This is a genomic window from Streptomyces sp. GESEQ-4 (assembly GCF_017948455.1).
GTDB lineage: Bacteria > Actinomycetota > Actinomycetes > Streptomycetales > Streptomycetaceae > Streptomyces.
Map to the genome: position 1 here is coordinate 1 of NZ_JAFFSU010000029.1, position 57,671 is coordinate 57,671.

Annotated in this window: 46 protein-coding genes and 1 pseudogene (1 of these 47 running past the window's edge); 28 read left to right on the top strand and 19 right to left on the bottom strand. The window is 71.5% G+C overall.

Annotated features, from left to right (window positions below; all coding sequences use genetic code 11):
• Positions 1-150: 150 nt before the first annotated feature.
• The 6 genes and pseudogenes from KCH48_RS35760 to KCH48_RS35785 all read left to right on the top strand — a co-directional run bounded on the left by KCH48_RS35760 (position 151) and on the right by KCH48_RS35785 (position 6,369).
• Complete coding sequence (locus tag KCH48_RS35760) at positions 151-1,104, top strand: aromatase/cyclase (protein WP_210581159.1); 954 nt, start codon at positions 151-153, stop codon at positions 1,102-1,104.
• Positions 1,105-1,274: 170 nt separating this feature from the next.
• Positions 1,275-1,622 (top strand): annotated as a pseudogene (locus KCH48_RS35765) (sec-independent translocase); the annotation flags it as partial.
• A gap of 212 nt (positions 1,623-1,834) precedes the next feature.
• Entirely contained in the window at positions 1,835-2,035 is a 201-nt protein-coding gene (locus KCH48_RS35770) for a hypothetical protein (protein ID WP_210581163.1), read from the top strand.
• Between the two features lie 80 nt (positions 2,036-2,115).
• Complete coding sequence (locus KCH48_RS35775) at positions 2,116-5,457, top strand: condensation domain-containing protein (protein WP_210581164.1); 3,342 nt, start codon at positions 2,116-2,118, stop codon at positions 5,455-5,457.
• A 353-nt stretch (positions 5,458-5,810) separates the two neighbouring features.
• Positions 5,811-5,951 carry a hypothetical protein gene (locus KCH48_RS35780; protein WP_210581166.1) on the top strand — a complete coding sequence of 47 codons (141 nt, stop codon included), beginning with the start codon at positions 5,811-5,813 and terminating at the stop codon, positions 5,949-5,951.
• Positions 5,952-6,072: 121 nt separating this feature from the next.
• Positions 6,073-6,369: a DUF6059 family protein gene (locus KCH48_RS35785; RefSeq protein WP_210581168.1), complete on the top strand. Its 297-nt coding sequence runs from the start codon at positions 6,073-6,075 to the stop codon at positions 6,367-6,369.
• 21 nt (positions 6,370-6,390) lie between these two features.
• Here KCH48_RS35785 and KCH48_RS35790 read toward each other — a convergent pair whose 3' ends face one another.
• The 12 genes from KCH48_RS35790 to KCH48_RS35845 all read right to left on the bottom strand — a co-directional run bounded on the left by KCH48_RS35790 (position 6,391) and on the right by KCH48_RS35845 (position 18,047).
• Positions 6,391-6,981 carry a malonic semialdehyde reductase gene (locus KCH48_RS35790; protein ID WP_210581170.1) on the bottom strand — a complete coding sequence of 197 codons (591 nt, stop codon included), beginning with the start codon at positions 6,979-6,981 and terminating at the stop codon, positions 6,391-6,393.
• 533 nt (positions 6,982-7,514) lie between these two features.
• Entirely contained in the window at positions 7,515-8,480 is a 966-nt protein-coding gene (gene tatC / locus KCH48_RS35795; RefSeq protein ID WP_210581172.1) for a twin-arginine translocase subunit TatC, read from the bottom strand.
• A gap of 43 nt (positions 8,481-8,523) precedes the next feature.
• A complete protein-coding gene (tatA, locus tag KCH48_RS35800; protein WP_210581174.1) occupies positions 8,524-8,808 on the bottom strand; it encodes a Sec-independent protein translocase subunit TatA in 285 nt (94 codons plus the stop codon).
• Between the two features lie 147 nt (positions 8,809-8,955).
• Positions 8,956-9,990, bottom strand: coding sequence for a 3-oxoacyl-ACP synthase III family protein (locus KCH48_RS35805; RefSeq protein WP_210581176.1), 1,035 nt, complete (start codon positions 9,988-9,990; stop codon positions 8,956-8,958).
• A 135-nt stretch (positions 9,991-10,125) separates the two neighbouring features.
• Positions 10,126-11,295: a hydroxymethylglutaryl-CoA synthase gene (locus tag KCH48_RS35810; RefSeq protein ID WP_210581178.1), complete on the bottom strand. Its 1,170-nt coding sequence runs from the start codon at positions 11,293-11,295 to the stop codon at positions 10,126-10,128.
• Positions 11,296-11,297: 2 nt separating this feature from the next.
• Positions 11,298-12,359: a hydroxymethylglutaryl-CoA reductase gene (locus tag KCH48_RS35815; protein WP_210581179.1), complete on the bottom strand. Its 1,062-nt coding sequence runs from the start codon at positions 12,357-12,359 to the stop codon at positions 11,298-11,300.
• Positions 12,356-13,447: a type 2 isopentenyl-diphosphate Delta-isomerase gene (gene fni / locus KCH48_RS35820; protein ID WP_210581181.1), complete on the bottom strand. Its 1,092-nt coding sequence runs from the start codon at positions 13,445-13,447 to the stop codon at positions 12,356-12,358. The genes KCH48_RS35815 and fni overlap by 4 nt, the downstream gene beginning before the upstream one ends.
• Positions 13,444-14,568, bottom strand: coding sequence for a phosphomevalonate kinase (locus KCH48_RS35825; protein WP_246886399.1), 1,125 nt, complete (start codon positions 14,566-14,568; stop codon positions 13,444-13,446). Before KCH48_RS35825 ends, fni begins: the two co-directional genes overlap by 4 nt.
• Positions 14,565-15,617 carry a diphosphomevalonate decarboxylase gene (gene mvaD, locus KCH48_RS35830; RefSeq protein ID WP_210581183.1) on the bottom strand — a complete coding sequence of 351 codons (1,053 nt, stop codon included), beginning with the start codon at positions 15,615-15,617 and terminating at the stop codon, positions 14,565-14,567. The genes KCH48_RS35825 and mvaD overlap by 4 nt, the downstream gene beginning before the upstream one ends.
• A complete protein-coding gene (gene mvk / locus KCH48_RS35835; RefSeq protein ID WP_210581185.1) occupies positions 15,607-16,644 on the bottom strand; it encodes a mevalonate kinase in 1,038 nt (345 codons plus the stop codon). Before mvk ends, mvaD begins: the two co-directional genes overlap by 11 nt.
• A 552-nt stretch (positions 16,645-17,196) precedes the next feature.
• Positions 17,197-17,427: a hypothetical protein gene (locus KCH48_RS35840; protein WP_210581187.1), complete on the bottom strand. Its 231-nt coding sequence runs from the start codon at positions 17,425-17,427 to the stop codon at positions 17,197-17,199.
• Complete coding sequence (locus KCH48_RS35845; RefSeq protein WP_210581188.1) at positions 17,424-18,047, bottom strand: hypothetical protein; 624 nt, start codon at positions 18,045-18,047, stop codon at positions 17,424-17,426. Before KCH48_RS35845 ends, KCH48_RS35840 begins: the two co-directional genes overlap by 4 nt.
• Before the next feature lie 453 nt (positions 18,048-18,500).
• Here KCH48_RS35845 and KCH48_RS35850 point away from each other — a divergent pair, with 453 nt between their 5' ends.
• The 5 genes from KCH48_RS35850 (at position 18,501) to KCH48_RS35870 (ending at position 26,663) form a co-directional block, all read left to right on the top strand.
• Positions 18,501-20,540: an FAD/NAD(P)-binding domain-containing protein gene (locus KCH48_RS35850; protein ID WP_210581305.1), complete on the top strand. Its 2,040-nt coding sequence runs from the start codon at positions 18,501-18,503 to the stop codon at positions 20,538-20,540.
• Positions 20,537-21,976 (top strand): 3-carboxy-cis,cis-muconate cycloisomerase, encoded by a 1,440-nt coding sequence (pcaB, locus tag KCH48_RS35855; RefSeq protein ID WP_210581191.1) that lies wholly within the window; start codon positions 20,537-20,539, stop codon positions 21,974-21,976. The genes KCH48_RS35850 and pcaB overlap by 4 nt, the downstream gene beginning before the upstream one ends.
• Positions 21,977-22,504: 528 nt before the next feature.
• A complete protein-coding gene (locus tag KCH48_RS35860; RefSeq protein WP_210581192.1) occupies positions 22,505-24,010 on the top strand; it encodes an NAD(P)/FAD-dependent oxidoreductase in 1,506 nt (501 codons plus the stop codon).
• 392 nt (positions 24,011-24,402) lie between these two features.
• Entirely contained in the window at positions 24,403-26,160 is a 1,758-nt protein-coding gene (locus KCH48_RS35865) for a ubiquinol-cytochrome c reductase cytochrome b subunit (RefSeq protein ID WP_210581194.1), read from the top strand.
• A 146-nt stretch (positions 26,161-26,306) separates the two neighbouring features.
• The gene (locus tag KCH48_RS35870; RefSeq protein WP_210581196.1) at positions 26,307-26,663 is read left to right on the top strand and encodes a DUF3099 domain-containing protein; all 357 of its coding nucleotides are present in this window, start codon (positions 26,307-26,309) and stop codon (positions 26,661-26,663) included.
• Positions 26,664-27,110: 447 nt separating this feature from the next.
• Here KCH48_RS35870 and KCH48_RS35875 read toward each other — a convergent pair whose 3' ends face one another.
• On the bottom strand, positions 27,111-28,427 hold the full coding sequence (locus KCH48_RS35875) for a multidrug effflux MFS transporter (RefSeq protein WP_210581198.1): 1,317 nt from the start codon (positions 28,425-28,427) through the stop codon (positions 27,111-27,113).
• Positions 28,428-28,986: 559 nt separating this feature from the next.
• Here KCH48_RS35875 and KCH48_RS35880 point away from each other — a divergent pair.
• The 15 genes from KCH48_RS35880 to KCH48_RS35950 all read left to right on the top strand — a co-directional run bounded on the left by KCH48_RS35880 (position 28,987) and on the right by KCH48_RS35950 (position 47,087).
• On the top strand, positions 28,987-30,054 hold the full coding sequence (locus KCH48_RS35880) for a type III polyketide synthase (RefSeq protein ID WP_210581200.1): 1,068 nt from the start codon (positions 28,987-28,989) through the stop codon (positions 30,052-30,054).
• 7 nt (positions 30,055-30,061) lie between these two features.
• A complete protein-coding gene (locus KCH48_RS35885; protein ID WP_210581202.1) occupies positions 30,062-30,628 on the top strand; it encodes a cupin domain-containing protein in 567 nt (188 codons plus the stop codon).
• 5 nt (positions 30,629-30,633) lie between these two features.
• A complete protein-coding gene (locus KCH48_RS35890) occupies positions 30,634-31,782 on the top strand; it encodes a DegT/DnrJ/EryC1/StrS aminotransferase family protein (RefSeq protein ID WP_210581203.1) in 1,149 nt (382 codons plus the stop codon).
• A gap of 170 nt (positions 31,783-31,952) precedes the next feature.
• Positions 31,953-33,539 (top strand): class I adenylate-forming enzyme family protein, encoded by a 1,587-nt coding sequence (locus KCH48_RS35895; protein WP_210581205.1) that lies wholly within the window; start codon positions 31,953-31,955, stop codon positions 33,537-33,539.
• 464 nt (positions 33,540-34,003) lie between these two features.
• The gene (locus KCH48_RS35900; RefSeq protein WP_307841044.1) at positions 34,004-34,960 is read left to right on the top strand and encodes an aromatic prenyltransferase; all 957 of its coding nucleotides are present in this window, start codon (positions 34,004-34,006) and stop codon (positions 34,958-34,960) included.
• Positions 34,961-34,973: 13 nt separating this feature from the next.
• Positions 34,974-36,245: a cytochrome P450 gene (locus KCH48_RS35905; protein WP_210581207.1), complete on the top strand. Its 1,272-nt coding sequence runs from the start codon at positions 34,974-34,976 to the stop codon at positions 36,243-36,245.
• Positions 36,246-36,304: 59 nt separating this feature from the next.
• On the top strand, positions 36,305-36,727 hold the full coding sequence (locus tag KCH48_RS35910) for a hypothetical protein (protein WP_210581209.1): 423 nt from the start codon (positions 36,305-36,307) through the stop codon (positions 36,725-36,727).
• A gap of 694 nt (positions 36,728-37,421) precedes the next feature.
• Positions 37,422-38,495, top strand: a complete 1,074-nt coding sequence (locus KCH48_RS35915) for a polyprenyl synthetase family protein (protein ID WP_307841045.1) — start codon at positions 37,422-37,424, stop codon at positions 38,493-38,495.
• A 101-nt stretch (positions 38,496-38,596) separates the two neighbouring features.
• Positions 38,597-39,346 (top strand): helix-turn-helix domain-containing protein, encoded by a 750-nt coding sequence (locus KCH48_RS35920; RefSeq protein ID WP_210581211.1) that lies wholly within the window; start codon positions 38,597-38,599, stop codon positions 39,344-39,346.
• A 146-nt stretch (positions 39,347-39,492) separates the two neighbouring features.
• Entirely contained in the window at positions 39,493-40,764 is a 1,272-nt protein-coding gene (locus KCH48_RS35925; protein WP_210581213.1) for a cation:proton antiporter, read from the top strand.
• A 95-nt stretch (positions 40,765-40,859) separates the two neighbouring features.
• Complete coding sequence (locus tag KCH48_RS35930; protein WP_246886401.1) at positions 40,860-42,245, top strand: MFS transporter; 1,386 nt, start codon at positions 40,860-40,862, stop codon at positions 42,243-42,245.
• A gap of 448 nt (positions 42,246-42,693) precedes the next feature.
• Positions 42,694-42,948 (top strand): hypothetical protein, encoded by a 255-nt coding sequence (locus KCH48_RS35935; protein ID WP_210581215.1) that lies wholly within the window; start codon positions 42,694-42,696, stop codon positions 42,946-42,948.
• 88 nt (positions 42,949-43,036) lie between these two features.
• A complete protein-coding gene (locus KCH48_RS35940) occupies positions 43,037-44,638 on the top strand; it encodes an MFS transporter (RefSeq protein ID WP_210581217.1) in 1,602 nt (533 codons plus the stop codon).
• A gap of 221 nt (positions 44,639-44,859) precedes the next feature.
• A complete protein-coding gene (locus KCH48_RS35945) occupies positions 44,860-46,422 on the top strand; it encodes an MFS transporter (RefSeq protein ID WP_210581219.1) in 1,563 nt (520 codons plus the stop codon).
• A complete protein-coding gene (locus KCH48_RS35950) occupies positions 46,419-47,087 on the top strand; it encodes a TetR/AcrR family transcriptional regulator (RefSeq protein ID WP_210581221.1) in 669 nt (222 codons plus the stop codon). Before KCH48_RS35945 ends, KCH48_RS35950 begins: the two co-directional genes overlap by 4 nt.
• Before the next feature lie 123 nt (positions 47,088-47,210).
• Here KCH48_RS35950 and KCH48_RS35955 read toward each other — a convergent pair whose 3' ends face one another.
• From KCH48_RS35955 to KCH48_RS35975, 5 genes are all read right to left on the bottom strand, one after another.
• The gene (locus tag KCH48_RS35955) at positions 47,211-48,788 is read right to left on the bottom strand and encodes a DUF6851 domain-containing protein (protein WP_210581223.1); all 1,578 of its coding nucleotides are present in this window, start codon (positions 48,786-48,788) and stop codon (positions 47,211-47,213) included.
• 177 nt (positions 48,789-48,965) lie between these two features.
• Positions 48,966-50,534, bottom strand: a complete 1,569-nt coding sequence (locus KCH48_RS35960) for a DUF6851 domain-containing protein (protein WP_210581225.1) — start codon at positions 50,532-50,534, stop codon at positions 48,966-48,968.
• Positions 50,535-50,584: 50 nt separating this feature from the next.
• Positions 50,585-52,159 carry a DUF6851 domain-containing protein gene (locus KCH48_RS35965; protein ID WP_210581227.1) on the bottom strand — a complete coding sequence of 525 codons (1,575 nt, stop codon included), beginning with the start codon at positions 52,157-52,159 and terminating at the stop codon, positions 50,585-50,587.
• A 113-nt stretch (positions 52,160-52,272) separates the two neighbouring features.
• Positions 52,273-53,718, bottom strand: a complete 1,446-nt coding sequence (locus KCH48_RS35970) for a DUF6851 domain-containing protein (protein WP_210581229.1) — start codon at positions 53,716-53,718, stop codon at positions 52,273-52,275.
• Between the two features lie 55 nt (positions 53,719-53,773).
• Positions 53,774-54,682, bottom strand: coding sequence for an aromatic prenyltransferase (locus KCH48_RS35975; RefSeq protein ID WP_246886402.1), 909 nt, complete (start codon positions 54,680-54,682; stop codon positions 53,774-53,776).
• A 287-nt stretch (positions 54,683-54,969) separates the two neighbouring features.
• Between KCH48_RS35975 and KCH48_RS35980 the strand changes: the two genes are divergently transcribed.
• Both KCH48_RS35980 and KCH48_RS35985 read left to right on the top strand, forming a co-directional pair.
• Positions 54,970-55,878, top strand: coding sequence for an aromatic prenyltransferase (locus KCH48_RS35980; RefSeq protein WP_246886403.1), 909 nt, complete (start codon positions 54,970-54,972; stop codon positions 55,876-55,878).
• 120 nt (positions 55,879-55,998) lie between these two features.
• Positions 55,999-56,565: a DoxX family protein gene (locus KCH48_RS35985; protein ID WP_210581231.1), complete on the top strand. Its 567-nt coding sequence runs from the start codon at positions 55,999-56,001 to the stop codon at positions 56,563-56,565.
• A gap of 103 nt (positions 56,566-56,668) precedes the next feature.
• Here the strand turns inward: KCH48_RS35985 and KCH48_RS35990 are convergent, their stop codons facing one another.
• Positions 56,669-57,671 carry the 3' portion of an NAD(P)/FAD-dependent oxidoreductase gene (locus KCH48_RS35990; RefSeq protein ID WP_210581233.1) on the bottom strand. 260 nt of this gene lie beyond the right edge of the window, so 1,003 of the gene's 1,263 nt are visible here — the last part of the coding sequence; its start codon lies beyond the right edge, outside the window; it ends in the stop codon at positions 56,669-56,671.

The following is a 57,671-nucleotide window of genomic DNA, read 5'->3' on the forward strand; positions in this document are numbered from 1 at the left end:
CGGGGGGGGGGGGGGGGGGGGGGGGGGGGGGGGGGGGGGGGGGGGGGGGAGGGGGCAGCGTGTCATCCGCTCAGGCTGCAGCGGTTTTCGTCCGGCCGTCCGCATTCTGCTGGCGTCCCCGTCCGCGTAAAGGCAAGGAGAGGTGTTCAGATGTCTGCTGAGCTCGCGGACAAGACCGCGCACACGGTGCACGTGTCCGCACCCGCCGGTGTGGTCTACGCGCTGGTGGCCGACGCGGTGAAGTGGCCGCTGTATTTCTCCCCGGTCATCCATGTGGAGCAGCTGGAGTTCGACGGCGAACGGGGGTGGCTGCGGATGTGGTCCCTCATGGACGGCCGGCTGACGTCATGGACCTCGTGGCGGCACCTGGACCCGGTGAAGCGCCGCGTGGACTTCGGGCAGGAACTGCCCGTGTCGCCGTTCAACTCGATGGGCGGCACCTTGAACGTGCGGTCCACGGGGGCGCACCGCAGCGAGCTGGAGCTGCTGTACGACTTCAGCATCACCCAGGGCCGGCCCGATGACGTGGCGTGGGCGCAGCGCGCCACCGGCGGCCACAGCCGCGCCCAGCTCGCCGAGGTGAAGGCCTTCGCCGAGCGGTGGACGCGCCTGGACGAACTGGTCCTGTCCTTCGAGGACTCGGTGCGCGTCCACGGTCCGGCCGAGCTGGTCTACGACTTCCTCTACCGGGCCGGGGCCTGGCCCCAGCTGGTCGAGCACGTCACCGGGGTCGACCTCACCGAGGACGCGCCCGGGGTGCAGCGCATGAGAGTGCAGACGCTGACCGAGTCCGGTGCGCACAGCGCCGAGTCGGTGCGGATCTGCTTCCCGCACGCGGGCCGCATCGTCTACAAGGAGACCGCGACCTCCCCCCTGCTCACGGCCCACACCGGCGAATGGTCCGTCGTCCCGGACGAGACGGGGGTGACCGTCCTCGCGCAGCACAGCGTCGTGCTGCGCGAGGAGAACATCGCCGCCGTGCTGGGCGAGCGGGCGGGCCTGGCACACGCCCGCTGGCATGTGCGCCAGGCGCTGCGCCAGGAGGGCCTGGCCCTGCTGGCCCGGGCCAAGCAGCATGCGGAAAGCGCCGTCCGCATGCTGTGACGGCGGCCGGGCGCGGGCGGCTGCGCCCCCAAGCAGCCTTGCGGACGGGAAACGACAGCGATGTGCTGCGGGAATCCTCGGGAAGGAGTCGAGCCGCGGCACACCAAAAGCAGTGCCTGGCCGGTTACCCCCTACCGTGGTTTTCTGCCCGGACACGGCGAGGAGCTGCAATGTTCAATGACATAGGCGCGCTTGAGCTGGTGATGCTCGCGATTGTTGCCGTGCTCGTCTTCGGCCCGGACAAGCTGCCGAAGGTGATCCAGGACGCGGCCAGGATCATCCGGAAGGTCCGGGCCTTCTCGGACCAGGCCCAGCAGGACATCCGCGAGGAACTCGGCCCCGAGTTCAAGGACGTCACCTTCGAGGACCTGAATCCCAAGACGTTCCTCCGCAAGCAGCTGGCCAGCGACGAACTGGGCCTGGGGGAGATCCGCGACAGCTTCGACCTGCGCAAGGAAGCGGCAGACGTCGCCGACGCGGTGAACGGCCCCCAGAGCGAGCCGGCCCGCAGGCCCGCACCCCCCACGTCGCCGTAGCCGCTGACCGTCCCTCCCCGCCCCGGCGCGCCCCGCCCCGGCCTGCCCGGTCGGGTGTGGTCACGGGCCCGGCCCGCTGGGACACCGCTCGGCCCCCGCTGCACACCCGCTTGGGAAAACGGACGCCGGGGCGGTACGGCAACTAGCGTGCTGAGCCCGACCGTTGTGGACGTCAGGCAGGCCAGGAGGCCGTCATGAGGGACAGGCACGACAGCCCGGCCCGGCCCGCCCGTACGCCGCCCGGCGCCGCCCGCGCCGCATCCACCCGTGCCGCCCCCGCCCTCCCGGGCCGGTGCGTGACCTTGTGCCGTGCCGCCGCCGCGGCCGGCTGCGGCGCGCGGGGACGTGATCCGGCCGGGGCGCCGCCCCCGGGCACGGCGGTGATGTCGTTGTAGGAGCCTGCCTGCCCGTTCAGCGCCCGCAGAAAGGAGAGAAGGGTATCCGGCCCCGCGACGGACCGCACACCCCGGCCACCATGACTGTTCACCGTTGTCCACACGCGCCGATCTCCGTGCTCGTCGACCCCGGGCCCGCCCCGCATGCGAGCCGGTGGGACCTCGAGCTGCGCGGGCCGCTCGACCGTGCCGCCCTGGACCACATCCTGGGCGAGCTCACCGCCGAGGGCCCAGGCAGGCCCGTGCCGCAGCACCAGCTGCTGCGGCACGGGCCCGACCACCACACGCTGCGGTTGTGGGCGGCGGAGGCAGGGCCCGCCGCCTTCGTCTCGGGCCGCATCGCCGACCGGCTCACCGAGCCGCCGCCCGCCGCCGACCACCCGCTGACCACCGCCCAGCGCGCCCTCCTCGCATCCGGCCGAGCGCACCGGTATGAGGCGGTGCTGCTCGAAACGGACACTGCGCCGGGCGCGGGCGCGCTGCGCGAGGCCCTGGGCGCCGTCCTGGCCGCCCACCCTCAGCTGCGCTCGCGCCTTGCCGCGGACGGCTGGCTCACCACCCAGGCCGGCGACGGGCCGGCCGGACGGCCGGATCCGCTGGTGGAGAGGGAGTTCACCGACGAGGCCGGCTTCGGCGCGGCGGTGGACCTCACCGGCCGCACGCTCGATGTGCGCGCCGGCCTCCAGCTGCGGGCGCTGCTCGCCCGGGACCGCCGTCCGGCCGGACCGCGTGCCGACCGGCTTGCCGTACTCGTGCATGAGCTCGCCGTGGACGCCGCGTCCTGGCCCGTCCTGCTCGACGACCTGAGCGCCGCCCTCGACGCGGTGGCCGCCGGACGTCCGGCCCGGCCCCGGCGCCGGCCCGACCACCTGGCCGACTGGGTCGGCGAACTGCGGGAGCTGGCCCATAACCCCGCCGAGGCGCGGCACTGGAGCCTGGTCGCCGGGCGCAGGCTGCGGGCGGGCGACTCCCACCGGCCCGCCCCGCCGGCCGGGCCGGGCGCCGGGCCCGGCCAGGTCCGCCACACCGGGTTCGTCCTGGACGAGGACCGCACCGAGCGGATCGTCCAGATCCTGGCCCGGCGCCTCGCGCTGACCCCCGCACAGGTGCTGACCGGCGTGTTCGCGCTCGCCCTGGCCCGCTGGCAGGGATCCGACGAGGTCAGCTTCGACGTGCGCGGCGACCCCCGCAGCGGCCGGCCCGGCCTGCGCGAGCACGTGGGCCGGCTCACCGACCCCTACCCGGTCCATCTCACACCGGACCCCGGCCTCGATGCCCTGGGCCAGCTCACCGCGCTGGCCGGCCCCCTGGCCGACTGCGCGGGCGGCGCCCCGGGCGGCGCCGGCTTCGGAGCCTGCCGCGAGTGGGCCCCCGATCCGCTGCTGCGGCGCCGGCTGCGTGAACTGCCGCCCGCCCCCACGTGTCTGAGCGTGCCCGGCCCCGGCGAACTGCTGCCCGGCTTCGCCCGGCCCGCGCACGGCAGCACACCGGGCCGGCCCGCCCACCGCATCGAGGTCAGGGCCCAGGCCGCCCACGGCCGGCTGCACATCGGCCTCGACTGGACCACCGCCCCCGCGGACGGCGTCACCGACACGTCGGTGGCCGCCCTGAAGGACCTGCTGCGGGATCTGCTGGAGGAGCTCGCCGACGCGCCCGCCGCGCCGGCTCCGCTCGTCCTGCGGGCCACCCCCCAGCAGTCGGCGCTGTACACCGGCGGCGAGGGACGGCCCGGCACCGGACGCCATGTCGAACAGCTCGTATGGCTCTGGCACGGCCCGCTCGACGCCGCCCGCTTCGCCGCGGCCTGGCAGTCGGTGTTCGACTGCGAGACGGTGCTGCGCACCGCGTTCACCGGCGGCGGCGAACCGCTGCTCGTGGTCCACGACCGGGTCGTGCCCGAGATCACCCGCCGGGCCGTCAGCGACGACGACTGGCAGCCCTTCCTCGAGCGGGACCGGCTGCGCGGCTTCGACCTGCACTGCCCCGCACTGCTGCGCCTGACCCTGCTGGACGCGCAGCACACCCCGCCCGACACCGCCCTCGCCCCCACCCGGATCCTGGTCAGCTACCACCGGGCCCTGCTCGACACCTGGAGCGCGCACCTGTTGCTGCGCGAGTTCTACCGCGCCTATCTCGCCGGCGGCACCCTGCCCGGCGGTGAGCGCCGCCCCGACCTGCGCGACTACACGGCCTGGGTCGCGGCCCAGAATCCGGAGCCCGCCCGCGGGTTCTGGGCGCGCAGCGCGCCCCCCGACGGCGCGGCCTCACGGCCCGGCCGGCCCGCCGCCACCGGCCTGACCGGCGCCGGCCGTGCCCGGCTGCGCCTGGACCCCGCCGACACCGCCCGCCTCGCCCGCTGGGCCGGCACCTGGGGCACCGCCGAGAGCAGCGTGCTGCAGGCCGTCTGGGCCATGCTGATCTACTGGGCCTCCGGCGCCACCCAAGCGGCCCCCGTCTGTTTCGCGGTGACCGTGTCGGGGCGCGGCATAGCGCTGGACGGCGCGGCCCGGATACCGGGGCCGCTGCGCAACCCGCTGCCCATGACCGTCGAGGTGGACCCGGCGGGCCCGGTGCCGCATCTGCTGCGGCAGCTGCGCGACCGCGCCCTGGAGATGTCCGCATACGAATGGGTACCCGCCGACTGGATCCGCGCCTGGAGCCACAGCAGCGCCCACGCCGACACCGTCATCGCCTTCGAGGACCCGCCGCATCCGGTGCAGGGCCTGGAGGCCGAACTCGCCGCCCACGGCCTGGGGGCCGAGTTCCCGGGCATCCTGCCCGCCCACTCCGTGCTCCCCGTCGGGCTGCTGGCCCACCACGACAGCGCGGGCGGCCTGGTCCTCACGGAGGTCCACGACCGGGCCCAGCTCGGGGAGGAGGCGGCCGGCGAACTGCTGGCGCACAGCGTCCTGCTGCTGCGTGAACTTCCCCTGTGGGCGGATGAGTCCACCACCGTCGACGAAGCCCTGCAGCTCCTTGAGGACAGCACCGCCCCCCTCATGGCCGACGCCCTTCACGACGGCCAGGACACCCCCTGGGTCACCCTGCGCGCCGCGCGCCAGGACCAGGCGGGGACGATCTGCCTGATACCGCCGCCGGGCGCCCCCCTCACCTGCTACGACCTGCTGGCCCACGCCTATGAGGGCCCCCAGGAACTGCTGGTGCTCCCCACCGAGGCCGGCCCGGGCGGCGCACCGCCCGCCCTCACCGCGCTCGGCCAGGGCCGCTTTCTGCTGCTCGGCGGATTCTCCGGAGCCGGTGCCCGCGCCTGTGACATCGCCCGGCGCATCGCGGCGGACGGCCACCGCCCGCCGCGGGTGGTACTCGCCGGTGCGACGGCAGACGAGTGGGAGCGGGCCCGCGAGCTGGCCGCAGCCCTGAACGCCGCCACCGGCCGGCCCTCGGACACCGACGGCGCATAGCACACCCCGCCGGAGGGCCGGCCCCGCGCAGCGCGCGCCCTGCGCCCGCGGGCACCGCCCCGGCGGTGCCCGCCCGCCGTTTCCCCACCGTTCCTCGAGCGTTTCTCGTGCGGCGTTGTGCAGGGTGGCTGATGCATGGGCGGCCCCGCCGGGAGTCTGAGGCACTGCCCCGCAGGCACTGCCCACCGCTGCCCCCACAGGTGCGGCCCCCGGGGCCCACCCGGCCGCGGCGTACGCCCGGTGCGCGCCCCGCCGCCGGGCCCCACAGCAGGCCTGCCGCGCCGGCGTCACGGCCGACGGCCCGACAGGCCCGGCCGCTGCCCCCCCGTGAGCCGGCCGGACAGGAGGATCAGATGTACGACACCGAAGAGGAGGGCGGCAGGATGCCCCACGAGCGCAGGGATCTTTCCCTGCCGCACGTGCCGCCGCTCCTGCTGGCCGGAATCGACGAGGACGACACCTGGGAGCCCCACGTCGTGCGCGGCATCGACTGACTGCCGGGACGGCCCGCGCGGCGAGGCGGGCCGCTGCCGCCACAGCCCATCCTCGACCCAGGTGCGAGCGGACCTTGACAGCCTGCAAAGACAGCCGCGAGCGAAGGTACAGGGAGCGGTCATGAAACGGTTGTTGCGTCGCGGCCGGCAGGCGGTGGTGGACCATTGCCTGCGCCCGCTGTGGCGGGCCCTGGTGGCCTTCGGGTCCCTCTACACCAGCCCCGAGGCCTATCACGCGGCCTGCGAATACTCCTCGGTCGCGTGCACGCACGATCCCTTCGCACACGCCCGGCACGGGCCGCCGCCCGCCCACCCCGAGCGGGTGCGCGCGGACCTGCCGCTGTCTGCGACGGAGCGGCAGCTCGCCCGTGAGCTGTGGCCGGCGTACCACGCCGAAGGGCGTGTCCCCGGCACCTGACCACCGCCCGGGGCCGGCCGGTCAGACGGTGGTGATGACCTCGCCGATGTCCAGCCGCGGGGAGCGCGGCGCCCAGGCGTCCGGGCCCGGCCTGCCGATGTTGACGATCATCAGCGGGCCGTGGTCGTCGTCCAGGAAGTCCTTTTGGACACCGGCGAAGTCGAAACCGGTCATCGGGCCGGCGGCCAGGCCGGCGGCGCGGACGCCCATGATGAAGTACGCGGCCTGCAGGGCGCCGTTGACCAGGGCGGACCGCTCGCGGACCGGGCGCTCGGCGTAGAGCAGGTCCTTGATCTGCGGCAGGCGGGGGAGCAGCTTGGGCAGTTCCTCGTGGAACTCGTTGTCCACGGCCAGGATCGCGACCAGCGGGGCGGTGGCGGTCTTGGCGCGGTTGGCCTTGGCCATGTGCTCCACCAGGCGGCCGCGGGCCTCGGCGGAGCGGACCAGGGTGATGCGCAGCGGGGCCTGGTTGAAGGCGGTCGGACCGTACTTGACCAGGTCGTAGATCGCCTGGATCTGCTGCTCGGTCACCGGCTCGTCGGTGAACGTGTTCGCGGTCCGGGCCTCGCGGAACAGGAGGTTCTGGGCGGTGGTGTCAAGGACAAGCGACATGGCTGCAACCTTTGTGTCAGGGGCGGTGGACCGGCGTGCGCGCACGGCGCACAGCACGCTTGGACTCTCCGGGGAACCGGCCGGGCGTCATCGCTCTCACCGCGCGGCCCCCGTTTCTCCGTCCCGCCCGCAGCCGCCTGGCCCAGCGGCCGAGGCGGCCGAAGCGGCCTTCACGGGCTTCGTGCCCGTGAGGCCTGCGTGCCCGTGCAGGCCGCGGTCTTCGCCCGGCCGCGAAGACCACGGGACCCAGCCCGGCGAACCCGGCAGTACAGGTCGTGACAGGGCGGCCCGGGGCGGACGGCGTGACCCCCCGGACCGCCCGGGCCCTCGGCCCCCAGGCCCTCGGCCCTCGGCTCCCGGCTCCCGGCCCCGGCCCCGGGCCTCGGCTCCCGGCCTCGGCCCCCGGGCCTCGGCCCCCGGCCTCGGCCCCCGGGCCCCGGCCCCCGGGCCCCGGCCCCCGGGCCCCGGCCCCCGGGGGCCGGGGCCCGGGCGGCCCGTCTGCGCTGCGCGCTGCTCGGCACCGCTGCGGCCCGTCAGGTGATGTCGCCGTGAGCGGTCAGCCGCCCCCGGTCCGGGCCGGGTCCCTGGTCCGGGCCGGCCTGCGCGGTGGCGTGCGGTGCGGCGCGGACCGGCTCGGCCGCGCCCACGTCCTGCGGGCCCGGGCCGAGGGGGGACGCTTCGTCGTCGCCGAGGCCGGCGTCGGGGTCGGCCCGGGCGCGGCGTCTGTCGTTGAGCAGGCAGATGACCAGCGCGATGACGCACAGGAGCGCGATCGGGGCGGCCAGCGACAGCATGGTCAGCGGGTCACCGGTCGGCGTGGCGATGGCGGAGAACAGGGCGATGCCCATGAGCATGCCGCGCCACCAGCCGGCCAGCCGCTTCCCGCTCAGCGCTCCGGTGATGTTGAGCAGCACGAGCAGCAGCGGCAGCTCGAAGGCGAGCCCGAAGACGATCACCATGCGGGTGATCAGGTCGAGGTAGTCGTCGACCGGGAGGAGATTGGTGGTGTCCTGGGGGGTGAAGCCCAAAAGGACGGTCGCGGTCTGCGGAAGAATCACGTAGGCGAGCACGGCACCGCCGAGGAACAGCGGCACACCGGCGCCGACGAAGGCCAGCGCGTACGTCCTCTCACGGGTGTGCAGGCCGGGAGCCATAAAGGCCCACAGCTGGTACAGCCAGATCGGTGAGGCCAGGACCACGCCGGACATGAGGGAGACCTTGAGCGCGATCGAGAAGGGCGCGATGAGGCCGTTGACGGTCATGTCGGCGCACGGCTCGCCGTTCGCCTGCCGCAGCGAGCCGTCCACGCAGCCCACGGAGTCAAGGATCGGCCTCAGCAGGAAGTCGATCAGTTCCTGGTAGAAGACGGCGGCGACGACCGTGACGGCCAGGACCGCCAGAACTGACGTCAGCAGCCGGTTGCGCAGCTCACGCAGGTGCTCCGCGAGGGGCATCCGCCCCCCGGTGTTCTTCTTCTGCTTGCGGGCAGTGGTGAGCACCCCGCTCTCCTCCGTCTCGTGCGGCGGTGGCCGGCGGCCGGCGTCAGCTGTGGACGGTGCGGTGCGGCTCGCTCACCGCAACCGAGCCGGTCACGTCCGGTGGCGCGGCCTCCAGGGTGCGGGGCACGGCCTGCCCGGCGGCCTGTGCGGGGTGGTGCGGGGCCGCGGTGGCCTCGTCGTCCTTTTTCATCGCTTTGGCCTCGCTTTTGAGAATGCGAGCGGACTTGCCGAGCGAGCGGGCCATTTCCGGGAGCTTCTTCGCGCCGAAAAGCAGCGCGACGAGAGCAATGATCAGAACGATCTCCAGGGGCTTCAGATTGCCTATCATGTGCCACTTCCTTCATGCCGAAGCAGGGATCTGTTGCGCATGTGGAGGTGCCGGCCCAAGGGGGGGCACGACGAGAGGAGAATAGGACGCAACAAAGGCCGCCGTGTGGCCGTGCAACTGTCTCTTGAGCCGTTTTCCAGGCCCCTTTCACCATTCGACCAGCGCGAAACTCGCCGCCATGCCGCCGCCGAAGCCGGCCAGGAGGATCAGCTCGCCCGGACGGAAGGCGCCGGCGCGGGCGGCCGCGTCCAGGGTGATCGGGATGGAGGCGGCTCCCGTGTTGCCGTAGTGCGTCAGCGTGCGGTGCATGGTGGCGCGGGGCAGGCCCAGGTCCTTGACGACTTCGTCGAGCATGACGCCGTTGGCCTGGTGCGGGATGAAGTGGCTGATGTCGGCGGGCTCGACACCGGCCTCGTGGAGGAATCCCTTGACCAGCTGCGGCAGCTGCTCCACGACGAAGCGGCGCACTTCGCGCCCGTCCATCGCGAAGTACTGCGCTCCCGCGTCGAGGCCGGCCCCATCCAGGGGCAGCCGGCTGCCGCCCGCGGGCACCTGGATCAGGCCCGTGAGGTCACCGAACGTGTGCAGTGCGACATGCCGGACGAGCGGGCCCGTGTCTGTCGTGCCGAGGATCATCGCGCCGGCGCCGTCCCCGAACAGCACGACCGTCCTGCGGTCGGCCGGGTTCAGGATGCGCGAGTACACGTCCGCGCCGATGACCAGCGCATAGCCGCCCCGCCGCAGGATCGTGCTGCCGACCGCGGAGAGCGCGAACACGGTGCCCGAACACACCGCGTTGACGTCGAACGCCGCGGTGCCGGCCGCGCCGAGGTTTTGCTGGACGTAGGCCGCCGTGGGCGGCTGGGGCCGGTCCGGTGTGGACGTGGCGACCGCGATCACGGACAGCTGCTCGGCGGTGATGCCGGCCGATTCCATCGCGGCACGCGCCGCGGCCGTCGCCAGATCCGACGTGGCCTGCCCGCCGGCGGCCCAGCGCCGCTCGCGGATCGCGGTCTTACGGGTGATCCAGGCGTCGTCCACCCCGGCCGGCGCACCGACTTCGTCGTTGGAGACGATCCTTTCCGGCACGTAGGCGCCCGTACCGACAATCCTGACATCGATGGTGCCGACGATCCTGTCCGGCCCGTCGGCACCCGGACCGAGGTTCTTGACATCCCTCATGCGCGTGCCCTCCCCTCCATGGGTCTGTGAACACAAGGTGTGAAAGGCCGGCGGGTAGGCGGCCATGGCTGAGCTGGTGCGCGGGCAGCCCGCGACAGGCCGCCCACGCAGCGCAGGCGGTGCTGAAGGGTGGTGCTAGCGCCTCTCGTAGAGGCGCTTGTGGCCGCTGAGCCCGGCCAGCCGGAAGGGCCCGGTGCTCTGGGCCTCGGTGGCGTGGTGGCCGCCGTCGGTCGGGAAGGACCGCTCGTGCAGCGCGCGGTAGCCGGCGTAGTCGACGGGCCTGCGCCGTGCGATCGCCTGATGGTTCTGCTCGGTGCGCAGGTGCTCGCGGTAGCCGGCGACCACGGTGGCGGCGAAGAACTCGGCGACGCTGCCGGAGCCGTAGCTGAACAGGCCGATGGGCCGGCCGCTCAGGTCGCCGGCCTGGTCGAGCAGCGCGGCCAGCGCGAGGTACACCGATGCGGTGTAGCTGTTGCCGACCACGGTGTTGTAGGCCGTGGTCTGTGCGACGGCGCGCGCGATGTGGTCCTTGTCGGTGTCGTGGCCGCAGTAGTTCAGCAGGTGGCGGTGGGCCTTGTAGGCCATCTTGGTGAACGGCTGGTGGTAGCAGAACGCGGCGAACTCCTCCAGGGTGCGGCCGCCCTGCTCCGTGTAGTCCTTCCAGGTGCCCTCCACCGCCTGCAGATACGCGTTGATGGACTCGTGCCCGTCGACCAGGGCCGCATCGCGGTAGTTGGGCCGCCAGAAGTCCATGACGTCGGCGGTGAACAGGCCCGAGGGGTCCTCGATGCGTACCAGGGCGGGATCCACGCCGACCAGCATGGCCACCGCCGCCGCGCCCTGGGTGGCCTCGCCGGGGCTGTCCAGCTCGTACTTGGAGACGTCGCTGGCGATCACGAGGACCTGCTGGGCGGGATCACGCCGGACCAGGCCGATGGCGAACTGCAGGGCCGCCGTCGCCCCGTAGCAGGCCTGCTTCAGCTCGACGACGCGGGTGGCTGAGGGCAGCTGGAGCAGGGAATGGACGTACACCCCGGCCGACTTGGCCTGGTCGATGGAGGACTCGGTGGCGAACACGACCGTGCGGATCCGGTCGCTGCCGTGCCGGGCGATGATGGGCGCGGCGGCCGCCGCGCCCATGGTCACGATGTCCTCGTCGGCGGCCGGAATGCTCATCGACTCCTGGCCGATGCCCACATGGTATTTGCCGATCTCGGTGCCGTTGTAGGCGGCCAGTGCGGTGTGCGGCAGGACGAACTCGGCTGTCGCGAACGACAGGTCGTGTATTCCGATGGAGAGGGACATGCCTATGCACCTACCTTTACGGTCGTGTTGTCGCGTTCCAGCGCCACGTGCGCGCGCATGAGTTCACCGGGGTTCGTCTGGGCCGCGAGCAGCGAGAGTTCACCGCACAGCACGGTGGCCGCGGCGAGGACGGCGAGCCGGCGGGCGTTCTCGCCGGGCGCGGCGTCGGCCCGGCAGCCGAGCCGGGTCAGGTTCGTCTCCACGAAGCCCAGGCCCTTGCCGTTGCCGACCGTGCCGACGATCAGGTTGGGCAGGGTGCAGGCGAAGTAGAGGTCGCCGTCGCGGTCCTCGGCCATGACGACGCCCTGGGAGCCTTCGATGATGTTGGCCGCGTCCTGGCCGGTCGCCAGGTAGAACGCGAGTAGCATGTTCGCGTAGTGGGCGTTCGCCGAGCGGATACCGCCGGCGAGCAGGGTTCCCAGCAGGTTCTTGCGGATGTTCAGCTCGACGATCTTCGCGGCACTCGTGTGCAGGACGCCGGCCACCACCTGTCGCGGTACGAGCAGTTCGGTGACCACGTTCTTGCCGCGGCCGAGGATGCCGTTGATCGCGGTGGCTTTCTTGTCCGTGCAGTAGTTGCCGGAGATCGATCCGTAGGAGATGCCCGGGACGGTCTGCAGCAGGTGCGCCAGCAGCGCGTCGGAGGCGAGGGTGGCCATGTTGTGCCCGGAGGCGTCGCCGGTGGAGAACTCGAACCGGATGAACAGCAGGTTGGCGTTGATCTCGTGCCGGATGCCGATCAGCTGGGCGAACCGGCTGCACCCGCGCACCACGTCGCGCAGCTCGTCGATGCGGGCCTCGATCATCCGCGCGGCCGTCAGCGCGGTCTGCGCGTCACGCGCCTCGACCAGCACCGAACGCGTCATCCGCTCATCCACGAGGGTGGCGACGATGCCCTTCTCGGCCAGCCGGGACACCTTCGCCCCCCGGCCCACCGACGGCCACAGCGGCGACTCGTAGGTGGCCAGCGGAACCTGGATCTCGGTGTCGGCGACGTTGCCCGAGACGCGAAGGGGCCCCACCCACCGCATCGGGACCCCGGCGATCGCGTGTGCTTCAGTCATGGTGTGCTTCCCGTCATCTCGGTAAGGGCGTCGATGGAGCTGGAACGCTGGGCGAGCCGCCGGGTGTCGATGCCCCGGTCGAGGCAGAAGTTCCTCAGCTCGCCGCCCACCAGCAGATCGCAGCGGGACAGGTCGGCCGGCGTGCGCGCGCCGAGCATGGTCTGCAGGGCGGCGAGCTGGTCGAGCCAGGTCGAGATCTGCGTGACGAGCGCGGCGACGTCGCCGTCGATCAGGGTGCGCAGGAATCCGCCGGAGGAGCCGACGGCGCGGGCGCCCAGGGCCAGGGCGCGGGCCACGTCGAGCGGGTTGCGGACCCCGCCGGAGGCCAGCACGGGGATACCGGCGTCCTGCGCGTCCAGCAGACAGGCGACGGTGGACTGCCCCCAGTCGTGCAGGTAGGCGTAGTCGGCGAGTGCGCGCCGGCCGTTCTCGATGCGGGCGAAGTCCGTGCCGCCGCGGCCGCTGACGTCCGCGACCCGCACGCCCAGGCCCGGCAGCGCGAGGACCGTCTCGCGGCTCAGGCCGTTGCCGACCTCCTTGACGATCACGGGGACATCGACGTGTCCGGCGATCTTCTCGATCTGCGCCGCCCAGGACCCGAACGACCGGTCCCCTTCCGGCATCGGTGTCTCCTGGGCGGTGTTGAGGTGGATCTGCAGGGCGTTCGCCTCGATCAGGTCGATGGCGCGCTGTGCGTTGTCGACCGAGCAGGTGGCGTTGACGTTGGCGATGACGAACCCGTGCGGGTTCTGTGTGCGCAGCACCCGGAAGGTGTCCGCGCAGGAGGGGTCCTTGAAGTAGGCGTGCATGGAACCGGACGCGATGGCCACGCCGGTCTCGCGGGCGGCGGTGGCCAGGTCCCGGTTGATGGCGCCGGTCTTGGCGCTGCCGCCGGTCATCGCGTTGATGTAGAGCGGCGCCTGCCAGGTGAGGCCGGCGAAGGTCGTCGCCAACGACACGTCCGGCCGGTCGATGCCGGCCAGGGCGTGGTGGACGAACGACACCTCGTCGAACTGGTTGCGTCCGCTGTGCGCGTGCTGCTGCTCCATGGCGAGCCGGACGTGGTCGTCCTTGCGCGAAGCGCTCATTCCTCGTTCCCTTCCAGGGCGGGACGCACCGGCAGGGGCAGCACCCCGGCCGCGGCCCACCGCCTGTGTACGTGCGCGATGTCGTGGGGGGCGCCGGCGTCCAGCAGGGCGATGCCGCAGTCGCCGCCGCCTGCCCCCGAGGGCTTGGCCGCACCGCCGACGCCCTCGACGGCGTCGCACAGTGCCGTCAGCTCGGTGGTGAAGATGCCGAGGCCGACCTCGTCGTCGAGGCGGGCCAGCTCGTGGCGGGCCCGCCGGATCTGGTGCAGCAGGCCCGGGCCGTCGCCGGCCTCGAGCGCGCCGATCGCGGCGCGCACCAGGTCGGTGGTGGTCTTCATGAACGTGTGGTGCGAGGCGCTGCCCCGCCAGGTCCGCTGGTGCAGGCCGGACACCAGGGATGCGGTGGAGGCCGGTTTTCCGCTCCAGCCGACCTCCAGGCACAGGTTGTTGGGGGGCGGCAGCCGGCGGACGGCGAAATGCGGCCAGGGGGCGGCGAGCGCTTCCTCGATGCCCCGGCGGCGGGCCAGGTCGAGCACCGCGTCCCGGTCGGGTGCCTGATACGCGATCCAGCCGCCCCAGGTGCCGGCGGCGAGATCACCGCCGGAGCCCTTCGGGTCGAGGCGGGCCGTGGCGAGCAGGGCCAGCTTGAACCGGGCCTCGCGGGAGAGGGCAAGACCGCAGTACGACGCCACGGCCGCCACACTCGCCACGGTCACCGCGCCGCTCGAGCCCAGGCCGTACTTCCGTCCCGCCTCGTGCAGCGCGCTGTGGACCGAGACGCTCAACGCGGGCATGGGCAGGCCGCGTTCGGCCAGCAGCGCGCCCACGGTCTCGATCGCGGACACCACATGGGCCAGCCGGCTGTGCTCACGCCGGGCGTCGTCTTCGTCTTCGCCGTCCATGTCGAGCCGGCCGTCGCGCCACTGCCAGCGCACCTCGCGCGGGCCGAGGTCGGAGGAGATCACGACGCCGGATCCGGCCCGGCCGGACACGGTGACACTCAGGTAGCGGTCGACCGCCACCAGGATCGCCGGGTTGCCGGGCTCCACCACCGCGTACTCGCCCGCGACGAACAGCTTGCCCGGCGCGCGCCGCACGACCGGTCGCCGGCCCGTCATCATCCGCCCTCGTTCAGCAGGCGGGCACCGGGCCCCGGCCCGGCGATGTGCACCGAACCTTGCGGGGCGGCGCCGCGCACCACCGCGGCCACCTTCTCCGCATCCGCGCGCCGGCACAGCACCTTGACGTTCGGCCCGGCGTCCATCGTCGCGTAGGCCGCGATACCGTCCCGCCTGAGCTGCCCCACGCTGTCCAGCACGGTGAGCGTGGCAGGCGACAGGTAGCGCACCGCCGGGCGCGCCGCCAGCATGGTCGCGTGCATACCGAGCGCGTTGCGCTCCGCGATCTCCCCGACCGCCTCCAGGTCGCCGCGGATCAGCGCCGCCCGCATGTCGGCCAGGTCACCGGTGCTGGAGCGGGCCCACGGCTCGTACAGCGGGGAGGTGTCGACGGTCTGGCGCATCGCCGCACGGCTGGAGATGGCCTTGGGGCCGGCGTTGACCACCGCGATGACCAGCGCCGGGTCGAGGCCGGCGGCAGGCACCGGTTCGGCGTACGAGCTCACGTCCGCCTGCGCGGCCGTGCCGGTGGTCGTCCCGGCGTGCCAGACGGCGAAGTCGCCGAAGATGGACCGCGAGGCCGACCCGGACCCGCGCCGGGCCAGGCGCGAGAGCGCGGTGGCGTCGAGAGTGAGCCCGTACGCGGCGGCGGCGGCGACGGCCAGAGCGGCGAACCCGCTGGCCGAGGAGGCGAGCCCGGCCCCGGTGGGGACGGTGTTCTCGGTGTCGACGACGGCCCGCTCACTGAGCCCGGCGCGCTCGCGCACCAGGTCCAGGAACGCGACGATGCGCCGCTGGGCCTCACCCGTCGCGGGCAGCCCGCCGAGGGTGACCGCGTCCTGCTCCGCCTCGGGGGCGAGCCGGACGCGGGTGGTCGTCGGGAAGATGTCCAACGTCATCGACAGGCTGTCGGTCCGGGGCAGGAACAGCTGCTCGTCGCGCTTGCCCCAGTACTTGATCAGCGCGATGTTCGGGTGCGCGACGGCCGTGGCCGCCGGTCGGGCACCGGGTTCCTGCGGCGGCTTCAGCGTGGCCGGCTGGTCAGCGCGCATGGTCGGCGAGCCTCCTCAGCGGCACGACCCACGTCTGGACGGCGCCGGCTTCGTGCAGCTGCCGGGCGACCTGCCTGGCCTGCTCCGGCTGGGTCAGGGCCAGGACGCAGCCGCCCAGCCCGCCCCCGGTGATCTTGGCGCCGAGGCTGCCCGCCGCGAGCGCGGCCTTGACCATCGCGTCGATCCGGCCGGTACTGAGGCCGGCCGCCCGCAGCAGCTCGTGGTAGCCGGTGAGCCGCAGGCCCAGTTCGGCCGCCTCGCCCGCGGCGAGAGCCTGCTCGGCCTCCTCGACGAGCTGCGCGGCAAAGCGCAGGAACCGCTCCCGCGCCCCTGCCCGGCGCTCGAATCCCGCCCGCAGCAGCTCGACCGCTTCCTTGGTGCTGCCCGCGGTGCCGCTGTCGGCGATGATGAACAGGCCGTCGCAGCCGATGCTCAACTCCCGTGCCCGGCCCGCCTGGAACCGCAGCGGGGCCGCGGCGCCGACGGTCATGGCATCGACGCCGCTGGCCCGGCCGTGCGTCACGTTCTCGGCCGTCTGCACCAGGTCGAACGCCGCGCTCTCGCTCACGCCCTGGCCGAAGAGATCGGCCAGGGCCAGGACGATCGCCCGCGAGTTCGCGGCGCTGGAGCCCAGCCCGCGGCCGGGCGGGATGGAGCCGTCGAGGATCACATCGAGGTGGGGCCGGCCCGCCACGCCCATACGGGCGGTGAAGGCGGCGGCCAGCCGCCGCAGCCCGTCGGAGGCCTGCGTCACCACCGCCCTTGAGGCGGAGCCGGTCATCGTGAACGACAACCCGTCCCCCTCGCCGCAGGCATGGGACGACCAGCCGGCGCTCGCCGTGGCCGTGAGCTGCGGAACCGGCAGAGCGAGCGCCGCACTCCCGTACACCACCGCGTGCTCACCCAAAAGGACGGCCTTGGCGTGGGCGCGGCCGGTACCGACGGAGCGAGCCCGATGGTTTCCCGAAACCCCCTCCACTGAGGTCGGTAGAGTCAACGCACTCAGCTCCCCTTGTTGTTTCTGCATTGAGATCGCATCGTCCAGATTTCTCGGAAGGAATGCAGCCAGGCGTCATTCCTTGCATCAGGAGTTGCAGGGATCAGCACGCTCACCGGGCCGCACGCGGCAACAACCACGGCGCGTAGCACGGAACGCGGTGAGGTGAGGAGGCATCGACGGCCTTTTTGGAAGAAAGCCGGTGCCGTACGCTCAGGGGCCCGGTCCATCTGGCGCCAACGCGCGGACACGGCACCCAATCCACTGCCCCGTAACAGTTTTCGGGCAGGGGGGATGTGCGTCGATAGTGACACGGGGCCGCCCGCCCGCCAAGAGTGCCAGAAAGTGACGTGGGTCACTTCGGGCGGGGTGGAGCCGCATGCGTTGATTTCGCCGCGCCGAGCCGAAAAGAAATCACTGCCCCGGCGATGCCTTCGGTGATGCCGGCTCCGGTCCATGCCCCGGCCCTCTTTCGTTCGGATCGATACCGCACAAAGCGGGTGTGTTTTCGGCAGGTGCCGGCATCCGGCGGCCCGAATACGCGGCCGCCCCGGCCCGGCGCCGTGACGGGCCCGGGGCGTTTCAGTGCCGGGCCGTCACCGGGCGGCGCGCCGGCGCCGTGACGGGCCCGGGGCGGCGCCGCTGGGCGATCTGGGTGAGCTCCTCGATGTCGAACTCCGAGGGGCAGTGCGGTGCGCCGTAGCGAGTGATCTTCCCGCGGCTCACCCACTTCCGGATGGTCGCCTCGGACACCCCCACGGCGAGCGCGGCCACATTCGTGGGAACGAGCCTGTGACGTGGCGGTTTCATCATGCGTCGACACCCTTTCGCTGCTGCTCCATGAGCTGCCTCAAGTTCAGCCATTCATGCATTTCCCATGAATGCCCGGCGGAGCACTCTATGCTTCTCCGTGTATTTACGCTGCTCTTCGGAAAGGCGCTGATCGTCCCGCCGCAGTTGTCCATCACGCACTTGAGGATCAGTGTGTGGAGGCTGCCGGTGTCGGGATCCATCGCACTGCTCAATTCAGTGACGAGGCCCTCGATCTCGTCTGCGAAGTCGGCCGCGGGAGGCTGGGACGCGAGCCACTGAAGGTGCCGTGCAAGAAACCGGGCCAGCTGCGGCACGGAACGCTCCGGAGCGGCAGTCGAGAGCTTTTCGACGACCATTTCCGACCAGGACTCGAGCGTGGCGAGGATGTTGTACCGGGCGTCGAGCACCGAGAAGTTCAAATGATCCCGCCTGCGGCTGCCCGACACTTTCGTGGGGTTGACCCGCCGGGATGTCGTCGATACCTGGTGCAGGCACTCCTGGTGGAGCCCGGGAATGGTACGCAGATTGCGTTCCGTCTGGCTGATGCACGGCACGCAGAGAAAGTACCCGGTGGCGGCGCTGCTTTCATGGGTGTGTTTTCTGAGGCACGGGTGAACCATTGAATCTCCTTCAGGGGGCGGCTCGCCCTCCGTTTTCCGCCCCGCCGGAACGGCCGTCGGCAATTCCGGCGTGTGTCTGTTCCGCATGCGCAGCCGATCGCGGCAGCAGGGGAACTCAAGGTCCCTTTCCACGTCCCGATCACGTCGGCGTGATCGTGGCCCGGGAAAGGTCCGGTGACGCTTTTCGACGAACGTACGGACCCGTGCTGGAGTCCCGATACAGCCCCGTTCGCGGCCCGGCGGAGATGGATTCGCGGACGCCCCGAGTACGCCGGCCCCGCTCCTCGAGCCGGTCTCCATCCAGGTCCGAGCCCTGATTGAGCGCCTGCCCCCACGGTGGCGGAGGAAGGAGGCACTGTGGACGGTACGCATGGAGGCGAACGCGCAGTCAGCGTCGGAGGCACCTCAGGGCCGCCCGTGACGGCGGCCGGTCAGTATGCCCCGCACGATCCGATATCGGCGCACTTGGAGGTCTGCCTCGTCGGCGCAGGACCGCGGGGCCTTTCCGTCCTGGAACGGCTCTGCGCGCAAGAACGCAAGTCGCCCCGCTGGGACACCGTCACCGTGCACGTCGTCGACCCGGACCCCCCGGGCTCGGGACGGGTGTGGCGCCCTACCCAGTCCCGGCACCTGCTGATGAACACCGTGTCCTGCCAGGTCACGGTCTACACCGACGCCAGCGTCCGCATCGACGGCCCGCTGGCCGAGGGGCCGAGCCTGTACGAGTGGGCCAAGGCCCTGGTCTCGCACACCCTCGAGGCCACCCCGCAGGCCGGCTACGACGACGGCGTCCTGGCCGAGGCGCGCCGGCTGGGCCCCGACACCTACCCCACCCGCGCCCTGTACGGCTGCTATCTGACGTGGGCGTTCCAGCAGGTCGTCGCGGACGCCGCCGCGCACGTGAGGGTGCGCACGCACCCGGTGCGCGCCGTCGCCCTCGAGGACGACGGCGCCGGCGCCGGGGGCGGGCAGGCGGGGCCGCAGACCGTCGTACTCGAGGACGGCACCCGGCTGGCCGGCCTGTCCGCGGTCGTCCTGGCCCAGGGCCACGTACCGGTGCAGCCCTCGGACACCGAGCGGGAGCTGACCCGATACGCCGAAGCGAGCGGGCTGACCTACCTGGCCCCGTCCAACCCGGCCGACGTAGACCTGTCGGGCATCCGGCCCGGCGAGCCGGTGCTGCTGCGCGGACTGGGGCTCAACTTCTTCGACTACCTGGCCCTGTTCACCCACGGCCGGGGCGGCGTCTTCACCCGCACCGGCGGCCGGCTGGTCTACCGGCCCTCGGGCCGCGAGCCGCGCCTGTACGCGGGTTCGAGGCGCGGTGTGCCCTACCAGGCGCGCGGCGAGAACGAGAAGGGCGCCCACGGCCGCTACTACCCGCGGCTGCTGACCGCCGACTACATCAAGGCGCTGCGCGCCCGGACCCCCGACAGCGCGGCCATCGACTTCGCCGCCGACCTGTGGCCGCTCATCTCCAAGGAGGTGTGCGGTGTCTACTACGCGGCCCTGCTCGCGGCCCGCGGCGAACTGCCCGACCTCATCGACGACTTCACCGAGGACTACCTGGAGGCCGAACCGGGCCGGGAGGAGGACGCGCTCCTGGACGCGGCCGGGATCAAGGCCGCCGACCGCTGGGACTGGCAGCGCATCGCACGCCCCTACGGCAGCCGCGTCTTTTGCGACCAGGCCGCCTTCCGCGGCTGGCTGCGCGGCCATCTCGACGACGATGTCCGCCTGGCCCGCCAGGGCAACGTCAGCGGACCGGTCAAGGCCGCCCTCGACGTCCTGCGGGACCTGCGCAACGAGCTGCGGCTCGCCATCGACCACGCCGGCCTGACCGCCGCCTCCCACCGCGACGACCTCGACGGCTGGTACACACCGCTCAACGCCTATCTGTCCATCGGCCCCCCGGCCTCCCGCATCGAGGAGATGGCCGCGCTCATGGACGCCGGCATCCTCGACGTGACCGGCCCCGGCCTGCGCGTCACCGCCGACCCGCACGACCCGCTCGGCCCCTGCTTCACCGGGACGTCGAGCGAGATACCGGACGTGGCCGTGCGGGCCACCGTCCTCATCGAGGCCCGCCTGCCCGAGATCGACCTGAGGCGCACCGCGGACCCGCTGATGAGCGAGCTGCTGCGCACCGGGCAGTGCCGCCCGTACCGCATTCCCGGCGGCGCGGACGGCACGGACTACGAGACCGGTGGCCTGGCCGTGTCCGAGCGGCCCTACCACCTGATCGACGCCCGCGGCGTCCCGCATCCGCGGCGCTTCGCCTACGGGGTGCCCACCGAGTCCGTGCACTGGGTGACCGCCGCGGGGATCAGGCCCGGCGTCGGCTCGGTCACCCTCGAGGACTCCGACGCCATCGCCGCGGCGGTCCTCGCCGTGGACCAACTGCCCGCTCCTTGCGGGCAGTTGGACACTCTGGCGGCGGAGCGCACAGCCGTGGCCGCCGTCGCGGCGCCGAGCGTGAAGGCAGGCGCATGAGCGTGGTGCACGCATCCGCGCCCACGGGAAACCTGTCCGCCCATCTGGACGCCGGGCTGCTCTCACCGGTGCGGGCGGGCACCCCCGTCGAGGCGGCCGTGGGCGACAGCGCCTGGCTGCAGGCGATGCTCGACGCGGAGGCGGCCCTGGCCCGCGCCCAGGCCCGCTGCGGCACGGTGCCCGCGCACGCGGCCCGCGTCATCACGGCCGCCGCCCGCGCCGAGCTGCTGGACGTCCGTGAACTGGCGCTGGCCGCGCGGGAGACCGCGAACCCGGTGGTGGGCCTGGTCAAGGCGCTGACCGCGGTGGTCGCCGAGCGGTCCGAGCAGGCCGCCGAGTATGTGCACCGCGGCTCGACCAGCCAGGACGTCTTCGACACCGGGGCGATGCTGGTGGCCGCGCGGGCGCTGCGTCTGATCGTCGCGGACCTGCGGGCCGTGGCCGCCGCGCTGGCCGGCCTCGCGGCCGCGCACCGGGACACCGTGATGGCGGGCCGCACCCTGGCCCTGCACGCCGTGCCCACCACCTTCGGCCTCAAGGCGGCCGGGTGGCACCGGCTGGTCCTGGACGCCGCCGAGCGCCTCGAACGCATCGCCCACGGCGGGCTTCCGGTGTCGCTCGGCGGCGCGGCCGGAACCCTGGCCGGCTATCTGCAGTACGCGGGACCGGACGCGGACCCCGCGGCCGTCCTGGACGACCTGGGCGCCGCCTTCGCCGACGAGACGGGCCTGGCCGCCCCCCTCCTGCCCTGGCACGCCCTGCGCACCCCCGTCGCCGACCTGGGGGCCGCACTCGCCCACACGGCCGGGGCCCTTGGCAAGTTCGCCGCGGATGTGCTGGTGCTCACCCGTACCGAGGTCGGTGAAGTGGCCGAGCCCGCCGTCGCCGGACGGGGCGCCTCGTCGGCGATGCCGCACAAGCGCAACCCCGTGCTCGCGACCCTGATCCGCTCGGCCGGCCTGCAAGTGCCCGCCCTGGCCACCGTACTGATGCAGTGTCTGCCCACCGAGGACGAGCGCTCGGCGGGGATGTGGCACGCGGAGTGGCAGCCGCTGCGCGAGGCCCTGCGGCTGACCGGCGGCGCCGCGCACACGGCCGTCGAACTCGCCCGAGGGCTCACCGTCCACCCGCAGCGGATGCGCGCCAACCTCGCGGCGACCGGCGGGCAGCTCGTCTCCGAGCGCGTCTCGGCCGTCCTGGCGCCGCGCCTGGGCAAGACGGCCGCCAGGGAACTGCTCACCCAGGCCTCGGTGCTCGCCTCCCGCACCGGCCTGCCGCTGGCCGACGTGCTGGCCGGCCTGCCGCAGCTGGCCGGGGTGCTCAGCCGCGAGGAGGCGGCCGCCCTGCTCGACCCGGCCGGCTACACCGGCGCCGCCGGCGAGCTGGTGGACCGCGCACTGGGCGCACCGGGCACGGCCCGGCCCCCGGCGCCCTGACCGGCGGCCGGCCCGCAGGCGTCCGGCGCGCACCGGCCGGCCCGGTGCCTGCCCGACGTGCAGCACCGCCCGGCGCGGTGCCCGCCGTATGCCTCGGGGCGGGCGGGCTGTGAGGGCCCGTCCGCGCCGGTGTGCCGACCGCTCCGGCCGGTGCCCACGGCGGCCGGCGTCGTACGCACCGGCCGGCCCGGTGCGTGGGCGAACCTGCTCCACGGGCGGGCACCTGCGCGCTCGTGCGCGGGCCGCGGCGCGGCGACCGCGGCGGCCGGTGTCCACAGCGGCCGGCGTCGTCGGCACCGGCCGGCCCGGTGCGTGGGCGAGCCTGCTCCACGGCACGGGCATCCGCGGGCCCGTCCGCGCTGGTCCGGCCGCCCCGGACCGCCCGCCCGTGCGGCACCTTGCCCGGCGCCCCCGCTCGAGTCCTCCTCGCGGCTGCCTCGAAGGCCGCTCGAGGCGCCGCCGAACCCGGCCGCGCGGGCCGCCGCGCGCCGCATGATGCAACCACAACGCACAGGGGAGGCGGCCGAGTTGGAACGGGACGCACGTGTTGTCGAGGGGGGCGGCGGCCACGGCCACGCCGTGGTGATCGGCTCGAGCCTGGCGGGGCTCACCGCGGCGCGGGCCCTGGCCAACTTCATGGACCACGTCACCGTGATCGAGCGCGACTGGCTGCCCACCGGAGCGGGCCGCCGCCGCGGCGTACCCCAGGCACGGCACACCCACAGCCTCATGACCGCCGCCCACCAGGGCCTGGAGGAACTGTTCCCCGGCATCCGCGGTGACCTCACCCGCGCCGGAGCCGTCCACGTCCGCATCCCCAAGGACATGCTGCTGCTCGGCCCGGCCGGCTGGCTGCCCCGCTTCGACGCGGGCCTGTCGATGTACAGCGCCGGCCGCGACCTCATCGACGCGGCCATACGCGCCCGGCTGCGCGCCGACCCCAGGGTGACCTTCCTGCCGCAGCACGAGGTCGTCGCCCTGCAGGGCGGCCGCCAGGACACCGTCACCGGCGTGTGGGCACGCGGCCGGGACCGCACGGCCCCGGGCGGCTGGACGCCCCGGCGCCTGCTGCCGGCCGAGTTCGTGGTGGACGCCTCCGGACACGGCTCCCGCGCCCCGCAATGGCTCGCCGAGCTCGGCTACGACCCGCCTACCGAATCCGTGGCCGGCGCCAAGACCGCGTACGCCACCACCCTGTTCGCGCCGCCGGTCGGCCACGTCGCCGACTTCACGAGCCTGCTGCTCATGGCCGCGCCCGGCGACCCGCGCCAGGGCATGCTGCACCCCGTCGAAGGCGGCCGCTGGTCGGTGTCGCTGAGCACCGGCGACGGCACACCGCCGCCCACCAGCCACGCGGCACTGGTGCGCGCCGCAGGCAACCTGCGCCACCCGCTGCTGCGCGACCTCATCGAGGCGGCCACCCCGCTCGGCCCCGTCTACGGCTGCAGCCGCACCGGGCAGCGCTGGCGCCACTACGAGAAGCTGCGCCGCTGGCCCGACCAGTTCCTCGTGGTCGGCGACGCCCTCGCCACCCTCGACCCGGCCCACGGCCACGGCATGACCCTCGCCGTGCAGGGCGCTCTCGTCCTGGACCACCTGCTCGCCGCGCACGGCACCGCGGTCGGCATCAGCCACCGCCTGCGCCGGGCCCTGGCCCACCGCCTCGCCCCCGCCTGGCAGTCAAGCGCCCGCACCCTGGGCCCGGCGGACCCCGGCCAGGACCCGCCGGCCCACCTGCGCGCCCGGCTCGGCCGGCGCTACGCCTCCCGGCTCGCCGCCGCCGCGACCACCGACCAGCACGCGGCGGCCCTGCTGCTCCACCTGCACCAGAGCCTCGCCCCGCCCGCCGCCCTGCGCCCGCGCGCGCTGCGGGCGGCGCTGCGCCCCCGCGGCGAGGTGCCGCCCGCGACGCCGCCCAGCGTCACCCACGGCCCCCAGGCACGCCCGCGCCGTCCCGCCACCCCGGCCACACCCGCCCCCGCCGCCGGGAGGCCGGCAGCGGCCGTGAGCACGCCGCGCGTACGCCGCTTTTGAGCCGTCTGGCGCGTCGGCGCCGTCGCGGGCCGACAAAGCACGGTCATACGCTCGCCGCATGGCAGAGGTGAAGCAACTATCCGGCATGGAAGCTCACTTGAGCGACCACGAGCGATCGCCCACCACCCAACGGACTGAAAAACCGGGCCTGTTGCACACCGGGAAGGCCGGCCCGTCCCCGCACCCCCCACAACTCGCTCAAGAAGCAGTTGAGTTGCCACTTGAGTATGACTTGAGCGCGGTTGTTCGGCCCGGTCGCCCGTGGATAGCGTTTCACCCGCTCCAGGGCACGGGCCCGCTGACGCCGCGCAGGCCGCCCCCGCCCCCGGCCGTTCACCGGCCGGACGGGGTGTGCCTGTGACGGCCGAGCGGCGGGGGGAGGGCGCGCGGGTATGAGCACGACCGAAAGGGCGCCGCACACGGGGCGCACCACACCGCCGGCAGGCGAGCGCATCGCCGACTGGACGGACTCGCGGCTCGGGATCTACAACTTCCGGTTCCTGATCCGCAAGGTCTTTCCCGACCACTGGTCGTTCATGTTCGGCGAGATAGCGCTCTACAGCTTCATCATCCTGATCCTCACCGGTACCTGGCTCACCATGTTCTTCGACCCGAGCATGACCGAGACCGTCTACCACGGATCACACGAAGCGCTGCACGGCATCCCGATGTCCCAGGCCTACGCCTCCACCCTGCGCATCAGCTTCGACGTGCGCGGCGGCCTGTTCATCCGCCAGCTGCACCACTGGTCGGCGCTGATCATGATCGGTGCGCTCTGTCTGCACACGCTGCGGCACTTTTTGACCGGATCGTTCCGCAAGCCGCGCGAGGCCAACTGGCTGATCGGCTTCACGCTGCTCGTGCTGGTCACCCTGGAGGGCTTCGTCGGGTACTCGCTCCCCGACGACCTGCTCTCCGGCACCGGCCTGCGCATCGCCGAAGGCGTCACGCTCGCCATCCCGGTGGTCGGGACCTATCTGACGCTGTTCCTGTTCGGCGGCGAATACCCGGGACACGACATCATCCCCCGGCTCTACAGCTTCCACATCCTGCTGATCCCGGGCATCATCGTCGCCCTGGTCACCGTCCACCTGATCTACGTCTTCTACCACAAGCACACCCAGTTCCGGGGACCGGGCCGCACCGAGAAGAACGTCGTCGGCGCGCCCCTGGTGCCGGTGTACACGGCCAAGGCCGGCGGGTTCTTCTTCCTCGTCTCCGGCGCGCTCGCGCTGATGGCCGGCATCGCCCAGATCAACCCCGTGTGGACCTACGGCCCCTACCGCGCCGACCAGATCTCCCAGGGCTCCCAGCCCGACTGGTACATGGGCTTCCTCGAGGGCGCCCTGCGGGCCATGCCCGCCTGGGAGTTCGTCATCCCGGGCGGCTACACCGTCAACATGGGCGTCCTGCTGCCGGCCGTCATCCTGCCCACCGTCATGATGGCGGTGATCGCCCTGTGGCCGTTCCTGGAAGCCTGGGTCACCGGCGACAGACGCGAACACCACCTGTTGGACCGCCCCCGCGACCACCCCACCCGCACCGCGTTCGGCTGCGCCTTCGTCGCCCTCTACCTGGTGCTGTTCTTCGGCGGCGCCAACGACGTCCTGGCCGAAACCTTCCAGCTGTCCCTGAACCAGATCACCTGGGCGGTACGGATCGGATTCTTCGTCGTCCCGGCACTGACGTACGTCCTCACCCGGCGGATCTGCCTCGGCCTGCAACGCCGCGACCGCGACAAGCTCCTGCACGGCCGCGAGACCGGAAAGATCAGAAGGCTGCCGCACGGCGAGTTCGTCGAGGTCCACGCCCCCCTCGACCGCCCGCATGCCTACACCCTGCTGTCCAAGGAGGTGCGCGAGATCGCGCCGGCCCCCGCACCGGAGAACGGCGGCGTGCCCAACCCCAAGGCCCGCAAGGAGATGCTGCGCCACCGGCTCAGCCGCTGGCTGTACGGCAACCAGATCCCGCAGCCGACACCGCAGGAAATGCGGCACGCCCTGGAACACTCCGGCCACTCGCCCGGCGGACACGCCTCGTCCAACGGACACGGCTCGTCCAACGGACACGGCCCGTCGGCAGGCGGGCCCCTTCAAACCGGCAGGCAGGCCGCCGGCGAGGAGCGGGAGGCGGACCAGGAACCGCACTGACCCGGTCTGCGACGCACAGGACCGGGCCGATACGGCGGCGCGGGTGATCAGGGGACGGTCACCCGCGCCGCCGTCGTTTCACCGCCGGCCCTGCCGCCGGTTGCCCTCGTCCCGGCGGCCCATGCCCCAGCATCCACGGAGGCCCGATGAGCCCCACCCCATGGCGCCGGGACGGACCCCGCGCCGCATCCATCACCCGGGCACGCACCGGCCTGACGCAGGATCTGCGCGTGCGCCAGCGCCGCTACATCGTGGCGATGCTGGTGCGCACCGCCTGTGTGGTCGTGATGGCCCTCACCTGGAACCGCTGGCCCGCCGTCGGCGTCTGCGCCCTCGTCGGCGGGGTCGTCATCCCCTACGTCGCCGTGGTGGCCGCCCAGGCCGGGTGGCGCCAGCAGCGCGGCGTGAGGCCCGCGCTGACGCCGGCCGGCGACGAGCCCCACGCCCGCGTCGTCCTGGAACCCACCCTGATCCTGCCGCCGGAACGCAACACGGCGGGCTGAGCGGGCACGCGCCGGGGCGCCGGAAGGGGCTGGGGCGTCGGGGGTGGTGCCGGGGGCTTGCGGCGGCGGATCCGGTGCCGTCCGACCCTCCACCGCACCCGGCTGCCACCGCAGCGCCCCGTGCGGGGCCGGCCGCACCGTCCCGCCCAGCTGCGGGCATTCGTGCCGCCTGGGGCGATGGGGAGGGTGGGCGCAGGCGGCACCCCGTCAGCGCCGGGCTGCGCGACCCACCCGGGCAGCCACCCCACGCACGGCTACACCCCGTCCAGCGCAGCCAACGCCCGCCGGCCTCGGCGACGCCGCCGTCCGGGCGCACCCGCCGTCCCGCACCGCCGCCCAACGTCACCGGGGCCGCGGCATCCGCGGGCACCGTGCCTGGTCCGTCAAAAACCGCCTGCCGGAGCACTGGTGCTCCGGCAGGCGGTGCAGGTCCACGCGCAGCGGCGGTCAGTGCGGTGCCTTCACCGCGGCCCGGTTGTGCCAGGGGCGGCACACCGCCAGGAAACAGACCAACGCGGCCAGTGCGCTGCCCAGTTGGACCGAGGCCATCGGCACCGCCGTCTGCTTGCCCGCGATCCCGACGAGCGAGGAGGCGACCGCTCCCATGAAGAAGCACGACGTGCCGACCAGCGCGGAGGCGGAACCCGCGGCGTGCGGGGTGCGCATCAGCGCGAGCGCGTTGGTGTTGGGCAGGATCAGGCCCAGCGAGGAGATCATGACGAAGAGGCAGGCGGCGATCGGCACCGTACCCGCGTCGCCGAAGGCGCCCTGCGTCACCAGCAGCAGCGCCGCCCCGGCCAGGGCGAGCACCGCCAGTCCGCACCCGAGCGTCTTGTCCAGGCGGACCCGGCCGACGAGGATCTTGCCGTTGATCTGGCCGACGATCATCAGGCCGAGCGAGTTGAGGCCGAAGAGCAGGGAGAAGGTCTGCGGGGACGCCCCGTAGATGTCCTGGATCACGAACGGTGAGGCGGCGATGTAGGAGAACAGCGCTCCGTAGGCGAAGCCGTTGGTCAGCAGGTACCCGGTGAAGATCCGGTCGGCGCACAGCCCGTGCATGATCCACAGGGCCGCGCGCACCCCGCCGCTCTGCCGCCGCTCCGCAGGCAGGGTCTCCGGCAGCCGGCGCCAGACCAGCAGGGTGAGCGCGATGCCGATCACGGCGAGGACGAGGAAGATGCCGCGCCAGTTGGTGACGTGCAGGACCTGTCCGCCGAGGACGGGCGCGACGATCGGGGCGATGCTGGATATCAGCAGCAGCGTGGAGAAGAACCGGGCCATGGCCAGGCCGTCGTAGAGGTCGCGCACGACGGCCCGGGCGATGACGATCCCGGCCGCCCCCGCCAGGCCCTGCAGCAGCCTGAAGACGATGAGCACCTCGGCGGTGGGCGCGAAGGCGCACATCGTGGCGGCGACGATATAGACGAGCAGCCCGGCCAGCAAAGGCCTGCGCCGTCCCCACCTATCGCTCATCGGGCCGACCACGAGCTGCCCGAGCGCCATGCCGACCAGGCACGCGGTGAGGGTCAGCTGGACGGTCGTGGCGGTCGAGCCCAGCGTGCGGGTGACCTCCGGCAGGGCCGGGAGGTACATGTCCATCGACATCGGCGGCACGGCGGCGAGGGCGCCGAGGATGAACGTGACCAGGAGACCGGTCCGGCGCAGCGCCGGGCCCCCGTCGGCCGTATCGCGTCCCTTCGCCGGGGACGGCGCCCCGTGGGATCGCTTACGTCCGGCGGTGGCTTCCTCGGCTTGCTGGGACATGCGCCCTCCGCGTCCAGTCGTTGCATGGATAGGGCCGATGCTCTCAACAGGGCGCTACAGAACCGGCAGGGCAGCGGTGGCGCAGGGGAAATCGACTCGGGCGCCACTTGAGCCCAACTCGGCGTGACCCACGTCACTTTGGGGCGGTCTTGGCGCGGAGCGTGCGCCCGTGTCACTATTTCAGCACGCCCTCCCTGCCCAAAAACTGTTCTGGGGCAGTGGATTGAGCATCGTATCCACCGTTCTGCACGGGTGAGACCGACGTCCGTGCCAGGTGGCGGCACAGGTTCCCTCTCGCATCAAATCCCCACGCGCTGTGGCGCTTTGCGTCCTCCGGCTTGCCTGAGTGCGCAAGCGCCGCCGGCGCTGGTCCGGCATGCCCTGGGCCGCGCCTGCTGCCCAAGTGATCGCGGTGGTCGGCACGTTCTGTGCGGTGCGGCCTGCCCGCGGCCGCCCGCACCCCACCTCCGCCGTAACGACCTGACGAGAACCGCTTCGGAAGCTGTGCGCGGATTGTGCACGCACAGAAGGCAGACTCTCGAGAAATGAGACCCCAGATATGCCAAGGCTATGCAAGCCCGCGGTGAGCGCGCCGGAACACGTCATCACGATGGAAGAGACGCTGGAGTTCGCCCAACAAGCTCATGCAGGAAAGCCGCAGCTTCCTCTGGCGCTCCGGCTGATCCGGAACACGGGGGTGCTGAAGCGGCATATCGTGCAGCCCATCGAGCAGACACTGCGCCACCCGGGGCTGACCGAACGCAACCGCATCTACGAGGCCGAATCCAAGAAGTGGTGCCCCCCGGTCATCGAAGACGCCCTCAAGAACGCCGACGTGGCGGCCCGTGACATCGACGCCATCATCTACGTGTCGTGCACCGGGTTCCTGATGCCGTCGCTGACCGCATGGCTGATCAACAGGATGGGATTCCGCTCCGACACCCGGCAGATACCCATCGCCCAGCTGGGGTGCGCGGCGGGCGGCGCGGCGGTCAACCGCGCCCACGACTTCTGCGCGGCCCACCCGGGAAGCAACGTCCTGATCGTCAGTTGCGAGCTGTGCTCGCTGTGCTACCAGCCCGACGCCGACGACATCGGCTCGCTGCTGTCCGACGGCCTGTTCGGCGACGCGGTCGCGGCCGCCGTGGTGCGCGGCAGCGGCGGCGTCGGCATCGAACTGGAGCGCAACGCCTCCTACCTCATTCCGCACACCGAGGACTGGATCTCCTACGCGGTGCGCGACACCGGCTTCCACTTCCAGCTGGACCGGCGGGTGCCCGGCACGATGGAGCCGCTGGCCCCGGTGCTGCGGGAGTTCGCCAAGGACCACAGCTGGGACGCCGGCAACCTCGACTTCTACATCGTCCACGCCGGCGGCCCGCGGATCCTGGACGACCTCGCCAAGTTCCTCGAGGTCGACCGCACGGTGTTCCGCCACAGCTGGTCGACCCTGACCGAATACGGCAACATCGCCAGCGCGGTCGTCTTCGACGCGGCACGCCGCCTGTTCGAAGAGGACCCCCCGGCCCCCGACGCCACCGGCCTGATCGCGGGTTTCGGTCCCGGCATCACCGCCGAGATGGCGCTGGGCCGCTGGAGCGTCGACGCACCGGGCGAATTGGACTGAGCCCTGTATGACTGGTCTCATTCTCCCGCCCGGTCAGGGGCGAAAGCTGATCACCAAGGCGCAGGAAGTGACCTTCAAGGCCACCGAGGCGCACGGCTCCTCCATATCGATCTTCGAGGTGGTGGTGCCGCCCGGGTTCGATGTCGGGGCCCATGTCCACAGCGATGCGCAGGAGTTCTTCTACGTCCTTGAGGGGGAGCTGCAGCTGCTGGCCTTCGAGCCCATCACGCGCACGCAGGAGAACTGGCACGAGTGGGAGTCGCCCGAGGGGGACCGGGTCGTCCGGGCCACCGAGGGGGCCAGCATGTTCGTTCCCCCGGGGACTCCGCACGCGTTCAGGAACGCCTCTCATCAGCCGGCGCGCATGCTGTTCCAGTGTTTCCCCTCACCCATTCACGAGCTCTACTTCGACGAGATCGCCCAGATCTGGTCGGCCGGCGGGCCGCCGGACGCAGAGGCCATCGAGGAGATGCGCCGGCGCTATGACGTCAGTCAGATCACGCCGCTGCGCTTCGACCCGCCCCCTCTTCTCGATTCCCCGTCGGCAACGGAGCGCGCAGCGCAACGGAGATGAGCGACATGGACAAGATTTCCCTGGTGCACGCAAGCCTGGGGGAGCAGGAACTGGCCGCCGTCGCCGAGGTGTTCGCCTCCGGCTGGCCGGCCGGCCAGGGCCCCAAGGGCAAGGCCCTCGAGGCCCGGCTGAAGGAACGTTACGGTGCCGGTGACGCGGTCGCGGTCAGCAACTGCGGCGCCGCACTGCACCTGGCGATGCTCGCGTTCGGCGTCAAGCCGGGCGACGAAGTGATCGTCGCCGACTACACGTTCCCGGCACCCGCCCATGCGGTGCGGTACGTGGGCGCCACGCCGGTCTTCGCCGACGTACGCGCCGACACCGGCACCGTTGACCCCGAGGCGGTCGCGGACCTGGTCTCGGCGCGCACGGTGGGCATCATCGCCGTCGACACGGTCGGACTGCCCGCGGACTACACGCAGCTGCAGGCGATCGCCGACCGCCACGGGCTGTTCCTCGTCGAGGACGCCGCCTGCGCGGTGGGCGCCACCTACCAGGGGCGTGAGGCGGGCGCGCTGGCCGAGGTGGCCACTTTGTCCTTCCACGGACGCAAGGGAGCCACCAGCGGGGAGGGCGGCGCCCTGATCGCCACCGACCCGGCCATCGGGGCACACGCGCGGCAGCTCTCCTCCTTCGGCATCGGCAGCATCTACGACCAGGCGCAGGTCATCGACATGCCGATCCCTCAGTTCACCGAGATCGGCTACAACTTCAAGCTGTCCGACATCGCCGCGGCGATCCTTGAAGTGCAGCTCGGCCGGATCGAGGAACTGCTGGAGCGCCGGCGCGCCGTCGCCGCGCGCTACGCCGAACTCTTCGCCGGCGAGGAACTCCTGACGGTGCCGCACGTACCGGCGGACCGGACCCACGCCTGGCAGTCCTACCTGGTGACGCTGGATCCGGGCGTGGACCGCGCGGCGGTCGCCACCGACCTGCGTGCCCAGGGAATCGGCTGCCTGCACGGCACCTGGGCCAGCCACCTGCAGCCCGCGTTCGGGGCCAAGCAGGTGTGCCCGGTCTCGGCGGACCTCTTCCGGCGCAATCTCGGCATACCCATGCACGCCGAGCTGACCATGGACCAGGTCGAACGGGTCGTGGACGTGCTGCGTACCGCGGTGCGCACCCACCAACGGCCCGTCGGCCGCGCCGCCTAGGCCCCTGCGGCACAGGGGCGGGCCGTTGTTTCAGGCAGTTTTGACGAGCCGTCCGTACGCCCCCCCGGGGGGCCGGGCCTGTGGCCACCACAGGCCCGGCCCCCCCTTGCCCCGCATCGAGCACCGTGCGCCGTTGACCTCGCGACGTGCCCCCGAAGGAGACAGTCCCCATGAAGGGCTCCACAGCCTACAAATCGATACAGAAGCGCGGTCTGCACATCGGCCTGCTGCCGGAGATGGCCGCGGCCGTGAACCCGTCGACACCTATCAGCCTCGACCACGACCTGGACGTCCTGCCCGAGGTGGGGCGGCGCCTGACGGTGGCTCAGTACGCCGAGCACGTGGACGACCTGGCGGCCCGCCTGTGGGCGGCCGGTGTCCGGCCCGACGAGCGCGTCGTGCTCTACAAGAGGGCCAATGCCGACCACTGGATGCTCGCCGCCGCGGTGTCCCGCATCGGCGCGGTCGTGGTGAACCTGTCGCCGGCCCTGGACGCCGCGACCGTCGCCGTCCTGCTCAAGCGGGTCGGCCGGCCGACCCTGCTCACCGACGCGGCCAAGCTCGACGTCCTCGCCGAGGTGCCGCTGGAGGAGATCACCCAGCGGGTGATCTCCTCCAGCGGTCACCGGCCGGGGGCACTGCCGCTCGCCGAGCTCGCCGGGGCGCCGCGGGTCAGGCCGGTCGTCCGGCCGATCGACGAGGCCGCCGTGATCACCCACACCTCCGGCACCACCGGGATTCCCAAACTCGTGGTGCACACGCCCCGCACGCAGGGCATCCGCCTGGTACCGCAGTGGCGGCTGCTGTCCCTGATGCGGAAGAAGGAGACCGTCGCGATCCACGTGCCCTTCGTGCACTCGCGGATGGTCGCGGCGATGTCCCTGGCCCTGCTCAAGCAGTACCCGGTCCTGCTCATGCGGGAGTCGGACCCCGCCGACGTCGCCGAGCAGCTCATCGAGCACCGGCCGGCCTTCATCGAGGCGCTGCCCAACTCGCTGATGGAGTGGGAGGGGCTGGCCGAGGACCCGCGAGCGCCGTTCGGGTCGGTGAAGGTCTTCAGCAGCACCTTCGACGCGATCCACCCCGGGACGATGAGCCGGCTGCTGAAGGCCTCCGACCGGCGCGGGGCGCTGTTCTTCCAGATCTACGGGCAGAGCGAGGTCGGTCCGGCCGTCGGCCGCGCCTACTTCCGCCACTCCGCCCACAAGGCCAACGGGCGCTGCGTCGGCTGGGCCATGCCGCACGGCGCCGCGAGGATCCGCGTGGTGAGCCGGGACGGCAGGGCGCCGTCCGAGCAGAGCCCCGGCTTCATCGAGGTCGCCTGGGACGGCATCGCCAAGACCTACTTCGCCGAGCAGGACCGCTACGACACCAACCGCAACGGCCAGTGGTGGCGCACCGGCGACGTCGGCTACCGCACCCGGTTCGGCTGCCTGCACATGCTCGACCGGGAGGTCGACATGATCCCCGGGGTGCGCAGCTCCCTGGAGATCGAGGACGTCGTGCTGGGCGAGCTGAGCGAGCTGAGCGAACTGGTCGTGGTGCAGGGCCCGGACGGCGAGGCGGTCCCGGTGATCTGCACCGTCGACGACCAGCCGCTGGATGCGGGCCGCTGGCGCGCGGCCGTCGCCGGCTTCCCCCAGCTGGCCGACCCCGTCCAGATCCCGCAGGCCGAACTGCCGCGGACCGCCACCTTGAAGGTGCAGCGGCTGGCCCTGGCCCGCCGGCTCGAACAGGAGCGGGAGCGGCGGGCGTGACCCGCCACGCAGCCACCTGACTGTCCGAGGCGGCGTAGGCGGACACCCAAGGACGCCGCCGGATTCTGCTGCCGGACCGGCTGCCGCTGCCAGGGGGGAGGACCCGGTGCAACGACGGTGTGCAAAGGGCGCGGAACCGGGCCCGCGCGGGTGCGCACCCGCGCGACCCGTGCGGCGACCCCGCCGGCCGCGGCGGCGTCGCGGACACGGCGGAGCCGGCCGGCCGGTGCGTCACTGCCGGCTCGCTGCCGGTTGTCGCTCACGCCACTGAAACCGACGTGAACCGGGCGGGTTGCAGAGCCCGGGGGCCTGCCCGCGGCCTGCACGTCCTGCCCGGCCGGGCTCGCTCGTCTGCCGTTCACCGCGCCCCGCCGCACGTGCTCGACGGGCGGTCGTCGCGCTGTCCGATCCGGTCGCCTCGGGCGGCAGGCGCGTCCGGCGGGCTGTGCATCACCGGCCAACACGTGAGCCTGCACCATATGCCGAGATCGTCGCTTGGAGGAAGAATGTCGGGAACCGCTCAGCTGGCAGATCTTTATTCGGACGTCGAAGAATCGGCCCGACTCCTCGACGTGACGTGCTCGCGTGACAAGATCTGGCCCGTTCTGACCGCGTACGAGGACGTACTCCCGCAGGCTCTGATTGCTTTCCGGGTGGCGACCAACAAGCGCCATGAAGGAGAGTTCGACTGCCGTTTCACGGTTCCCACGCACGTCGATCCGTATGTCCGCGCCCGGTCCGCCGGCCTCATCACCGAGACCGGGCATCCCGTGGAACTGCTGCTCTCGGACATCGAGCAGCGATGCCCCGTCGACCTCTATGGCGTTGATTTCGGGGTCGTGGGCGGATTCAGGAAAACCTGGGTGTACTTCCCGGAGAGCGAGTATCAGAGCCTTTCGAAGCTCTGCGGCATTCCGTCGATGCCCCGCAGCCTGGCCTCAAACGCCAGTTTCTTCGCCGACCGCGGCCTGGACGACAGAGTTGACGTGATAGGGATCGACCACCACAGCAGGACGGTCAATCTGTACTTCACCGAGTTCCCGGCCGAACTCCGCGAACCGCAGGCCCTCCTGACGATGCACCGTGACATAGGAATCCCGGACCCGAGCGAACAGATGCTCAGGTTCTGCGAGAAGGCGTTCGGGTTCTACGCCACTTTGAACTGGGACACTGCGAAGATCGAGCGGATCGCCTTCAGCGTGAAGACCCAGGATCCGCTGTCGCTGCCCGCCCGGCTCGGCCCGAAGATCGAACGATTCGTCAGGAGCGTCCCGTACGGCGTAGACGACCCCAAGATGGTCTACGCGGCCATGACGAAGTCCGGCGAGGAGTACTACAAGCTCCAGTCGTACTACCGGTTCCGGCCGCGCAGCCGACTGGATCTGATGCCGTCGGCCGACGCTGCCGCAGATGCCGCGTAGCCCGGGCCGTCCCATGGAATCGGCAGTCTTTCAGTTCAGCCGGCTGGAGAATCTCCTGCGGGGCCACTCGATCCGCACGGTGACGGTGGACGGCGTCCGTGCGGAATTCGTCATGGATCCGGCCCTGGTCCACCGCATACTGGTCAAGGACAGCAAGAACTACGGAAAGGGCGAACTCTTCCAGAAGGCCAGGAACCTCAGCAGAGCGGGGCTCCTCGCGCAGGACGAGTCCGTGCACCGGCACTACCGGCGACTGGCCCATCCGCACCTGCGTACCGCGGTGGTCGCCGACTACGCCCCGGTCATGCGTGAGATCGCCCGTGCCGCGGTGACCTCGTGGCGCCCCGGGCAGGCCGTGAACATCCAGACCGAGATGTGCCGGGTCTCCGCCAAAATCGCCCTGAGTACCATGTTCCATACTCTGCCGCCGGACATGTCGGCGATCCTCGGTGAACGCCTCGCCGTGCTGTCCTGGGAAATGATCAGAAAGCCGCTCCATGGAAAAGCGGCCGCGCGATCACAGCGGCAGAGGTCGTCCGAGCGGCTCTGGCGGGCATATGAGGACTTCCGCACGCTGCTCGCCGCCTGCATAGCCGGCCAGTTGCGCTCGCCGGGCCCCGGAGGGGACTATCTGTCGGCGCTTCTGTCGGATTCCGGAAAGGACGGCACTCCCGTTCTGACGGCGGAGCAGGTCTGCGCCGAGGCGGTCATGCTGCTGACTGCGGCCACGGTCACCACGGCATCCGTGATGTCCTGGGCTCTGTATGTGATGTCCGAGGAACCCCTGATCGAAGAAAAGGTCCTCAAGGATATGGCGCAGCAGGCAGGCGGAAGCATCGCACCGGCTCACGGGCAGGGGCCGGCCAGCTATACCCTCCGGTTCCTGATGGAGATCCTGCGGCTCTACCCGCCGGTGTGGATCACGTGCCGGCAGGCCCTTACGGATGTCGTGCTGGGTGAGCGTTCATTCCCTGAGGGCACCCACATGCTGTTCAGTTCGTATCTCCTGCACAGAGATCCCGGCCGTTACCCCCACCCGCACCGGTTCGATCCGGACCGGTGGCTCTCGATCCGGCCGGCCGCGGGCGAAGCCTCATACATTCCTTTCGGGACGGGCGCGAAAGGGTGCATCGGGGAATCGTTCGCCTGGAAAGAGCTCGAAATCCTCCTGGGCGCAGTGGTACAGGAATGGCAGCTGACCGTCGAGGCCGGCAGCCGGATCCGTAAAGCGGCGGAGACCACGCTTCATCCCCGCCGCCTTCTCATGGTCCCTCAGCCGCGGTAGTTCTCCAGGCGGGGCGCACCGGAAGCAACAACCGTACGGACAAGCCGAGGAGTGTTGTCATGCCGACGCCCACCACGACGCCCACGACGCCCGCCCGGAAGGCCGAGATCGCCTCCCGGGCCTGGGCCGAGGCCTGCTCCATGGCGGGCGCGGACCCGGGCCGCGGCCACCGCCCGCCCGGTGCTCTGGCAGCAGCCGCGCTGCGGGCGCACGGCACGCTTTCGGCCGGACTGGGGCAGGGCGTCCCGCTCACCGCGCCGGGGCCGGCAGGCGGCGGGGTACGGGGGCTTGCCGCCTTCCTCGCGGTGTATGCCGCCCAGCAGGAGCTGGACGGATTGCCGCTGGAGGTGAACTCGACGCTGCTCGCGCATGAGGCAACGCACGCTTTGGTGCTCCGGACGCGAGAGGGCCACCGTGCCGCGTACGCCTGGACTGTCCCAACTACCCACGGGTGGCAGGGAAATGAGCGCCCCCGGCCGTAGCACGGGGTCACAGCCGGCCGATACCGCGTGCGGCGGCGCCTGCCGCGGGTCGCTGACCGGCCCGACGAACCAGTCAGCACGGACCGTTCGCCCACCGGCCGTCGACGGCCGGCGACGCAGCCTCACCCCGGACCGGCCCGGACGGGCCCGGTCGGCGCGGTCGGACAAGCGCGGGGCACGGCAGAGCGGCAGGACGGGCGGTCGAGCAAGACGCCACACACACCACGGCACAGCCACGGTCCGCGGCGAAGGCCCCGGGAGACGAGCCGGGCCCGGTGATCTGCGCCGTCGACGACCAGCCGCTGGATGCGGGCCGCTGGATGCGGGCCGCCGGCCCGCCACCGCCCGGTTGCCCCGGCTCGCCGCGCCCGTCCAGATCCCGCGGGCCGCGAGCTGCCCCGGACCGCCACGCTGAAGGCGCAACGCCGCGCGCCGGCCCGGCAGTTCGGGGAGCAGGTGCCGGCGTGAGCCGCGTATCGGCGCCCTGAGCGGGGGATGCCCCGGGCCGGCACGGCGCCTTCTCGGCCCGTTCGGCGGCGGGCTGTCGCTGAGCGCTCAAGGCGTACCCGACCGCTCGCCCCTTGAATGGCGGCAGACATCCCGCCGGACCCGCCGGCCCTCCGGGTCCGGGCCCGGCCGTGCCTGCACCACCCCCGCCTCACGTGCTCATTCGTCCCTTCCAAGGAGACAGGCAGTGACTACCGACGTGACCTCCAGGCCCGCCACCGGCCAGGAGACGACCGCCTCCGTGCGCCGTATCACTGATGACCTGCTCCAGCGGGTGGAGCACCGGCTGGGCTCCTTCCTCGCGGCCGAACGCGAGCGCTTCGCCGGGGTCGATGAACGGGCGGCCCTCGTCCTCGACACGCTGTCCGAGCTGGTCACGTCGGGCGGCAAGCGGATTAGGCCCGCCTTCTGCATCACCGGCTACCTCGCCGCCGGCGGTGATCCGGGCGATCCCGGGATCGTGGCGGCGGCCGCGGGCCTGGAGATGCTGCACGTGTCCGCCCTCATCCACGACGACGTCCTGGACAACTCCGCCCAGCGGCGCGGAAAGCCGACCATGCACACGGCCTTCTCCGCACTCCACCAGGACCGCGGCTGGCGCGGCGAGGCCCGCCGCTACGGCGAGGGCATGGCCATCCTCATCGGTGACCTGGCACTCGTCTACTCGGACGAGCTGATGTCCCAGGCGCCGCCGGGGGTGCGCGCGGAGTGGCACGGCCTGCGCTCCGAAGTACACGTCGGCCAGTGCCTGGACGTCACCGCGGCCGCCGAGTTCTCGGTCGACCCCCGCCTCTCCCGCCTGATCGCCCTGATCAAGTCCGGCCGTTACACCATTCACCGGCCGCTGGTCATGGGCGCGGGCGGGGCGGACCGGGCCGACCTTGCCGCCGCCTTCATGGAGTACGGCGAGGCGGTCGGCGAGGCGTTCCAGCTCCGTGACGACCTGCTGGACGCGTTCGGGGACTCCGCCGAGACCGGCAAGCCCGCAGGCCTCGACTTCAGCCAGCACAAGATGACGCTGCTGCTCGGCTGGGCGATGCAGCGCGACGAGCGCATCCGCGTGCTGATGACGGAGCCCGGGCACACCCCCGACGAGGTGCGCCGCCGGCTCCTGGACACCGGGGTTCCCGAAGACGTCGAGCAGCACATCGCCGACCTTGTCGAGCGGGGCCGCAAGGCCATCGCCGACGCGCCCGTCGCCCCGGTGTGGCGCAACGAACTGGCGGACATGGCCGTGCGCGTCACCTACCGCAACAACTAAAACCCGCCTGCGCTTTCCGGTCGGGCCGTGGCTGCCCGGCAGCCTCTTCGAGAACTCCGGCGGCAGTACTGGACGAATGACCGCGACCAGGAGCGCCCTTCATGGAGCATGTGGTACAGCACGCCGTCACCCTCATCCGCGAACGCTACGGCGAGCCCCTCACCCTCGATGACCTCGCGCAGAGCGTCATGGTCAGCAAGTACCACTTCCTGAGGGTGTTCAGCCGGGTCACCGGTGTCACTCCCGGGCGGTTTCTGACCGCGGTACGGCTACAGGAGGCCAAGCGCCTGTTGCTGAGCACCGACCTCAATGTCGCCGACGTCGCCGCGCGGGTCGGATACAGCAGCACGGGGAGTTTCACCCGCCGTTTCACCGAGTCGGTCGGGCTTTCCCCCACGCAGTACCGCAAGCTGTCGCTCGCAGCCGTGGGCGACCCGTGCGAGCCGGCGGTGCCCGACGCGGCGCCGACCGCGACGCGGTCGGTCCGGCCCACCGGCTCGGTGACGGGGGTCTTGCGCACCGCCGGCGCCGGCTTGTCGACCGTCCGCGTCGGAGCCTTCGACGGCGCCATCCTGCAAGGCGTCCCCGTGTCCTTCAGCAACGCGTTCGCGCCGGGACGCTTCACACTGGCCCGGATCCCCGAGGGCACCTGGTACATCCATGCCGTGACCGCCGGCGGCGACGGCGCCGCCGGTGCGGAGGGCGCCGTGCTGACGGCCACCGTGGGCCCGGTGCGGGTGGCGGGCGGTGCGGGGCACCCCCTCGACATCACCCTGTCCCCGATGGACTGGACCCGCCCGCCGATCCTCTCCGCCCTGATGGGCATCGCCCCGCAGCCGCTGGCGGCCTGACCCCGGGGCCGGGCCCGCCCCGGCCCCACACCCGTCAGCGCCCGGCCGTCCCTGCCCCCACCACCTCACGCCGCCCTGCCTTGCCTGCCCGCCCGCGCCACTGGCCCGGGCCGTGCAGCACACCCCGGCTTACGGAGACAGCACGGATGAACACGCATCAGACCACGTCACTTCTCCTCGGCCTCGCCGCCATCGTCATTCTGGCCCGCCTGCTCGGCGTCCTGGCCCGACGGCTGGGCCAGCCGGCGGTGATAGGCGAAGTCCTGGCCGGCATCGCGCTGGGACCGACCTTCCTCGACGGGGCACTCTCCGACACCCTGTTCCCGGCCGACATCAGGCCGCTGCTCAGCGCACTGGCCGCGGTCGGCGTCGCGGTCTTCATGTTCATCGTCGGCCTCGAGGTGGACGCCGCGATGCTCCGCGGCAACACAGGCCTCGCCACCACCGTCTCGATCAGCTCCATCCTGGTGCCCTTCGGCCTCGGCATGCTCCTGGCGCTCCACCTGGCGGACGACTACGGCACCGGCGACAGGACGGCATTCATGCTCTTCATGGGCATCGCCATGTCGATCACGGCGTTCCCGGTGCTGGCCCGCATCCTCACCGACCGGCAGATGACGCACACCCCGCTGGGCGCGATGGCAGTGGCCTGCGCCGCCATCGGCGACGTCCTCGCCTGGACCCTGCTCGCCGCCGTGATCGCCGTCAGCGGCTCGGGCGGCGCGGACCAGTGGCGCGTGCTGCTCGCCGTCCCGTACCTGCTGGGCATGCTCTTCGTGGTACGCCCCCTGCTGCACCGCTACGCCGTCCGCAGGCCCGGACTGCGGCTCACCCCGGCGGTGTTCGCGTACGTCCTGGCGGGCCTGCTGCTGTCCGCCGCCGCCACCGAGTGGGTGGGGCTGCACTACATATTCGGCGCCTTCCTCTTCGGCGCGATCCTCCCGCGCACCGGCACCGAACGGCTGCGCACCCAGGTGCACGACCGCCTCGGGCAGATGACCGCCACCCTGCTGCTGCCGGTGTTCTTCCTGGTCTCCGGTCTCCAGGTCGACCTCTCGCAGCTGGGCCTGGGCGGCCTGGGAGCCCTGGCGCTGATCCTGATCGTCGCCGTCGGCGGCAAGTTCATCGGCGCGTTCGCCGCCGCCCGGCTGAACCGGATGCCGCCGCGGCAGTCCGCCGCGCTCGCCACGTTGATGAACACCCGCGGCCTGACCGAACTCATCGTCCTGAACGCGGGCCTGCAACTGGGCTTCCTCGGACCGGACCTGTACTCGCTCATGGTCGTCATGGCCGTGGTCACGACAGCGATGACCGGCCCGCTGCTCAACTGGATCCTCGGCCGCCCCACGGCAGGCGCCGCCCAGGCGCCGCCCGGCGTCTCCGAACGCACGGCAGGCACGGTCGGCACAGCCGCCTAGCCGCCGGCCCGCGCACGACGCGCCGGCCGCACCGATCCGTGCTCCCGCACGTTTTCCGCACCTTCAGACGAAACCTTCAGACGAAAGGAGCCGCCATGACCGCGGATGCCCCGGCGACAGTGGGTCCGCAAGAATTCCTCGACCAGAGGCCGATGAGCCGCGGGCAGCGGCTCATCGTGGCGGTGGGCCTGCTCACCATGGTGGCCGAAGGGCTGGACACCTCCGTCGTCGCCTTCGTCTACCCCCGGCTCAAGGAAGACTGGGCCATCAGCGGCGACACCGTGACGGCGACCGTGACGCTGGGCGTTCTGGCGATGATCGCCGGGGGTGTGGCCGCCGGCCCGCTCGCCGACCGGTACGGGCGCAAGGGCGTCACCGTCGTGGGCACCGCCGCCTTCGGCCTGGGCACGGCCGCCATGGGACTCGCGGACGGTATCGGCCTGTTCGCCGCGCTGCGCGTCGTGGCCTGCCTGGGCCTCGGTGCGGTGCTGCCGACCATGATGGCTCTGGTCGCGGACTGGATGCCCGCCAGGCGCAGGGTCCAGATGGTCGCACTCGCCTTCGCCGGAGTGACGGCCGGCACCACCCTGGGCGGCATCCTCTCCGCGGTCATCACGCCCGCCTTCGGCTGGCCCGCCCTGCTGGTGGTGAGCGGGATCGCCCCGCTGCTGCTGCTCCCGGCGCTCGTCCGGTTGGTTCCGGAGTCCGTGAGCGTGCTCGCCGCCCGCAGGCGGCCGCCGGCACGGCTGCGCACCGCCCTCGCCGCCGTCGCTCCGGGCGAGGACCTGTCCCGCATCGACTGGAACCGAAGCGCGGCGGACAAGGGCGCCAAGCCCGCCCCCCGGGTCATCCTGTCCCGGGGCCTTGCCCGCACCACCCTCCTGCTGTGGCTGTGCTTCTTCCTCGGCCAGGGCGCCGCGTTCGTGATCATCACCTATCTGCCCGAACTGGCCGAGCGCGGGGGCCTGTCGGAGTCGAAGGCCGCGATGTCCGTCGCGGCGTTCGGGTGGGGCGGCCTGATCGGGCAGCTCTCGGTGTCCTTCGTTCTCAAGCGGTTCGACCGGTTCCGGGTGCTGGCGGCCCTGTGGGCGATGACCGCACTCGGCCTCGGGGCGGCTGCCCTGTGGGCCGGCCACTTCGCCTGGCTGCTCGCCACGGCGTTCCTCCTCGGGCTCTGCCTCCCGGCGGCCACCTCCGTGCTGCAGGCGGTCACCGCGGTCACCTACCCGCCGTTCGCCCGCGCCACCGGAGTGAGCTGGGCCAACAGCGCGGGAAAGCTGGGCCCGCTGGCCGGCGGTCTGCTCGGCGGCATCATGGTCGACGCGGGCTGGCCGCTGGCCAAGGTCCTCCTCGTCCTCGCCGTGCCCGTCGCGATCGGCCTCCTGGCCACGCTGATGCTGCAGACCCGCAGCCGGCAGCAGCGGGCTGAGCCGCACGCCGGGTCCCGGCCGCTCGCGGACCTCGTTTCCAAGGGGCCGTGACCGGCCTGGAGCCAGGCAACCGGACCCGACGTTCCTCGGCACGTACGGGATCCGCCCAGAAGTTCGAAGAGCCGGGGCCGCTGCTGTGCGCGATCGCCCACCGGATCGTGGGCAGCGCGGGCGACGCTCAGTACGCGGCCGAGGCGACCTGGCCGCGCTGGGCGGCAGGCGCACGGGGCAACCAGGACACCCCACACCGGCCGGGGTGTCCGCAGCGACCAGGAATGGGTCCAGGACCCGCTCCTGCTCACTGATGAGGAACGGTCCACCAAAGCTCCACCGGCTCTCAAGTGGCAGCTGCCACCATTTACCCATGGCTGTCAAAAAGTACAGGTCGGCGCATCCCCCACCCTGGCCGCCGACACCGGCGCCGTTACCGGTGAGCTGCGGCGGAACCCCGATTCCGGCGCCGCCGCGACGCTCTCCGCGGGCTTCGGTGCAGGACGTCATGAACAGCGATTCCGGCGCCGGCGCACGGGTGTGCCAGGCCGTGGCCCGCCGCATCCGCGCCATCGCCCCCCGGATACCGGCCCGCGCCAAGGGCCTGCAGCCGCCGGTGCAGGAGCTGCCCGGCCACGCCACCGACCCGACCGCCCGGCCCGGCGCCGCCGCCGGCGCCCTGGCCGTCTCCCGCATCGACGCCCCGCCGGCCCCCGCTGACACCGGCGCGGCCCGCGCCGCGGCACAGGGAGCCACCACCTGACCTCCGGGCCCGCGACCCACCTGCCCCTGCCCCGGCGACCGGTCCTGCTCCGGCGCCGATGCCGCATGCCCTTTTCGGAGAGGAATCCATGAGTACGAACCCCGCACAGGTGGCACCCGCCGACGGGAGCGGCGGCGGCGCGCTGGACGCGCGTCAGCTGCGCGCGATCCTGATCACCGTCTCGGTGGCGCTGATGGCCGTCATGGCGTCGGTGTCCGGGCTGAACGTCGCCCAGACGGAGATGGCCGTCGACTTCGACACCTCGCAGAACACGGTCCTGTGGATCATCAACATCTACACCCTGGCCCTGGCCGCCCTGCTGCTGCCGCTCGGCGCGATCGGTGACCGCCTGGGCCGCAAGCCCATGCTGATCGCCGGGCTGGTCGTCTTCGGCGTCGCGAGCGTGGTGGCGGCCCTGGCCCCCAATGCCGAGGTGATGCTCGCCGCGCGCGTGGCCGGCGGCATCGGCGCCGCGGTGATCATGCCGATCACCCTGGCCGTCATCACCTCCACCTTCCCCGAGGAGCAGCGCGGCAAGGCGATCGGCGTGTGGACCGGCGTCGCCGGAGGCGGCGGCATCCTGGGCATGTTCCTCTCCGCCCTCCTCGTCGACGCCGCCGACTGGCGCTGGCTGTTCGCCCTGCCCGTGGCCCTGGTCGTCATCGCCCTGGCCATGACGCTGAAGTCGGTTCCCAACTCCCACGAGCGGTCCCCCCACGCCTTCGACACCGTCGGCGCGCTGGTGTCCGTCGTCGCCGTGGCCGCCCTCACCTTCGTCCTGCAGGAGGGACCGGAGCGCGGCTGGACCGACCCCGTGACGCTGGTCAGCCTCGCCGTCGGCCTCATCGCCACGGCCGGCTTCGTGGCCTGGGAGCTGCGCCTGCGGGAGGCATCCCTGCTGGATGTACGCCTGTTCCGGGAGCGCGGCCTGGCCGGCGGATCGATCACGCTGGTGGTGGTCTTCGGTGTCCAGGCGGGCATCGCCGTGGTCCTCTTCCCGTTCCTGCAGGCCGTGCTCGGCTGGTCGGGCCTGCTGTCCGCGGCGGCGCTGATGCCCCTGGCCGTCGCCATGATGGCGGCCTCCGGCCTGGCCCCCAGGCTGGCCGCGCAGATCGGCCCCCGCCCGACCATGAGCCTGGGAATCGCGCTGATCGGTGTCAGCCTGGCGCTCATGGCCCTGTTCGTCTCCGTCGACGGCGGCTACCTGTCGATCCTGCCCGGCATCATCGTCATGGGCCTGGGCCTGGCCTTCTCCATGGTGCCCTCCACCGAGGCCATCACCCGTTCCCTGCCGCGTGAGAAGCAGGGCGTCGCCTCCGCCCTCAACGACGTCACCCGCGAATTCGGCACCGCGCTCGGCGTCGCCATGCTCGGCGCCATCCTGACGGCCGGCTACCGCAACGCCATCGACGACCGGCTGCAGGGCATCCCCGAGGAGACCGCGGGCACCGCACGGGAAGGCATCGCCAACGCCATCGAGGCCTCGGGCGGCGCAGGCTCACACGCGCAGGCCCTGGCCGACGCCGCAAAGCAGTCCTACGTCGACGGATGGCAGCAGTCCATGTGGGCGGGCGTCGCCGTCATGGGCGTGCTGCTCATCTACATCGCCCTGCGCGGCCCGAAGAAGACCACCGCCGAGGCCGCGCCGGACGAGGCAGCGGACACCGAGACCGTCGCCCTCGCCCGGTGACCGCACAAGAACGGGTCGCCCTCACCCGGTGACCGCACAAGAACGCAAGGAACGGTACGCGCACCGGTCGTGACCGCACTGAACCGGACGCGTGCCGAACAGTGGCCTCCGCTTGATCCTGTGCTCCGCCACGCGGACACGGGACCAGGCGGAGGCCACGGTCGTGCGCGGCTCCACCGGAACTCAATCCACTCTCAAGTGACAGTGGCCATCTTTTACCTATGGCTGTCAAAAATCGCTGGTTGGCGCTGATCGGCCTGACCATCAGCGTCCTCGTCATCGGATTCGACACGACGATCCTGAACGTCGCCCTGCCCACCCTCGCCGCCGAAACCGGCGCCTCCCAGGGTGAGCTGCAGTGGATCGTCGACTCCTACGCCGTCGTCTACGCCGCCGCGATGCTTCCCGCGGGCTTCCTCGGTGACCGCTTCGGCCGGCGCAAACTGCTGCTCACCGGGCTCGTGATCTTCCTCGGCGGCTCCGTCATCGGAATGCTGGTGGACACCCCGGGCGCGCTCATCGGGGCCCGTACGGTCATGGGCCTGGGCGCCGCGCTGATCATGCCGCTCACGCTGTCCACCATCCCGACCCTCTTCAAGGGCGAGGAGCAGACCAAGGCGATCGCGATCATCACCGTGGGTGTCTCGATCGGCCTGCCGCTCGGACCCCTGATCAGCGGCTGGCTGCTCGATCACTTCTGGTGGGGATCTGTCTTCGTCATCAACATCCCGCTGGTCGCCATCGGCATCATCGCCTGCGCCCTGCTGATCCCCGAGACCAAGGACCCCACGGCCCCCCGGGTCGACATGATCAGCACGGTGCTGGGCATCCTCGGTCTCAGCGCCTTCGTCTACGGCGTCATCGAAGGGCCCGCCCAGGGGTGGGGCGACCCGGTCATCCTCGGCTCGATGATCGGCGGTGTGCTGATGGTCGTCGGCCTCGTGCTGCGCGAGCAGCGCCTGCCCCGCCCGATGGTGGACCTGGAGCTGCTGCGCAACCCGACCTTCCGCTGGAACACGGTCTTCCTCATCCTCGGCACGTTCGTGTTCATGGGCCTGATGTTCGTGCTGCCGCAGTACCTCCAGGTCATCCAGGGCCACGACGCCTTCGGCACCGGCGTGCGCATGATGCCGCTGGTGGCCGGCATGATCGTCGTCGCCAAGATCGTGCCGCCGCTGACCCTCAAGCTCGGCACCCGGCCGCTGGTGGTCGCGGGCCTGCTCATCATGTCCCTGGCGATGTTCCTCGGCAGCACCACGGACACCGCCACCGGCTACGGCTTCACCGTGGTGTGGATGGTCCTCACCGGCCTGGGCGTGAGCCTGGTGATGGTGCCGGCCCTGGACACCGCCCTGGGGGTGCTGCCCAAGGGCAAGGAGGGCACCGGCAGCGGCCTGAACACCACGCTGCGCCAGGTCGGCGGCGCCATCGGCATCGCCCTGCTGGGCAGTGTCCTCAACGCCGTGTTCACCGGCCGGCTCGACACCGGCGGGGTGCCGCCCGAGGCGGCCGGGGCCGCCGAGGAGTCCGTGGTGGCCGCGCAGACGGTCGCCGGACAGCTCGACCTGCCCGCTCTGGCCGCCTCCGCCGAGTCCGCCTTCGTCCACGGCATGGGCACGGTGCTGCTGCTCTGCGGCATCGCCGGCATCGTCGCGGCCGTCCTCGCCGCCGTCAAGCTGCCGGACAGCCGGGAGACCGGCAAGACCGCGCAGGAGGCAGCGGAGGCAGAGGTGCGGCCGCTGCCCGAGGCGCTGCCCGGCCTGGCGGACGGCGCGCGGCCATGAGCCGTATGCCCTCGGCGACGGCCGGCGCACCGGGGCCGTCGATCGCCGTCGCCGAAGCCGGCCTCGGCCTGCGCGAACGCAAGAAGCTGCGCACCCGCCAGGCGATCCGTGAGGCGGCCCGCCGGCTGATCGATGAGCGGGGATACGACAGCACCACCGTCGAGCAGATCGCCGCGGCGGCCGAGGTGTCGCCGAGCACGGTCTTCCGCTACTTCCCCAGCAAGGAGCACATCGTCCTGGCGGACGACTACGCCCAGTTCAGTATGGCTTTCCTGCGCGAGCGCCCTGCCCACGAGCCACCGCTGGCCGCCCTGCGGGCGGTGGTGACCGAGATGGTGCGCAGACTCGCCGAGGACTTCAGCGAGGAGTACCGGTGGCGGCGGCAGCTCGTGCGCCGGGTGCCCGCGATACGGGCCCTGGTGGGCGAGGAACAGGACCGGTGGGTCGAGTCCGTGAGCAGGGTGTGCGCCGAACGCCTGGGCCTGCCCGCGGACAACCTCGAACTCTGCGTCCTGGTCGGCGCCGTGACGGGCGCCTTCCACCAGGTGCTGTGGGCGGACCACGGCGAGGACACCGACCTGGTCCAGATGATCGAACGGGCCCTGGCGGTGCTGGAGCATCCCGGCGCCGTCGGGCGCCGGGCCGCCGCACCAGACGTCGCGTGACGTTTCCCCCGGCGACACGCGACAGGGCCTCCCGGCACTCGCAAACCGAGTGCCGGGAGGCCCCCTTGCTCGTCAGGACCGTCGGGCCCTTTCTGAGGAACGGGATGCCGCGGCGGGCGGGGGTCAGTTCTTGACGTCGCCCTTGACCTGCCGCTGCACGAACTCGTGGGCCATGTCGCCGAACTTCCTGCCGAAGTCCAGGGACCGCTCGACCGTCTTGCCGAAGTGGACGCCACCCCACACCCGGCTGCGGGCACACGCCTTGTCGAGCTCGGTGAAGGTGGGCAGGAAGATCTTGAGGTCCTTGGCGGGGGCGGCTCCCGGCTCCACCAGCATCGAGCCGGCCGGGAAGTCGATCGTCCAGTCCAGGTCGTCGGAGCCGAAGAAGCGCCGCGCCGTCTGCGACCCGGCGGCGCAGATCGACGTGGAGCCCGAGGGGTACTCCGGGTGGTCGCTCACGGGCAGGTAGCTGGCCCACTCGGAGGCGCGGATGTCGTCGACCGTGCCCAGGCCGGGACCGCCCCAGGCGGTGATCTTGCTGCGGCCGTACACGTGCCGGACCGCGCTGATGGGGCGGCAGGCGTCGTACTTGAACTTCTGGTGCCAGGCGGCGATCAGCGTGTCGAACGTCGCCAGGATGCTCTGCAGCGTCCACTGGGCCCAGCCGTGCACGCCCAGCGTGTCGTCCTTGTCGTGGTTGCGGGCGACGACGATGGACGAGAAGCCGATGCCCCACAGCTTGTTGTCCATGATCTCGGCGAGTGCCTTGCGCTCGTCGGTGAGCGTGGCCGACGCCTCGATGATCTCGTCCACCGAGCGCTTGAACTCCCGCGGCCGGGTGTGGTCGATGTGCGTGGGCGCGGCGAGCTGGTAGCGGGAGGGGTCGGTGAAGATGTGGGCCTTGGTCCGGCCGATCTGCGGGGTCACGAAGTGCTGGGCGACGTAGATGCCCATGTCGCCCGGGCCGCCGCCGACCCGGCGGCCGTTGTGCGGGCCCAGCTGCGGCTGCCAGCGCGAGGGGTTGACCAGCTTGTAGGGCGTGTTCACGGGCTCGTAGCCGGTGTAGTCCGCCCAGGGCTGGCGGTTGTACCTGCGGCCGCCCTCGTCGCCGAGGACGTTCATGCCGTCCCGGCTCAGGGCCGCCCAGGCCTTCTTGGCGGCCACGTTGCCGATGCCGACCGGGCTGGTCAGGTTCTCCGACGTGTCGTCGGGGTCGAGGCCGAACGCGGTCATCAGCTGCCGCAGGCGGCCCACGTTGCGCGGCAGCAGACGCTTCCAGATGCCGAGCTGGGCGTAGATGGTGGCGATGTTCATGTTGCGGTTGGTGGCGGACTCGGCGGCGGGGCGGCGCGGGATCTGCGAGTAGATGCCGACCGCGCTCTCGTGGTACGGCGCCAGCGCGTCGAACACCGCCAGGATCGCCGCGCGGTTCGTCCACAGGAAGACGGTCGCGTCCATCGGCCCGATGAACTCCAGGCTGGGCGAGTACTTGCCGCCCTGGTCGTCGGTGGGCTGGGCCCACTTGACGTAGTTGTCCTTGTCCAGGTCGAAGTCGATCTGGGGCGGCTCATCGCTCGTTGCGGCACCGGCCGTGCGGGAGAAGGCCAGCGTCGACAGCGCCATCGCCGAGGCACTGCCGACCAGCAGTGTTCTGCGGCCCAGCGAGGAGCCTGAGACAGAAGTGTGTCCGGACGTCGTCATGATCGTCTTCCTTCTTCTTGGCAGGGAAGGGCCTGGTGCGGGCGCACCTGCACCAGGGGCTCTTCATGAGGAACGGGATGTCGTGGCCGCGCCGTGGCCTTCTGGCCTTGTGGCCCCGCCGGCGCGGGCAGAGCGCGGCGGCAGGCGGATGAGGCCCGCCGCCGCGGTGGCAGGCGGTCAGTCCTTGACGTCGCCCTTGACCTGCCGCTGGACGAACTCGTGGGCCAGGTCGCCGAACTGCTCACCGAACGCGAGCGACCGGTCGACGGTCTTTTGGAAGTGGACGCCGCCCCACACCCGGCTGTCGGCGCAGGCGCGGCTGAACTCGGTCCACGTGGCGAAGTGGATCGACAGGTCCTTGCCGGGGGTCTGTCCCGGCTCCACCAGCGTCGACCCCGCCGGGTAGTCGATCGTCCAGTCCAGGTCGTCGGAGCCGAAGAAGCGCCGCGCGGTCTGCGAGGTGGCCGAGCACAGCGTCGTGGAACCCGACGGGTATTCCGGGTGGTCACCCACCGTCAGGTAGCTGCGCCACTCGGAGGCGCGGATGTCGTCGACCGTGCCCTTGCCGGGTCCGCCCCAGGCGGTGATCTTGCGGTTGCCGTACACGTGCCGGACCGCGGTGACCGGACGGCAGGCGTCGTAGCGGGCCTTCTGGTACCAGGCGGCGATCAGCGGGTCGAACGTCGCCAGGAGGTGCTGGAGGATCCACTGGGCCCAGCCGTGCACGCCCATGTGGTCGTCCTGGTCGTACTTGCGGGCGATGACGATCGACGAGTAGCCGATGCCCCACAGCTTGTTCTCCATGATCTCCGCGAGCGCCTTGCGCTCGTCGTTGAGATCGGCCGACGCCTCGACGATCTCGTCCACCGAGCGCTTGAAGGCGCGGGCGTCGGTGTGGTCGCTGTGCGCGGGCGGGGCCAGGCGGAACTGGGCCGGGTCCTTGAACAGGAGCGACTTGGTCCGGCCGGCCTGCGGGGTGATGAAGTGCTGGGCGACGTAGATGCCCATGTCGCCCGGGCCGCCGCCGGCCCGGCGGCCGTTGTGCGGGATCAGCTGCGGCTGCCAGCGCGAGGGGTTGCTCACCTCGAAGGCGGTGTTGACGGGCCGGTAGCCGGTGTAGTCCGCCCAGGGGCGGGGGTTGTACGTGCGGCCCTCGTAGCCCAGGACGTTCATGCCGTCGTTCTTCAGGGCGTTCCAGGCGTGCTTGGCGGCCACGTTGCCGATGCCGACCGGGCTGGTCAGGTCCTCCGAGGTGTCGTCCGGGTCCAGGCCGAACGCGGCCATCAGCTGCCGTATGCCCGCCGTGTCGTGCGGCAGCATGCGCTTCCAGATGCCCATCTGGGCGTAGATGGTGGCGATGTTCATGTTGCGGTTGGTGGCGGACTCGGCGGCGGGGCGGCGCGGGATCTGCGAGTAGATGCCGGCCGCGCTCTCGTGGTACGGCGCCAGCGCGTCGAACACCGCCAGCATCGCCGTGCGGCTCGTCCACAGGAAGACGGTCACGTCCATCGGCCCGATGAACGCCAGCCTGCCCTCCAGACCGGCCTGCGCGTCCTGGGGCTGGGCCCACTTGATGTAGTTGCCCTTGTCCAGATCGAAGTCGATCTTGATCGGTTCGTCGCTCGTGGCGGCACCGGCCACGCGGGGGAAGGCCAGCGTGGACAGGACCGCGGCCGAGGCACCGCCGAGCAGCAGCGATCTGCGGCCCACAGCGGAGCCGGGGACAGTGTGTCCGGACGTCGTCATGACTGTTCCTTGTCCTTTGAAGAGGAGGCTGCGCGGGTGGAGGGAAGGCATCAGCCCTTGACGGTGCCCTTGACGTACTTCTGGACGAACTCGTGGGCCAGGTCGCCGAACTGCTCACCGAGCTGAAGGGACCGCTCGACCGTCTTGCTGAAGTGGACGCCGCCCCACACCCGGCTGTCGGCACAGATCCGCGCGAACTCGCTCCAGGTGCGGATGTGCACCGGCAGGTCGCCGTGCGGGGTGGTCCCCGGCTCCACCAGCGACGCGCCGGCGGCGATCGTGAACTTCCAGTCCAGGGTGTCGGTGCCGAAATAGCGGCGCGCGGACTGCGCGGAGGAGGCGGCGATCGTCGTGGAGCCCGACGGGTACTCCGGGTGGTCGCTGACGCCCAGGTAGCTGGCCCACTCGGAGGCGCGGACGTCGTCGACCGTGCCCTTGCCGGGTCCGCCCCAGGCCCTCACCTTGCGGTTGCCGTACACGTGCTTGACGGCGGTGAACGGCCGCGCGGCGTCGTAGACGACCTTGTGGTGCCAGGCGACGATCGTCGGCTCGAACGTGGCCAGGATGTGCTCCAGCATGTAGTGGATCCACCCGTGCATGCCCAGCTCGCCGGTGTGCTTGCGGGCCATGACGATCGCCGAGTGGCCGATGCCCCAGACCTTGTTGTCCATGACCTCGGCGAGCATCTTCTGCCGGTCGGTCAGGTGCGCCGACGCCGCGAGGATCTCGTCCACCGAGCGCCGGTAGTCCCGCGGCCGGGTGTGGTCGACGTGCACGGGCGGGGCGAGACGGAACCGGGAGGGGTCGGTGAAGATGTGGGCCTTCACCTTGCGCAGGTGCGGGGTGACCATGTGCTGGGCGACGTAGATGCCCATGTCGCCGTTGCCGCCGCCCAGCCGGCGCCCGTTGTGCGGGCCCAGCTGCGGCTGCCAGCGCGAGGGGTCGGACACCTCGAAGGCGGTGTTCACGGGCCGGTAGCCGGTGTAGTCCGCCCAGGGGCGGGGGTTGTACGTGCGGCCTCCCTCGTAGCCGAGGAAGTTCATGCCGTCGTTCTTCAGGCCCTCCCACACGGCCTTGGCGGCCACGTTGGCGATGCCGACCGGGCTGGTCAGGTTCTCCGAGGTGTCGTCGGGGTCCAGGCCCATCCCGGTCATCATGGCCCGCGTGTTCGCCATCTTCGACGGCAGGACCCGCTTCCAGATCTGGTACGTGGCATGGACGGCGGCGGTGTTCATGTTCCGGTTGGTGGCCGACTCCCCGGAAGGGCGGCGCGGGATGCGCGAGTAGATGCCGACCGCGCTCTCGTGGTACGGCGCCAGCGCGTCGAACACCGCGAGCGCCGTGAGGCGGTTGATCCACAGGAAGACGGTCACGTCCATCGGCCCGAACAGGTCCCCGTTGGGCGACTTGCCGGCCATGTCGTCGCTGGGCTGCGCCCACTCGATGAAGTTGTCGGTGTCGAGGTCGAAATCGACCGCGGCCGGCGCGGCGCTCTGGGCCGCGGCGGCCGGGCCGGAAGCCAGCCCGCTCACCGTCAGGGTCGCGGCGGCGCCGAGCCCGCCGAACAGCAGAGATCTGCGGCCCAGGCCGAAACCGGGGACGGGAGAACGTCCGGACGTCGTCATGAGTCAATGTCCTTTACGAGGGGGAAGACAGATCGGTCGCGCGAGAGCCGTGCCGTGTTCGTGGGCCTCGCCGGTGTGCCCGCCGCCGCGAGGGCGAAAGCGGAAAAGAAGGGTCAGTCCTTTACGTCGCCTACGTCGCCGTCGATGTGGCGCCGGACGAACTCGTGGGCCAGGTGCCCGAACTGCGTGCCGAACGCGAGGGACGCCTCGACGGTCTCCTTGAAGTGCGCACCGGCCCACACCCGGCTGTTGGCGCAGTCCTTCTCGAAGTCGCTCCAGGTCGGCCAGCTCAGCTCGAGATCGGCGGCCGGGACGGCCCCCGGCTCCTTCTGCGCCGAGCCGGCCGGGAAGGTGTGCGTCCAGTCGAGGACGTCGTCACCGAGGAAGCTGCGGGCCGCCTGCGCCTGGGCGGCGCACAGCGCGGTGAAGCCGGAGGGGTACTCGGGGTGGTTGCCCACCGGCAGGTAGCCGGTCCACTCGTCGGCTGGGATGTCGTCGACCGTGCCCTTGCCGGGCCCGCCCCACGCCGTCACCGGGTCGCTGCCGTACACGTGCCCAACGGCGCTGAACGGCCGTACGCCGTCGTGCTTGCGCTTGTGGTGCCAGGCGGCGATCAGACTGTCGAACCGCGCGACCGAGGTCACCAGGAACAACTGCACCCAGCCGTCCAGGTCCAGGTCGTGCGCCATCGCGGCGGCACGCGGCGACAGGGTCACCGACAGCGGCGTGTGCTCGAAGAACTCCGCCTTCACCTTCTGCTCGTCGGTGAGGTGCGCCGACGCCGCCAGGACCTCGTCGACGGCGGCCTTGTACGCCTTCGCGTCGGTGTGGTCCAGGTGTCCGGGCGCGGCGAGGTCGAAGGCGCCCGGGTCCTTGTACGTCTGCGGCGTGACCAGGGCGAGCTGCGGCGTGGCGAACCGCTGGGCGGTGAAGACTCCCTTGTCGCCCGGCCCGCCGTCGATGCGGCGGCGGTGCGGCTCGGTGGCCGGCTGCCAGCGCGAGGGGTCGGCCAGCTCGTCGGCCGTGTTGACGGGCCGGTAGCCGGTGTAGTCCTCATACGGCAGGCCGTTGTACGCGCGGCCCCGGTCACCGAGGACGTTCATGCCGTCGTGCGCACGGGCCGCGACGACCGACCTGCCGGCCGTGTTGCCGATGCCGACCGCGCAGGTCAGGTCCGTCGACTCGTCGTCGGGGTCCAGGCCGAGCGCGGTCAGCGCCTGCCGCAGCACCGGCGTCCGCTCCTCGAACACCGCCTGCACGACCTGGAACAGGGCATGCAGGCCGGCGATGTTCTTGTTCCGGTTGGTCGCGGACTCCTCGGCCGGACGGCGGGGGATCCGCGAGCAGATGCCGACCGCGCTCGGGTGGTACGGGGCCAGCGCGTCGAACCACGAGGTCTGCAGCAGATGAGTGAGCCAGGTGTAGGTGGCCACGTCCCCCGGGGCCATGGCGTCCGCCGGGGGATAGCCCCCTTTGCCGTGGGTGGTGATCAGGTCCCGGATGAAGTTGCCGTTGTCGAAATCGAAGGGTATCTGTTGGGCGCGACCGGAAGTCGTCACGGGGTGAGGCCTTTCTTGAGGAAGAGGGCGCCGCGTTCCAAGGCGGGCGCGCCCTTTATTCCTGTGCTTCGATTGCCTTCAGGTGCAAGGGGGAGACCTGGTAGTACGACGCGAGGTCGAAGAATTCCTTTTCGCGTGACCACTTGGCGGCCGTGGCGTTGATCAGGGCACCGGCGTACTTGTGCGGGGTTGCCTGCATGAACTCGGCGATCCGCGGCACCAGCCGGGCGGGCAGATCTGCCAGGTCGACACCGCGGCGCGGCTGCGGCGCGAACGAGATCCGAAGGATCTCCGAGTAGTCCCAGCTGAGGGTGACATACACCCGGTACGCCCGGCCGGCGTACGCCAGCATCTGATCGCTCGGCTCGCTCATCCCGGTTTCGTGAAGCATTTCCCGGACGGTCTTCGGCTCCAGGTTTCCGGCGACGTGGGCGGGGAGCTGGAAATACAGGTTCACCGTGCGGTTCTTGCAGTCGGCTCCGACCAGCGCCACGTCTTCAAGACCGTAGCGGGCGAAGAACTCCAGGTTCTCGCCCACCGCCCGCGGCATCGCGGGAACCTCGGCCAGCGCCGACACCTTCTGCGGGGCGTGCGGGAAGTTGGCGTAGATCTTCTTGAAACCGCCGACGATCCCGCAGTCGATGTAGTGCTCGCTCGTGGGGACCAGCTCCACGACCTGTGAGAGCAGGGCGCGGACGGGGTGGTCCGTCTCCGTGAAGAAGCCGTTCGCCAGAGCGTGGGCATAGGGGTCCTCGATCCCCGGTGAAACCTGGATCGAGTACTCGACCTCCGCCACCTCCTCACCGGCCTGGAGAGAGAAAATTACCCCGCCGTCCTGAGAGAATCCCCCCTCGAATGCCGTGAGGATCGGCCAGACCTTGTCACGTGAGAAAGGTGCGTCGACCAGTCGAGCCGATTCCTCGATGGCCGAGTACAGCTCTTCCGCCGAAACGACTGGGGACATCAGTACTCCAAGCAGTCGATGCCGGTCATTGAATGCACATGAAATCCTGCGCCGCCACGCTACCAGCCGCCGCTAGAAGGTCACTTGAAATACACTAAGAATATGGATCACCTTGACACGCCCAGCCCCCGGCATTGAAACTTCCCGGGGTGACGAAAATGGGGCGTGTCGTGCCCGCCGGGCCCTGATCTTCAGCAATAGGGCCGCCGGCCGCAGGCACAACACATACCCGGCCGGCCGCCTGATTAACAAGACGCCGCTCAGCCCATAAGGAAACTGGAGGACGAATGACCAGCACAGGAATGGAAGGTCTTTACGGCGCCATCGAGGAAACGGCCGGACTGCTGGACATATCCCCCTCGCGTGAGAAGGTCGAGCCCATCCTGTCCGCGTACGACCTGGACAAGGTCGTGGTCGCCTTCCGGGTGACCACGCGCGGCTCAAAGGACCTCGACTGCCGCTTCACGGCACTGCCCGGGGACGTCAACCCCTACCTGTACGCGGTGTCGCAGGGCATCGCCGAGGCGACGGACCACCCCGTGGGCACGCTGCTCGAGGACGTCCAGGAACACCTCCCGGTGACCGCCCACGGCGTCGACTTCGGAGTCGTCGCCGGCTTCAAGAAGACCTGGACGTTCCTGCCGGCCGACAACCTGCAGAAGCTCTCCAAGGTCGCCGCCCTGCCGTCCATGCCGCGCAGCCTGTCCCAGAACCTCGACTTCTACGCCCGCTACGGCCTGGACGACAAGAACAGCATGATCGGGATCGACTACCCGAGCCGCACGGTCAACGTCTACTTCCTCCAGTTCCCCGCCGAGTGCCGCGAGCCCGAGACCGTTCGCGCGATGCTGCGCGATCTGGGCCTGCCCGAGCCGAGTCCGCGCATGCTCCACCTCGCCCGGCAGGCGGTCGGCATCTACACCACCCTGAACTGGGAGTCCTCGAAGATCCGGCGGATCACCTTCGCCACCATGGTCCCCGACGCGCGGGCACTTGCCGACCGCGTCGCCGTCGAGCCGGGCATCGAGAAGTTCGCCCAGAACGTCTCCCACACCTACCCCGGCGCCGTCCAGGGCCTTTACAACGTCGCGTCCCACACCGGCGGGGAGTACTTCAAGCTCCAGACGTACTACCAGCTGTCCGAGGGCTCCCTGGAGGCGAGGATCCTGCTCGGCTCCGCGCCCGCCGGCACCTGACGGCTTTCTCCGGTGGCCCGATAGTTTCGCTCTGCCGCTTCTCCACCGATCCTTGTGCGGATCCTGACAGCCTCGTGAGTAATTCAGTCAGAAGTGAGAAAATGCGGGGAGTCAAGGCCCATGCGCATCTATGGACGAATTGCTCGTTTCATCGAGGGTCTCGGTGCCTCATTCGGGATCACGGCACTCCGGATCTCCATAGGAATCATCTTCCTGTGGTTCGGAGTGCCGAAGTTCTTTCCGGGGGTGAGTCCGGCGGAATCGCTGGCCGCCGAAACCGTGGAGCGATTGACGTTCGGCATCATCGAGGGAACGCCCGCGACGGTCGTGACCGGTGCGCTGGAGACGGTGATCGGACTGCTTCTCGTCAGCGGGCGGCTGCCCGCTCTGACGACGATGGTCCTCCTCGGGCACATGGCGGGCACGTTCACCCCCCTTTTCATGTTTCCGAAGGAGACCTGGGAATCCTTCTTCATCGGCACCCTTGAGGGCCAGTACATCCTCAAGAACCTGGTGATCGTGTCGGCTGCTGTGGTCATCGCCGGCCATTCCGGGAAGCGGCAGCGGCCCGCGCCGGCCGAACCGGTCGCCGGCACACCGGCCCTGACCGTCCTGGAGACCCGGCGCCAGCGGACGCAGTCCGCGGCCGGCTCCAGGCTCGTGACGGCGCCCGACCGGGCCAGCTGAACCGCCGCACACCGGCGGCCGGGCGGCCGGGCGGGCATGACAGGGCTCCTGGTGCGGAGGATCCTCCGCACCAGGAGCCCTGTCATGCCCGCCCGGCCCGGTGTCAGCCGCCGGCGGTCTCGATGAGGTCGTCGACGTTCAGCTCGAACAGGCCGCCCTGGCGCCCGCTGAGCCCGGAGATCAGCTTGACGAAGTCGACCTCGGCGTCGTTCTTCTTGTCGGGGTCAACCATGTCCTGGGCCATGTTGAAGTAGAAGCCCTTGGTCTTGGAGCGGTCGTAGAACCCCTCGACGAACCGGCGGATGTCGTGGAAGAAGTCCTGGTACGCCGTGGAGTACCGGTCCAGTGCCTTCTCCTCGATCTCCGGGTGGTTCAGTATCTGGTCGACGACCTTGGACAGCGTGCTGCCCGCCAGGGTCGCGAGCGCGACACCGGTGGAGAACAGCGGGTCGACGAAGGCGGCGGCGTCGCCGACCAGGACCCAGCCGTTGCCGTGGAAGTGCTCGTTGGTGTACGACCAGTCGCGCGCGGAGCGGTAGCCCGCGGCCTGCGTGGCGTCCCGCAGGAGGTCCTTCAGCTTGGTGGTCTGGGCGATCTCCGACTCGAAGAGGTCCTCGAGGGATTTGTCGGACTCGGTCGCGAGCGCGGAACGCGTCACGTAGCCGACGCTGAAGACGCCCTTGTCGATCGGAATGCCCCAGAACCAGCCGTCCCGGGTGCCCTCGATGAGGATGTTGCTCCACTCGTCGCCCGGCAGGCGGTGGCAGTTGTCGAAGTACGTCCACACGGCGACGTTGCGCAGCTGGTCGTTCCAGTTGACCTCGGAGTACTTGCGGCCGAGCACGCGGGCCTGCCCGGAGGCGTCGATGACCAGGCGGGCCCGGGCCTCGTGGGTGCCGTTCAGGCCGCGCAGGGCGTAGCGGACGCCGACGACGCGGCCGTCCTCCTCGATGGCCTCCTTCACCGTCGCGTCCTCCACGACGAAGGCGCCCAGTTCGCGGGCCCGGTCCAGGATCAGCGCGTCCAGGTCGGCGCGGCGGGTGTGGAAGGCGTACGGGATACGGCCGCCGGTGGTGAACGAGAAGTTCCACGGGACCTCGTTGTTG

What these genes read in the sequence shown, in the direction of transcription:
- KCH48_RS35760 (WP_210581159.1), top strand. Translation starts at nt 151, where the DNA reads ATGTCTGCTGAGCTCGCGGACAAGACCGCGCACACGGTGCACGTGTCC.
- KCH48_RS35770 (WP_210581163.1), top strand. Translation starts at nt 1,835, where the DNA reads ATGAGGGACAGGCACGACAGCCCGGCCCGGCCCGCCCGTACGCCGCCC.
- KCH48_RS35775 (WP_210581164.1), top strand. Translation starts at nt 2,116, where the DNA reads ATGACTGTTCACCGTTGTCCACACGCGCCGATCTCCGTGCTCGTCGAC.
- KCH48_RS35780 (WP_210581166.1), top strand. Translation starts at nt 5,811, where the DNA reads ATGTACGACACCGAAGAGGAGGGCGGCAGGATGCCCCACGAGCGCAGG.
- KCH48_RS35785 (WP_210581168.1), top strand. Translation starts at nt 6,073, where the DNA reads ATGAAACGGTTGTTGCGTCGCGGCCGGCAGGCGGTGGTGGACCATTGC.
- KCH48_RS35790 (WP_210581170.1), bottom strand. Translation starts at nt 6,981, where the DNA reads ATGTCGCTTGTCCTTGACACCACCGCCCAGAACCTCCTGTTCCGCGAG.
- tatA (WP_210581174.1), bottom strand. Translation starts at nt 8,808, where the DNA reads ATGATAGGCAATCTGAAGCCCCTGGAGATCGTTCTGATCATTGCTCTC.
- KCH48_RS35805 (WP_210581176.1), bottom strand. Translation starts at nt 9,990, where the DNA reads ATGAGGGATGTCAAGAACCTCGGTCCGGGTGCCGACGGGCCGGACAGG.
- KCH48_RS35810 (WP_210581178.1), bottom strand. Translation starts at nt 11,295, where the DNA reads ATGTCCCTCTCCATCGGAATACACGACCTGTCGTTCGCGACAGCCGAG.
- KCH48_RS35815 (WP_210581179.1), bottom strand. Translation starts at nt 12,359, where the DNA reads ATGACTGAAGCACACGCGATCGCCGGGGTCCCGATGCGGTGGGTGGGG.
- fni (WP_210581181.1), bottom strand. Translation starts at nt 13,447, where the DNA reads ATGAGCGCTTCGCGCAAGGACGACCACGTCCGGCTCGCCATGGAGCAG.
- KCH48_RS35825 (WP_246886399.1), bottom strand. Translation starts at nt 14,568, where the DNA reads ATGATGACGGGCCGGCGACCGGTCGTGCGGCGCGCGCCGGGCAAGCTG.
- mvaD (WP_210581183.1), bottom strand. Translation starts at nt 15,617, where the DNA reads ATGCGCGCTGACCAGCCGGCCACGCTGAAGCCGCCGCAGGAACCCGGT.
- mvk (WP_210581185.1), bottom strand. Translation starts at nt 16,644, where the DNA reads ATGCAGAAACAACAAGGGGAGCTGAGTGCGTTGACTCTACCGACCTCA.
- KCH48_RS35840 (WP_210581187.1), bottom strand. Translation starts at nt 17,427, where the DNA reads ATGATGAAACCGCCACGTCACAGGCTCGTTCCCACGAATGTGGCCGCG.
- KCH48_RS35845 (WP_210581188.1), bottom strand. Translation starts at nt 18,047, where the DNA reads ATGGTTCACCCGTGCCTCAGAAAACACACCCATGAAAGCAGCGCCGCC.
- pcaB (WP_210581191.1), top strand. Translation starts at nt 20,537, where the DNA reads ATGAGCGTGGTGCACGCATCCGCGCCCACGGGAAACCTGTCCGCCCAT.
- KCH48_RS35865 (WP_210581194.1), top strand. Translation starts at nt 24,403, where the DNA reads ATGAGCACGACCGAAAGGGCGCCGCACACGGGGCGCACCACACCGCCG.
- KCH48_RS35870 (WP_210581196.1), top strand. Translation starts at nt 26,307, where the DNA reads ATGAGCCCCACCCCATGGCGCCGGGACGGACCCCGCGCCGCATCCATC.
- KCH48_RS35875 (WP_210581198.1), bottom strand. Translation starts at nt 28,427, where the DNA reads ATGTCCCAGCAAGCCGAGGAAGCCACCGCCGGACGTAAGCGATCCCAC.
- KCH48_RS35880 (WP_210581200.1), top strand. Translation starts at nt 28,987, where the DNA reads ATGCCAAGGCTATGCAAGCCCGCGGTGAGCGCGCCGGAACACGTCATC.
- KCH48_RS35885 (WP_210581202.1), top strand. Translation starts at nt 30,062, where the DNA reads ATGACTGGTCTCATTCTCCCGCCCGGTCAGGGGCGAAAGCTGATCACC.
- KCH48_RS35890 (WP_210581203.1), top strand. Translation starts at nt 30,634, where the DNA reads ATGGACAAGATTTCCCTGGTGCACGCAAGCCTGGGGGAGCAGGAACTG.
- KCH48_RS35895 (WP_210581205.1), top strand. Translation starts at nt 31,953, where the DNA reads ATGAAGGGCTCCACAGCCTACAAATCGATACAGAAGCGCGGTCTGCAC.
- KCH48_RS35905 (WP_210581207.1), top strand. Translation starts at nt 34,974, where the DNA reads ATGGAATCGGCAGTCTTTCAGTTCAGCCGGCTGGAGAATCTCCTGCGG.
- KCH48_RS35910 (WP_210581209.1), top strand. Translation starts at nt 36,305, where the DNA reads ATGCCGACGCCCACCACGACGCCCACGACGCCCGCCCGGAAGGCCGAG.
- KCH48_RS35920 (WP_210581211.1), top strand. Translation starts at nt 38,597, where the DNA reads ATGGAGCATGTGGTACAGCACGCCGTCACCCTCATCCGCGAACGCTAC.
- KCH48_RS35925 (WP_210581213.1), top strand. Translation starts at nt 39,493, where the DNA reads ATGAACACGCATCAGACCACGTCACTTCTCCTCGGCCTCGCCGCCATC.
- KCH48_RS35930 (WP_246886401.1), top strand. Translation starts at nt 40,860, where the DNA reads ATGACCGCGGATGCCCCGGCGACAGTGGGTCCGCAAGAATTCCTCGAC.
- KCH48_RS35935 (WP_210581215.1), top strand. Translation starts at nt 42,694, where the DNA reads ATGAACAGCGATTCCGGCGCCGGCGCACGGGTGTGCCAGGCCGTGGCC.
- KCH48_RS35940 (WP_210581217.1), top strand. Translation starts at nt 43,037, where the DNA reads ATGAGTACGAACCCCGCACAGGTGGCACCCGCCGACGGGAGCGGCGGC.
- KCH48_RS35945 (WP_210581219.1), top strand. Translation starts at nt 44,860, where the DNA reads ATGGCTGTCAAAAATCGCTGGTTGGCGCTGATCGGCCTGACCATCAGC.
- KCH48_RS35950 (WP_210581221.1), top strand. Translation starts at nt 46,419, where the DNA reads ATGAGCCGTATGCCCTCGGCGACGGCCGGCGCACCGGGGCCGTCGATC.
- KCH48_RS35955 (WP_210581223.1), bottom strand. Translation starts at nt 48,788, where the DNA reads ATGACGACGTCCGGACACACTTCTGTCTCAGGCTCCTCGCTGGGCCGC.
- KCH48_RS35960 (WP_210581225.1), bottom strand. Translation starts at nt 50,534, where the DNA reads ATGACGACGTCCGGACACACTGTCCCCGGCTCCGCTGTGGGCCGCAGA.
- KCH48_RS35965 (WP_210581227.1), bottom strand. Translation starts at nt 52,159, where the DNA reads ATGACGACGTCCGGACGTTCTCCCGTCCCCGGTTTCGGCCTGGGCCGC.
- KCH48_RS35975 (WP_246886402.1), bottom strand. Translation starts at nt 54,682, where the DNA reads ATGTCCCCAGTCGTTTCGGCGGAAGAGCTGTACTCGGCCATCGAGGAA.
- KCH48_RS35980 (WP_246886403.1), top strand. Translation starts at nt 54,970, where the DNA reads ATGACCAGCACAGGAATGGAAGGTCTTTACGGCGCCATCGAGGAAACG.
- KCH48_RS35985 (WP_210581231.1), top strand. Translation starts at nt 55,999, where the DNA reads ATGCGCATCTATGGACGAATTGCTCGTTTCATCGAGGGTCTCGGTGCC.